This window comes from Vibrio sp. HENC-03 (assembly GCF_000305755.2).
Classification (GTDB): Bacteria; Pseudomonadota; Gammaproteobacteria; order Enterobacterales; family Vibrionaceae; genus Vibrio; species Vibrio owensii.
In genome coordinates, this window is sequence record NZ_JH976124.1 from 857,644 (window position 1) to 904,762 (window position 47,119).

The 47,119-nt window shown below is 46.9% G+C and carries 51 protein-coding genes and 1 riboswitch (1 of these 52 cut by a window edge); of the genes, 19 read left to right on the forward strand and 32 right to left on the reverse strand.

Translation table 11 applies throughout. The annotated features are described in order from the left end of the window. A protein-coding gene (locus VCHENC03_RS08700) for a DUF1254 domain-containing protein (protein ID WP_009706803.1) crosses the window boundary here: on the reverse strand, positions 1-1,212 show its 5' portion. It extends 96 nt beyond the left edge of the window; the window shows 1,212 of its 1,308 coding nt (coding positions 1-1,212); it begins with the start codon at positions 1,210-1,212; its stop codon lies beyond the left edge, outside the window. A 139-nt stretch (positions 1,213-1,351) separates the two neighbouring features. Here VCHENC03_RS08700 and VCHENC03_RS08695 point away from each other — a divergent pair, with 139 nt between their 5' ends. The 3 genes from VCHENC03_RS08695 (at position 1,352) to VCHENC03_RS08685 (ending at position 3,148) form a co-directional block, all read left to right on the forward strand. Continuing rightward, on the forward strand, positions 1,352-2,269 hold the full coding sequence (locus VCHENC03_RS08695) for a LysR family transcriptional regulator (protein WP_009706804.1): 918 nt from the start codon (positions 1,352-1,354) through the stop codon (positions 2,267-2,269). A gap of 112 nt (positions 2,270-2,381) precedes the next feature. Continuing rightward, a complete protein-coding gene (locus VCHENC03_RS08690; protein ID WP_009706805.1) occupies positions 2,382-2,843 on the forward strand; it encodes an ecotin family protein in 462 nt (153 codons plus the stop codon). Further along, positions 2,840-3,148 (forward strand): MliC family protein, encoded by a 309-nt coding sequence (locus VCHENC03_RS08685; protein WP_009706806.1) that lies wholly within the window; start codon positions 2,840-2,842, stop codon positions 3,146-3,148. The genes VCHENC03_RS08690 and VCHENC03_RS08685 overlap by 4 nt, the downstream gene beginning before the upstream one ends. 1,366 nt (positions 3,149-4,514) lie before the next feature. Here the strand turns inward: VCHENC03_RS08685 and VCHENC03_RS08680 are convergent. From VCHENC03_RS08680 to VCHENC03_RS08635, 10 genes are all read right to left on the reverse strand, one after another. Continuing rightward, complete coding sequence (locus tag VCHENC03_RS08680; protein ID WP_005428296.1) at positions 4,515-5,006, reverse strand: VOC family protein; 492 nt, start codon at positions 5,004-5,006, stop codon at positions 4,515-4,517. 156 nt (positions 5,007-5,162) lie between these two features. Continuing rightward, complete coding sequence (locus VCHENC03_RS08675) at positions 5,163-6,101, reverse strand: LysR family transcriptional regulator (protein WP_009706808.1); 939 nt, start codon at positions 6,099-6,101, stop codon at positions 5,163-5,165. A gap of 94 nt (positions 6,102-6,195) precedes the next feature. After that, on the reverse strand, positions 6,196-7,446 hold the full coding sequence (locus VCHENC03_RS08670) for a hypothetical protein (RefSeq protein ID WP_157621167.1): 1,251 nt from the start codon (positions 7,444-7,446) through the stop codon (positions 6,196-6,198). 62 nt (positions 7,447-7,508) lie between these two features. Beyond that, positions 7,509-8,237, reverse strand: coding sequence for a class I SAM-dependent methyltransferase (locus VCHENC03_RS08665; RefSeq protein WP_009706810.1), 729 nt, complete (start codon positions 8,235-8,237; stop codon positions 7,509-7,511). A gap of 165 nt (positions 8,238-8,402) precedes the next feature. Continuing rightward, the gene (locus VCHENC03_RS08660; protein ID WP_009706811.1) at positions 8,403-9,611 is read right to left on the reverse strand and encodes a NupC/NupG family nucleoside CNT transporter; all 1,209 of its coding nucleotides are present in this window, start codon (positions 9,609-9,611) and stop codon (positions 8,403-8,405) included. Between the two features lie 314 nt (positions 9,612-9,925). Next, positions 9,926-10,243, reverse strand: coding sequence for a DUF4144 family protein (locus VCHENC03_RS08655; protein ID WP_009706812.1), 318 nt, complete (start codon positions 10,241-10,243; stop codon positions 9,926-9,928). Between the two features lie 155 nt (positions 10,244-10,398). Further along, the gene (locus VCHENC03_RS08650) at positions 10,399-11,109 is read right to left on the reverse strand and encodes an HAD family hydrolase (protein WP_009706813.1); all 711 of its coding nucleotides are present in this window, start codon (positions 11,107-11,109) and stop codon (positions 10,399-10,401) included. Between the two features lie 197 nt (positions 11,110-11,306). Then, a complete protein-coding gene (locus VCHENC03_RS08645; protein ID WP_005435368.1) occupies positions 11,307-11,597 on the reverse strand; it encodes a putative quinol monooxygenase in 291 nt (96 codons plus the stop codon). A 143-nt stretch (positions 11,598-11,740) separates the two neighbouring features. Beyond that, positions 11,741-12,277: a DUF924 family protein gene (locus tag VCHENC03_RS08640; protein WP_009706814.1), complete on the reverse strand. Its 537-nt coding sequence runs from the start codon at positions 12,275-12,277 to the stop codon at positions 11,741-11,743. Between the two features lie 61 nt (positions 12,278-12,338). Next, positions 12,339-14,186, reverse strand: a complete 1,848-nt coding sequence (locus VCHENC03_RS08635) for a M3 family metallopeptidase (RefSeq protein ID WP_009706815.1) — start codon at positions 14,184-14,186, stop codon at positions 12,339-12,341. Positions 14,187-14,428: 242 nt separating this feature from the next. Between VCHENC03_RS08635 and VCHENC03_RS08630 the strand changes: the two genes are divergently transcribed. Then, positions 14,429-14,800: a hypothetical protein gene (locus VCHENC03_RS08630; protein WP_009706816.1), complete on the forward strand. Its 372-nt coding sequence runs from the start codon at positions 14,429-14,431 to the stop codon at positions 14,798-14,800. A gap of 10 nt (positions 14,801-14,810) precedes the next feature. Here the strand turns inward: VCHENC03_RS08630 and VCHENC03_RS28135 are convergent, their stop codons facing one another. After that, positions 14,811-14,945, reverse strand: a complete 135-nt coding sequence (locus VCHENC03_RS28135) for a hypothetical protein (protein WP_009706817.1) — start codon at positions 14,943-14,945, stop codon at positions 14,811-14,813. Positions 14,946-15,075: 130 nt separating this feature from the next. Between VCHENC03_RS28135 and VCHENC03_RS08625 the strand changes: the two genes are divergently transcribed. After that, positions 15,076-16,764: an amidohydrolase gene (locus VCHENC03_RS08625; RefSeq protein ID WP_009706818.1), complete on the forward strand. Its 1,689-nt coding sequence runs from the start codon at positions 15,076-15,078 to the stop codon at positions 16,762-16,764. Positions 16,765-16,822: 58 nt separating this feature from the next. Here the strand turns inward: VCHENC03_RS08625 and VCHENC03_RS27450 are convergent, their stop codons facing one another. Continuing rightward, positions 16,823-16,996, reverse strand: coding sequence for a hypothetical protein (locus VCHENC03_RS27450; RefSeq protein ID WP_009706819.1), 174 nt, complete (start codon positions 16,994-16,996; stop codon positions 16,823-16,825). A 237-nt stretch (positions 16,997-17,233) separates the two neighbouring features. Here VCHENC03_RS27450 and VCHENC03_RS08620 point away from each other — a divergent pair, with 237 nt between their 5' ends. Then, on the forward strand, positions 17,234-18,364 hold the full coding sequence (locus VCHENC03_RS08620) for a sugar diacid recognition domain-containing protein (protein WP_009706820.1): 1,131 nt from the start codon (positions 17,234-17,236) through the stop codon (positions 18,362-18,364). A gap of 148 nt (positions 18,365-18,512) precedes the next feature. Continuing rightward, positions 18,513-19,646 carry a glycerate kinase gene (locus VCHENC03_RS08615; RefSeq protein WP_009706821.1) on the forward strand — a complete coding sequence of 378 codons (1,134 nt, stop codon included), beginning with the start codon at positions 18,513-18,515 and terminating at the stop codon, positions 19,644-19,646. 126 nt (positions 19,647-19,772) lie between these two features. Here VCHENC03_RS08615 and VCHENC03_RS08610 read toward each other — a convergent pair whose 3' ends face one another. Then, positions 19,773-21,209, reverse strand: coding sequence for an aminotransferase-like domain-containing protein (locus VCHENC03_RS08610; protein WP_009706822.1), 1,437 nt, complete (start codon positions 21,207-21,209; stop codon positions 19,773-19,775). Positions 21,210-21,318: 109 nt separating this feature from the next. Here VCHENC03_RS08610 and VCHENC03_RS08605 point away from each other — a divergent pair, with 109 nt between their 5' ends. From VCHENC03_RS08605 to VCHENC03_RS08590, 4 genes are all read left to right on the forward strand, one after another. Beyond that, positions 21,319-22,236: a DMT family transporter gene (locus VCHENC03_RS08605; RefSeq protein WP_009706823.1), complete on the forward strand. Its 918-nt coding sequence runs from the start codon at positions 21,319-21,321 to the stop codon at positions 22,234-22,236. Positions 22,237-22,298: 62 nt separating this feature from the next. Next, entirely contained in the window at positions 22,299-22,586 is a 288-nt protein-coding gene (locus VCHENC03_RS08600; RefSeq protein WP_009706824.1) for a hypothetical protein, read from the forward strand. Between the two features lie 67 nt (positions 22,587-22,653). Beyond that, complete coding sequence (locus tag VCHENC03_RS08595) at positions 22,654-23,025, forward strand: c-type cytochrome (RefSeq protein WP_009706825.1); 372 nt, start codon at positions 22,654-22,656, stop codon at positions 23,023-23,025. Positions 23,026-23,303: 278 nt separating this feature from the next. Next, positions 23,304-23,831 carry a hypothetical protein gene (locus tag VCHENC03_RS08590; protein WP_009706826.1) on the forward strand — a complete coding sequence of 176 codons (528 nt, stop codon included), beginning with the start codon at positions 23,304-23,306 and terminating at the stop codon, positions 23,829-23,831. 96 nt (positions 23,832-23,927) lie between these two features. Here VCHENC03_RS08590 and VCHENC03_RS08585 read toward each other — a convergent pair whose 3' ends face one another. Together VCHENC03_RS08585 and VCHENC03_RS0126070 are read right to left on the reverse strand one after the other, a co-directional pair. Beyond that, a complete protein-coding gene (locus VCHENC03_RS08585) occupies positions 23,928-24,356 on the reverse strand; it encodes a MarR family winged helix-turn-helix transcriptional regulator (protein WP_005435347.1) in 429 nt (142 codons plus the stop codon). 10 nt (positions 24,357-24,366) lie between these two features. Continuing rightward, positions 24,367-25,008, reverse strand: a complete 642-nt coding sequence (locus VCHENC03_RS0126070; RefSeq protein ID WP_020195146.1) for a cytochrome b/b6 domain-containing protein — start codon at positions 25,006-25,008, stop codon at positions 24,367-24,369. A 132-nt stretch (positions 25,009-25,140) separates the two neighbouring features. Between VCHENC03_RS0126070 and VCHENC03_RS08580 the strand changes: the two genes are divergently transcribed. Both VCHENC03_RS08580 and VCHENC03_RS08575 read left to right on the forward strand, forming a co-directional pair. Then, positions 25,141-25,584, forward strand: a complete 444-nt coding sequence (locus tag VCHENC03_RS08580; protein ID WP_009706828.1) for a c-type cytochrome — start codon at positions 25,141-25,143, stop codon at positions 25,582-25,584. A gap of 68 nt (positions 25,585-25,652) precedes the next feature. Further along, positions 25,653-26,312 (forward strand): hypothetical protein, encoded by a 660-nt coding sequence (locus tag VCHENC03_RS08575; protein WP_009706829.1) that lies wholly within the window; start codon positions 25,653-25,655, stop codon positions 26,310-26,312. Between the two features lie 14 nt (positions 26,313-26,326). Here VCHENC03_RS08575 and VCHENC03_RS08570 read toward each other — a convergent pair whose 3' ends face one another. From VCHENC03_RS08570 to VCHENC03_RS08545, 6 genes are all read right to left on the reverse strand, one after another. After that, complete coding sequence (locus VCHENC03_RS08570) at positions 26,327-26,776, reverse strand: GNAT family N-acetyltransferase (protein ID WP_032802845.1); 450 nt, start codon at positions 26,774-26,776, stop codon at positions 26,327-26,329. A 74-nt stretch (positions 26,777-26,850) separates the two neighbouring features. Continuing rightward, entirely contained in the window at positions 26,851-27,351 is a 501-nt protein-coding gene (locus tag VCHENC03_RS08565) for a GNAT family N-acetyltransferase (RefSeq protein ID WP_009706830.1), read from the reverse strand. Between the two features lie 60 nt (positions 27,352-27,411). Continuing rightward, entirely contained in the window at positions 27,412-27,882 is a 471-nt protein-coding gene (locus tag VCHENC03_RS08560) for an HAD family hydrolase (protein WP_009706831.1), read from the reverse strand. A gap of 118 nt (positions 27,883-28,000) precedes the next feature. Next, positions 28,001-28,465: a GNAT family N-acetyltransferase gene (locus VCHENC03_RS08555; protein WP_009706832.1), complete on the reverse strand. Its 465-nt coding sequence runs from the start codon at positions 28,463-28,465 to the stop codon at positions 28,001-28,003. 9 nt (positions 28,466-28,474) lie between these two features. Next, complete coding sequence (locus VCHENC03_RS08550) at positions 28,475-29,206, reverse strand: SDR family oxidoreductase (RefSeq protein ID WP_009706833.1); 732 nt, start codon at positions 29,204-29,206, stop codon at positions 28,475-28,477. A 45-nt stretch (positions 29,207-29,251) separates the two neighbouring features. Then, positions 29,252-29,803: a GNAT family N-acetyltransferase gene (locus VCHENC03_RS08545; RefSeq protein ID WP_032802846.1), complete on the reverse strand. Its 552-nt coding sequence runs from the start codon at positions 29,801-29,803 to the stop codon at positions 29,252-29,254. Between the two features lie 231 nt (positions 29,804-30,034). Here VCHENC03_RS08545 and VCHENC03_RS08540 point away from each other — a divergent pair, with 231 nt between their 5' ends. Both VCHENC03_RS08540 and VCHENC03_RS08535 read left to right on the forward strand, forming a co-directional pair. Then, on the forward strand, positions 30,035-31,129 hold the full coding sequence (locus tag VCHENC03_RS08540) for a NapC/NirT family cytochrome c (protein WP_009706835.1): 1,095 nt from the start codon (positions 30,035-30,037) through the stop codon (positions 31,127-31,129). 23 nt (positions 31,130-31,152) lie between these two features. Further along, the gene (locus tag VCHENC03_RS08535; RefSeq protein WP_005435330.1) at positions 31,153-33,600 is read left to right on the forward strand and encodes a molybdopterin guanine dinucleotide-containing S/N-oxide reductase; all 2,448 of its coding nucleotides are present in this window, start codon (positions 31,153-31,155) and stop codon (positions 33,598-33,600) included. A 181-nt stretch (positions 33,601-33,781) separates the two neighbouring features. Here VCHENC03_RS08535 and VCHENC03_RS08530 read toward each other — a convergent pair whose 3' ends face one another. After that, the gene (locus tag VCHENC03_RS08530; RefSeq protein WP_009706836.1) at positions 33,782-34,945 is read right to left on the reverse strand and encodes a sensor histidine kinase; all 1,164 of its coding nucleotides are present in this window, start codon (positions 34,943-34,945) and stop codon (positions 33,782-33,784) included. Between the two features lie 321 nt (positions 34,946-35,266). Here VCHENC03_RS08530 and VCHENC03_RS0126075 point away from each other — a divergent pair, with 321 nt between their 5' ends. Next, positions 35,267-35,500, forward strand: a complete 234-nt coding sequence (locus tag VCHENC03_RS0126075; protein WP_009706837.1) for a hypothetical protein — start codon at positions 35,267-35,269, stop codon at positions 35,498-35,500. Between the two features lie 87 nt (positions 35,501-35,587). Here VCHENC03_RS0126075 and VCHENC03_RS08525 read toward each other — a convergent pair whose 3' ends face one another. From VCHENC03_RS08525 to thiD, 8 genes are all read right to left on the reverse strand, one after another. Beyond that, positions 35,588-36,313 (reverse strand): phosphatase PAP2 family protein, encoded by a 726-nt coding sequence (locus VCHENC03_RS08525; RefSeq protein ID WP_009706838.1) that lies wholly within the window; start codon positions 36,311-36,313, stop codon positions 35,588-35,590. A gap of 188 nt (positions 36,314-36,501) precedes the next feature. Next, complete coding sequence (thiE, locus tag VCHENC03_RS08520) at positions 36,502-37,116, reverse strand: thiamine phosphate synthase (protein WP_009706839.1); 615 nt, start codon at positions 37,114-37,116, stop codon at positions 36,502-36,504. Between the two features lie 62 nt (positions 37,117-37,178). After that, positions 37,179-37,970 carry a hydroxyethylthiazole kinase gene (thiM, locus tag VCHENC03_RS08515; protein ID WP_009706840.1) on the reverse strand — a complete coding sequence of 264 codons (792 nt, stop codon included), beginning with the start codon at positions 37,968-37,970 and terminating at the stop codon, positions 37,179-37,181. 12 nt (positions 37,971-37,982) lie between these two features. Next, complete coding sequence (gene tenA / locus VCHENC03_RS08510) at positions 37,983-38,651, reverse strand: thiaminase II (protein ID WP_009706841.1); 669 nt, start codon at positions 38,649-38,651, stop codon at positions 37,983-37,985. 54 nt (positions 38,652-38,705) lie between these two features. Next, positions 38,706-39,656 carry an ABC transporter substrate-binding protein gene (locus VCHENC03_RS08505; protein ID WP_009706842.1) on the reverse strand — a complete coding sequence of 317 codons (951 nt, stop codon included), beginning with the start codon at positions 39,654-39,656 and terminating at the stop codon, positions 38,706-38,708. Between the two features lie 47 nt (positions 39,657-39,703). Beyond that, the gene (locus tag VCHENC03_RS08500; RefSeq protein ID WP_009706843.1) at positions 39,704-40,504 is read right to left on the reverse strand and encodes an ABC transporter permease; all 801 of its coding nucleotides are present in this window, start codon (positions 40,502-40,504) and stop codon (positions 39,704-39,706) included. Continuing rightward, positions 40,497-41,252, reverse strand: coding sequence for an ABC transporter ATP-binding protein (locus VCHENC03_RS08495; protein WP_009706844.1), 756 nt, complete (start codon positions 41,250-41,252; stop codon positions 40,497-40,499). The genes VCHENC03_RS08500 and VCHENC03_RS08495 overlap by 8 nt, the downstream gene beginning before the upstream one ends. Next, positions 41,242-42,114, reverse strand: a complete 873-nt coding sequence (gene thiD / locus VCHENC03_RS08490) for a bifunctional hydroxymethylpyrimidine kinase/phosphomethylpyrimidine kinase (protein ID WP_009706845.1) — start codon at positions 42,112-42,114, stop codon at positions 41,242-41,244. The genes VCHENC03_RS08495 and thiD overlap by 11 nt, the downstream gene beginning before the upstream one ends. Positions 42,115-42,218: 104 nt before the next feature. Continuing rightward, positions 42,219-42,329: riboswitch (TPP riboswitch) on the reverse strand. Positions 42,330-42,685: 356 nt separating this feature from the next. On the opposite strand from thiD, the gene VCHENC03_RS08485 reads away from it, so the two are divergent. After that, entirely contained in the window at positions 42,686-44,071 is a 1,386-nt protein-coding gene (locus VCHENC03_RS08485; protein ID WP_009706846.1) for a TldD/PmbA family protein, read from the forward strand. After that, positions 44,071-45,414 (forward strand): TldD/PmbA family protein, encoded by a 1,344-nt coding sequence (locus tag VCHENC03_RS08480; RefSeq protein ID WP_009706847.1) that lies wholly within the window; start codon positions 44,071-44,073, stop codon positions 45,412-45,414. The genes VCHENC03_RS08485 and VCHENC03_RS08480 overlap by 1 nt, the downstream gene beginning before the upstream one ends. Before the next feature lie 77 nt (positions 45,415-45,491). Here VCHENC03_RS08480 and trmY read toward each other — a convergent pair whose 3' ends face one another. Then, complete coding sequence (trmY, locus tag VCHENC03_RS08475; RefSeq protein WP_005374282.1) at positions 45,492-46,091, reverse strand: tRNA (pseudouridine(54)-N(1))-methyltransferase TrmY; 600 nt, start codon at positions 46,089-46,091, stop codon at positions 45,492-45,494. 158 nt (positions 46,092-46,249) lie between these two features. Between trmY and VCHENC03_RS08470 the strand changes: the two genes are divergently transcribed. Next, positions 46,250-46,774, forward strand: a complete 525-nt coding sequence (locus VCHENC03_RS08470; protein ID WP_009706848.1) for a DUF3087 domain-containing protein — start codon at positions 46,250-46,252, stop codon at positions 46,772-46,774. Positions 46,775-47,119: the final 345 nt, after the last annotated feature.

Consider the following 47,119-nt stretch of genomic DNA (forward strand, 5'->3'; position numbering starts at 1 on the left):
TGGTACTGGTAAGTAATTCGGGTTATCCGCATTGGTTTTCGTGTCAGAGCTCATGTGAATGGTGTAGTAACCATCCGCATCTGGCTTCATGCTGCGGTCCCCACGACTGTGTCGGTTTAAGGCGTTTTTCGCCATCAAACGGTTATCACTGCCGTAAATGGTTACCGACCAAAACTCACTGACATTTGGGGCTTTAAAGCGCATCACGTAGTCATGCTTCGAGCCATCCAGCTTTTCCCCTTTGGTATCAAAATCTGTCTTGCGGTAAGACGCTTCAATAGGTGGTAAGCCCCATTGGCCAAGGTAAGTGCCCTCAGCAAAGACTTCGCGCGGAGTATCGCCAAGGGTATCGCGTGTACCTAGTATCTGACGGGCATCCGTGACTTTCGGTGCCAGCTCGATAATACGCTGCATGCCTTGTTGTTCTGCTGCTTTGGCAAGCTTCAATTGCTCAGGCGTGAAATCGGTTTTACAAGCTTCGACACCGATAGGTTGGTATTTTTCTAACCATTGTTTATCAGCATCACCCATCGTGCCATCGCAAAGGACGAAGTTAACACGCTCCAGCCAAGTCGAATGCTTCGGATCTGGGTAGGTGCGCTGCACGGGTTTCGGTCCGTTTTGACCTAGGTATTCCGACAAGGTGCGGATAGTCCATTGGTCCATGTAATCGAGCGCGATTTTCGTGTCTTCGCCACCCAGCGCCATGATGCGTCCCATCAGCTTCACTAGGTTACTGTCGACACGAATCACCTCATCTACGGAATCCGGAACCTCACCTTGCCAATCGTTGGCCGCAAACATAAATTGGCCACCTTCTGTGCCACGCGTTCGTGAGCTGAATGCCGCGTTGGTGTAGTGTCCCATGTCCATGGTGTGCAGTATCCAATAGCGTCCTCCATCCATATCTGGAACGCTGACGATAACGGGTTCAGCAGCAACGTCTAACCAACCCATCAAGTGGAGTGTGTCGTTGTTGATGGTCGGGTGCGCGGTATAGGTGTCATCGGCCAAGCCGCGAATGTTTTGAAAGCGATTGAGTGGGTAATCATTTTCTACCGCAGTGTGGTAGAAGAATTTGTACGCCTCATCAATCGAGTATCCATAAATGTAGGCATCTTTCGCGAGTTCGCTATTGGCCGTATCGGCAAGGGCAGGTTGAGCGCCAAGTGCAGACAAACCCAACAAGGTGACAAGAAGTTTCTTTTTCATAGCTGACATCATCCAAATAGTGTGTGGTGAATGCACTCACTATAAATTTTGTCCGCGTTATGACAGAAATGAATTGGTGGTATTTAGCTTATACCATTATTGTTATAGAGTCAGTTAAAACGCAGAAAAGGTGCTGAGCGTGATTGGATTTGATTACAACTTGTTGAAGGTATTGTCGGTCATTCTCGAAACGCAAAATACCACCGTCGCAGCAGAGCGGCTCTGTACTAGCCAACCCGCCGTGAGCCGAAACTTAAGAAAGATTCGTGAGCTATTCAACGATGATATTTTGGTGAGAAAGGGGGCGGTGATGGAGCTAACCCCAAAAGCGGAAGAGCTCAAAACTCAGCTTTCTGGCCTCATCCATGACATTGAAGCGTTGGTCAATACAGAAGAGCGCTTCGACCCAAGCACCGAAAAAGCCAACCTGCGCATTGCAATAAACGCCTCCATTGCCCAGTGGTTTTCTGCCCCTTTGACTCAGTTTCTTGCCAAGGAAGCTCCACTAATGAACTTGGTGATTGAGGATTGGACAGAAGCGACGCCCGAGAAAATTGATGCTGGAGAGATTGCCTTTGGCATTAACTATTTCCCGATGGATTTACCTAAATTCTTAGTGCAGAAGAAGGGCGGTAAAGACCATTTCGCTCTGGCTGGCCGCATCGGGCATCCATTGGAGGGAAAGCGGGTTCAATTGGATGATCTTAAGGCGGCATCGTTTGCTGTGCACATCATTCCCCATTGGAACGAAAAAGAAGTGCACATCTCCCGTTTACTTCACCCCTTGTCTGTAGTGCCTAGGATTCAACTTAGAACGAGCCATATCAATACGATTCTTAACCTCGTATCTGAAAGCGATATTCTTTTCCCATGTTCCAAATACCTTATTGAGCAATTGGACGCGCGGTTTGTTGGTCTCGATTTTGCGCAGGAGTTACCAACATTAGAAGGCAATTTTGGCTATGTTTACAGCACCAAGAGAAGAAATGAACCAATGACACAGTGGCTGAATCAATCCATTGAATCTTTGATGGCTGAGTTGGGCATTCGAGCCTGATTCCGCATTGATGTCGTAATTGTGAGAGTAGACCTCAATTTAAACCGTACTTTCACAATAAGTTGGCGTTCCCCATTACAATATGCCCATCCATATGAAAAAGGAAAAAACGATGAAAGCAGTTTGGTTGGCCGCAGGTGCATTGGCACTGAGCGGATGTTCGACAATGAACTCAGCAAATGATGTATCTCGCCCATCGGCAGAGATGTTCCCAGAGATGGAGAACATGACGAAGCACGTTTTCTATGTAGATCCAGCAAGCGACGAAGCAGATAAGCGCGTTGAGCTTGTGGTTGGCAAAATGATGGAAACAGACTGTAACCGCGTTTCTCTGGGTGGCAGTGTGAGCGAGCATTCGCTAGAAGGTTGGGGTTACACTTACTACCAAGTTGACGCTTCTCCAGCAGGCGGAATCTCTACACTAATGGCTTGCCCTGAAGGCATGGAAAAGGTAGAGACTTTCGTTCAAATGCCAACACGCGACCTTTACCGTTACAACAGCAAGCTTCCTGTTGTGGTTTACGCGCCGGCGGATTTGGACGTGAACATTCGCGTTTGGGCACCTGAAGAATGATCGCTAAGCAGGCAAAAATCGCACTGACATTAGGTGGTTTGCTTGCGCTTGGTGGCTGTGCCTCTACCGCGCCAGAGTATCAATACCAGTGTGATGATGGCCATCAGTTTGCAGCTAGCTTTGATCAGGAAAAAGCGCTGATCACCGTTGATGACGAGAGAGAGATTGAACTCAAACAAGTTCGCTCTGCATCTGGCGCAAAATATATGTCTGATGACCAAATGCTCGTCTTGCACACCAAAGGTGACGAAGCGATTTTGATCGTCAACGAGATATCCCAAAGTGCATGTCGCGTGACGAAGTAATCGTTAAATTCAAAAGGCTTGGTTGATACCAAGCCTTTTTTGTTTGCACGGTTTGAAGATTGTTTTGGTTTTGTTTAGCTAGTTTGCCGTTCTGTGTCCACAACCCCCTCCAACTCCCCCTTGTATGGACATGGTTTGCTCGGCATTGAAGTTCCGCTTCTAAGGGGGAGGGTTGGCGGGTTCAATCACTCCAATTTGTCTCGTCATTCCGAGGAGCCTAGGCGACATCAGGAATCTCGTTTTAACACGCTCCGGCAGTTCCTCTCCTTTGCTCTCGATGTATTTTGATCGCCGAAGCTGAGACCAAGGGGAGGCTAGGTGGGGTTGCTGCTTTGGACTAACAAGAGTCGAGTACATATTTTTTCTCACAGTGACCAGAGATTCCCGACTCGCTCCTTCGTCGCTCTCGAGAATGACAAGTCTTCAGTACAGTACTTTGAAGTCGTCATTCCGAGGAGCCTAGGCGACATCAGGAATCTTGCTTTAACACGCTCCGACAGTTCCTCCCCTTTGCTCTCGATGTATTTTGATCGCCGAAGCTGAGACCAAGGGGAGGCTAGGAGGGGTTGCTGCTTTGGGCTAACAAGAGTCGAGTACATTTTTTCCTCACAGTGACCAGAGATTCCCGACTCGCTCCTTCGTCGCTCTCGAGAATGACAAGTTTTTAGTGCAGCACCTTAAAGTCGTCACTCCGAGGAGGCTAGGCGGCATCAGGAATCTTGCTTTAACACGCTCCGACAGTTCCTCCCCTTTGCTCTCGATGTATTTTGATCGCCGAAGCTGAGACCAAGGGGAGGTTAGGAGGGGTTGCTGCTTTGGGCTAACAAGAGTCGAGTACATATTTTTACTCACAGTAACCAGAGATTCCCGACTCGCTCCTTCGTCGCTCTCGAGAATGACAAGTCTTTAGTGCAGCACCTTAAAGTCTTCACTCCGAGGAGGCTAGGCGGCATCAGGAATCTTGCTTTAACACGCTCCGACAGTTCCTCCCCTTTGCTCTCGATGTATTGTGATCGCCGGAGCTTAGACCAAGGGGAGGTTAGGAGGGGGTGCTGCTTTGGGCTAACAAGAGTCGAGTACATATTTTTACTCACAGTAACCAGAGATTCCCTACTCGCTCCTTCGTCGCTCTCGAGAATGACAAGTCTTTAGTGCTGCACCTTAAAGTCGTCATTCCGAGGAGCCTAGGCGACATCAGGAATCTTGCTTTAACACGCTCCGACAGTTCCTCCCCTTTACCAGAATGACTTTTGTAGTCTCCGAAGTTACAGCCAAGGGGAGGTTAGGAGGGGTTGTTTCATCAAAACTAACCAAAACAAAAAAGGGTTGGCACTAGGCCAACCCTTTCTGGTTCTTAAGCATTCAATTATTCGTAATCAGACGCGTAAGTTTCTTCGTAAGTGTGTGAGTAAAGCTCGAATAGGTTACCAAACGGGTCTTCCATGTAGATCATTTGAGCTTGTTTGCTGTCGTCTTCTGGGTGGTAGCGCATGATGTCCATGCGAGCTTTACCGCCAAACTCTTCAATACGTTTGATAGTTTGTGGGAACTGCTCTTTCGCTACTTGTAGACAGAAGTGGAAGATGCCTAGGCGAGAGAAGTCTACCTCGTGACGTTCTTGACGTTCTTTCATTTCAAACAGCTCAACGCCGATGCCGTCAGATGTCACTAGGTGAGCGATGTTGAAGCCTTTGAAGCCTTCACCGAATACGGCGATACACATACGACCGATTGCTGATTCGCGCTCTTCGATAACTTTTGTGTTGTTCATTACGATGCGAAGGCCAAGCGCTTTAGTGTAGAACTCTACTGCTTTGTCCATATCGCCAACCATGATGCCTACGTGATTCATTTTCATAATTCTGCTCCAAAAAACTGTGATGTTTAATTCGTGTTTCGTTTCGATGGAGGTGAGTATATGGAGAAATTTTGATTACATGAAATTATCAATAATTTTTAAGATTATAATTTTTTGTTATCACCATTTCTTAGGCATCACTCGTTTTATTTTCAGTTAAGCATAAGACTGACTGACGATGAGCTCTCTTAGCCATTTATGGCTTGGGTCATTGTCGAGTTGCTTGTTCCAAAGTAGAAAGAACCCACCTGGTTCCATTTTTATTGGGAGTGGTTTGATCACAATGTCCGATTTACCTTCGAACTCGCGGATGCTTTTGTAAGGGTAAGTCAGTATCAAGTCGCTCTTCTCACACAGTTTTACCGCGCTGGAAATGTCGGACATATTGACGGCGTTGTCGATGCGCAAGCGTTGAATATCGAGCACCTCATGTAATAGCCAGCTGGACACTCCGCCAGTGATGACTTGGATATGGCGGTACTTCAAGAATGCGTCGAGATTCCATTCTTCCTCTAATGCTGGGTGTCCTTTTCGCAAGATGCACGCCGAGGTGTCACGCATCAGTTCCGCGTAATTTAGAGTGTTAGGGATGGTATCGACATGGGTTTTTGAACGATCATCAAACTCAAAGATACCGACACCAAAATCGATCTCTCGTCTCTGTAATCGAGTAATGCTGCTGTTGCTCCAATCTGCACTTTTGATGGTTATCTTTGGCGCACTAGACAACGCTTGAGGCAGAAAACGTGGGTAAATCGTGGAGTAGGCGGTCTCGATTAGGTCGATACTGAAAACGCGAGTCGAGCGTTCTGGGTCAAACTCTTCTGGTTCACGAAGCTGATCAATTTGCATCAGGATTTGTTGCAGCTTGCTTTCTAATGCCAGCGCTTTCGGAGTCGGCAATAAACCTTTGGATTCTCGCTCGAATAAAGGGTCATCAAACTCTTGGCGTAATTTAGTAAGCTGTTTACTGACGGCCGATTGAGATAAGAACAGTTTCTCTGCGGTTCTGCTCACGCTGCGTTCTTGCAGTAAAACGTACAGACAAATCAGCAGGTTCATATCATTTTTGATTAAGTGGGATAGATTTATCATGATATTCCTATCATTCAACTTACAAATTGAAGGGTATGAATAGAAACTATATCACTTAATTGACTTGAGCCAGAAATACTGACTCGTTGCCCACTTAATGAACCAAATTGTTGAGGTATCGGCTAAGCTCTGCCCGAACCTCTAGCTCTGCTTCTGATAGGTATTTGGGTGTGTGTGCCTCAACCTCGGCAATGTTTTGTTCGCGAACTTGATGGGTATCGCCAATGGCGTTAAATACGCTGCGCAGCAAGTTCATAGAGTGAGACATCAAAGCTTCGCTCTCTTGTTGTGAGAGTAAAGGCGCGGCGTCAAAAGCAAGCGCGCAGAGAATGTCGTTAAAGTGCATAACATAACCTGAGCCAGAAACATCAAATGTGGTGCTCCTGATGCCATTGGGGCTTTTCTCCCACAGATACGGAGGATACTTGAGTGTGCCAAAACCAATTGCGATGACGCGGTCTGGATAGTGCAGTTCCAACCTTCTGTCCCAGATATCACCAGCTTTTCCTGCCTCAATCACTACTTCAATATTGCCCTTTGGCGACGTGAGTTCGCCTTCGACATAGAGATGAGTTTCAGCGCCTTGTGTGTACTCCAATGTCGATTCGTTGATACGTTCGGCACGGACGTGTTTCAGTTCAACTTGTGAGTCTTCTAAGCCGAATTTATGCAGGTAGCGAACCAGCCCTGCAATTGCGTGGATGCCCATATCAAAGCCATAACCTCCGCCTCCGCTGGTGGCTAAGTTAAGTAGCTTTCTCGCGTTGAGTAACGCAATTCGGTTTTCAAAACGGAAGTCTTGGATCGCTTCATGACTGTCGATGGGGTTGTCGGCAGCAATCGCGATAATCTTGCGCGGAGCAGAATCAGGGAGTGCGATAGATGAATCAGCAAAGAGCGCTTCCAACGAAGGAGAAACCAAAGCGGTGTCAATAAAGTAAAACAGTGCTCCGCGACATTTAAGCTCAGGGATCACTTGGTTAAAGCCTTTGTCGATTTCAGCCAAGGAGAAGGACGGTTTCTCAACCACAAACAACAGGTTTTGAATGTTGAGTGCATTACTCACTTGTTCAATGATGGAGAGATGTGTGCCAACTGGTGTTAGAACAAATGCGGCAGCAACATCAGTATGTGAGTGAGCCTGTAAAAACGCATCAAGATCGGCGTAGCGAGCGGAGTAAGGGAATTGGAACTGCGATGCACAGGACTTGGGATCTTGAACTGCAGGGTCAATGGCGATGATATCAAAGCGAGAGCTTAAGGTGTGTAGAAGGTTCTCATACAAACCTACCACAGACGATTTAGCGTTCCCCAATCCACCAAATACTAATACGACCTTGTTCATAAGCGCCTTCATCAATCACACATTTCATCGTGACAGACTAGCAAACTTTATCGGCATACTAGCTACTTTTTACCAATCAATAGCCCCACATTTTGTTTTCGTAAATGCAACGCTTTGGCCTTGAGGTTGCTTAAGTTGCCAAAGGCATAAAAGGGAACGTGCAATACGGTTCTAAAGCCCGCTTCAATGATCATATCGTGCCAAGTCGTGCGACTATGAAAGCAGACCCCAACGCCCGCAGTGTTCGCTCCGAGTCGTTGAGTTATCGGAGCAAGTAGCTTGGATGAGGTCGATTGATAAATCAGTGAACTAGGTAAATTGTTCACTAAAAGCCCTTCGTAGAAGTTTTCAAATACGACAACTAAGCCGCCTGGGGTTAAATGTCGGTAGGCACAATGCAGAGCCTCTTGTTGTACTTGCTTGGTGGACTGATAGGTGTCGGTAACAAAGTGATGCAAAACCCAGTTGAACTGGACAATATCAAAACTGCTTTCAAGCGCAGTATCTTGGAAAAGGTGACAGACAAGATGCTTGTTTGGGTTGGGACGATTTTTGGCGATGAGTGATGCTTCTGGTTCGATAAGCGTAACTTGAGCATTGGGATAATGATTCAAAATCTTGTCGGCATACATTCCATTCCCGCCACCTACATCGAGTAGGTGAAAAGGCTGCTGTGTAGGGTAGAGCATGTTGAGTTGCTTGGTTAGCACTTCAAACATGTCTTTGTCGATGTATTCCGTGTCAAATGAGGTGGTTTGCTGTGTATCCAGTTGGCGAACTTTGTCTTGCATGTCACTTTCCTCAAAGCCAAAAAATTGAGTTAGCAAGAATCACTCCGCTGTTTTTAGTGATTATGAGTCTCAAAATGAGAAAGTTTGGAAGTTCAGGTGCTTATGTTTTTGGCTCAACAAAAAAAGCCCACGCGATGGTGGGCTTCAATTGGAATGAGAGGGTGATTACAGGGCGATAAACAACCCTGCCAGCGCTGCACTCATCATATTGGCAAGGGTCGCAGCAATCACGGCACGGAAGCCAAGTTTTGCCACTTCTTGGCGTCGCTCAGGTGCCATTGCGTTAATCGAACCCAGCTGAATCGCGATAGAGCCGATGTTAGCAAAACCACACAATGCGAAAGTGATGATGATTTGGCTATGTGCTGAAAGGTTTTCTTTCACGTTGACGAAATCAAGGAAGGCCACGAACTCATTCAGAATCGTCTTCTGACCGATCAGCGAGCCAGCGGTTAGGATTTCATTCATCGGGATACCAGCAAAAAACGCCAGTGGTGCGAACAGGTAGCCAAAGATCAATTGCAGCGTCACGTCTTCGTAGCCAAACCAGTTGCCCGCGGTTTCAAAGCCTGCGTTGACCATCGCGATGACGCTGACAAAAGCAATCAGCATGGTGCCTACTGCAACTGCCACTTTCACGCCGTTCATCGCACCAGATGCTAAGGCATCAACGATGTTGGAATCTTCGCTTTTCTCTAGCTGAATTGCGCCTTGATGCGCCGATACTTCACGTTCTGGCACTAAGATCTTCGCCATCAACAAGCCACCCGGAGCCGCCATAAAGCTCGCTGCGATGAGGTATTTCAGCTCAATACCCAGTGCCGCGTATCCGCCTAGTACGGAACCTGCGACAGATGCCATACCGCCAACCATTACTGCGAACAGTTCAGAGCGAGTCATATTGGCTAAGAACGGACGGACCACCAAAGAGGCTTCACACATGGATAGGAAGATGTTGCTGGTTGCAGCAAGAGATTCGACTTGAGAAGTACCCAGTAGGCGATGGATAGCACCACCGATGACTTTGATAAGAGCTTGCATCACGCCCAAGTAGTAGAGCATTGAGATGATAGCGGAGAGGAAAATGATAAGAGGGAGTACGCGAATTGCGAAGATGAAATTGCCCGTTGCGAGTTCGCCAAAAACAAACCCGATGCCTTCGTCTGCGAATGAGAGGAGCCCGGATACGCCGTTGCTGATGGAGCCTAACATGGATTGCCCGAGAGGGAAGTAGAGCACCAGTGCCGCAAAACCTGCTTGAAGAGAGAATGCGCCGATTACGGTGCGCCAGTTAATGTCGCGACGACTATCAGAAAGTGCGTAAGCACACGCCAACAAGGCCAATACGCCGGCCAAGCTGAAGATGATTTGCATTATGTTACCTTGCTATGTATCTGTATTTGAGCGAGCCGTGAAAAAGACGCACGCGTGCAGAGGCAACATTGCGGAGAGTGCAAAATGTTGTCTTTACCCGAAGTCGAATTCAAAGCCCGTAAACGCTAACAGTTACGCTGGGCCCTGTTCCTTGGGGCAAGTTTCCATTTTGCAGCCGATTGAAAGCTGGTTCGGTTCCATTTCATCGTGAAAGGAGAACCTATCTAACCGGGCGCGGAGTATACGCACGGTTTTCGGTGCTGACAATGGTTATTGAGGGGATTTTTCGTTGTACGAAAGCAAGGGCGCAATTGTTAATCAGCTAAGGCCTCAATCGCCTGTTGTACGGAAGTAAAATGGATTTTGATGATGCAGCGCTGTGCTTGAGCAAACTCGTGTTTTTGGATCAGCTCTGTCACTTGCTGCACGTTCAATGTTTGTGGCAATAGACCCAATTCCACTGTGTTATTACTACCCGTTTTCAATGCAAAGCAGTGGCCTTGTGTATCAATCACAATGTCATCCTGACCCCAAATCAAGGCTTGGCACTCGGCGTTTAACTGCTCTGGCGAAGCCAAATACACCAGTTCGTCGTCGCCATCGAGTTTGAGTAAACAAGGCCATGTGATCATTGCGTTACCTTAATGTTGGAGTGGGTCATTTTAAATCGTCTACGCGCTAAATAAGCGATGTAAGGCAAGTACGATACACAAAGCCTTAAGAGAGCAAAAGGCTTTGTGTCTTACTGTGTATGTAAGAGCTTTAGTTTCGCGTTTATTGAGAGAGGCTAAGCGTACTTACCAATGATGCCGAGCAAGTCTGCCACTTGATGTGCCACATAATCGGGCTGGGCGCTCCAGTGCTCTGGTTGAGCGCCGCTGTACGCTGCTGCTACGGCAATCACTTTGCAGCTGCCACCTAACTGATGCTCGATATTGCGTGCAAACTGCGTGTCTGCCTCGTGGTCACCAATGTACATCAGCAGTTGTTTATCGGAGTGCCCAAAGATGGACTCGATGCATTTAATGCCGCCAAAAGGGTCCGGTTTTTGATGCCCGTTAGACACATCATCGTAGCCCACGACGGCTTTAAACGGTGCATTGATTTGGTTGGCGCTGAGTACGTTACGAATGTTGGATTGCGAGTTCTGAGAGCAGACTCCGTGTGGCAGGTGTTCGAACGCGTTCACTACATCGACAATGCCACTGAACAGATTCACTGGTGTTTGGTTTTGCTCTTGGTGCTCTGCCCACATGGTGCCCGCGATGAGCATCTCATCATGGGACAGACCATAGTAGTTTACGTACAGATCTTGCCAGTTTTTCGCCGCGTGATTGGCATGATGGTAATCTGCTTCACTGCGTAGGTATTTCGGTAAGTTATCCCCAGTCAGGTGCGGTGCTACAACGGACAATATCGCTTTGGTGATGTCGATATTTTTCGGAACAGAATTTACTAGGGTGCCATCGTAATCCCACAATACGGCGTCTAACTTCATGCAAAACCTTTTGAAACAGCGAAGGGAGAGTAGCTTTAAATCTTGCCAGTCTTAGTGGGGAGATAATCAGATCTTGCTCATGTTTTCATAAGCTTGCTTTGAATCGCTTGGAAGGGAGGGAACAAGCGAGAGAATAACAAAAAGCCAGCAAGGTGATGGTTGCTGGCTTTCTAGTGCATGCTTCGTTATACAAGGCGTTAAGCGATATGCGACATCTCATTTAGAGTGAAGGTATCTACCGCGCCTTCAGTTGCTTTCATGTATTGCGCTAGGTGCTCGTTGTCCATATGCGTGCGCCATAGTTCGCGTGATTCCCAGTTTTCGTAGAAAGTGAAATGCGCTGGGTTTTCGTTATCTTGGTGAAGGTCGTAGTTGATGCAACCTTCTTCGGCACGAGTGACATCAATCAGTTTAAGTAGCTCGGCTTTTACCAATTCTACTTGGTCTGCTTTGGCGATGATGTTAGCGACGATAGTCAATTTAGCCATGATGGTAATCCTCTGTTGATCGTGATGTATCGTGTTGACGAGGTAAAGATTAGTCGCGAATCACCAAATGATAAACAGCACAATGATTGATTTATTATCAAATATAAATTGATAATCGAACTTCAATCTTGTGCTAGCTGTGTTTAAAAACTGGAACCTGGCTGTTGTAAGAATTCCACTTCTTCTGCGGTGCTATCACGGCCTAAAATCGCATTACGGTGTGGGTAGCGACCGAAACGATCGATGATCACTTTATGCTTTAGTTCAAACTCATAATTCGATTCTCTACCTAGCGCTTTGAACAGCTTCTCTGCTTCTTCATGAATCCGCTTAGATTCACTGTGCATAAATGGCATGTACAAAAAGCTGCGTTCAACGTCGGTCAATTCTTGGTCTAAGCCTAGACGAATTGCCTCTTGTGCCAAGGCAAGCGCGAGAGCATCTTGAGCAAAAGCTTTTGGCGTATTGCGGTAAACGTTGCGAGAGAATTGGTCGAGCACTACGATCTCTGCCAGACGGCCTTGCGCTGTGTCTCGCCAGCCAAACAACTCAGATTGAGCGGCTTGTTCTAAGGTAGTGAGAAAGCGTGTTTCGATTTGTTTATCGACGTCGGCATTACTCACAAACCAGTCTTTTGGTTCCAGTTCTTCAAACCAGAAAGTCAGGATATCTTGGTACATGGTTGCTTCCCTGATAGAAAAAGAGCTAGGAGTATATAATACCCCCAGCTCTCGGTTTGGTTTATCGACCGTAAGTCTCTTGGATGTAGCGCTCAAACTGCTCACACATCTGCTCGTCTGAGACCGTATTGCTTGCAAGCTCTTTGCTGCCATCTACCACCTTGATGCTGGCATTTAACGATGCCACAGGGGCGCGTTCACGAGTTTGCAACGAGGCAATTTTCTTCTGCTGAACTTCCCATGCTTGTTCTGGTGATAGGTTACACACGTCTGCCAGATACTTAGCGTTAAAGCCTTCACCCGTTAGGCTAACGATAGTCTCGTTGTGCGATAGGTGGTTACCCGCATGCCAGTAATGTTTTGCCAGTAGCGGACCAATCTCTGGGTTGTCAGTCAGGTAGCCAAACTTGTCGAGGAAGTAAGCGCGAGTCTGGTAAACCGCCATGTGTGCTAGCAAGTAACCGTGGTAGGCACACGCTGCTTCATCAGACAGAAGGTGTGGAATTGCCATCAATGGGCGTGGGCTGCATTCCAAACCAAGAATTTGCTTTTCACAATCGCGTGCCAGTTTAGTGATGCGCTCTGGCGTCAGTTCTTCATCGCTTAATTGGTAAAGTGCACGTTCAAAATACGGCACAACCAAAATGCTGCGCTCTTCGTATGCTTTGAATGGCTGACGGCTGTTGATCATCGCTTGAATGATCTCATCTGGTACTGGATTACCTTCTGCGTCCAACGCGTATTGTTTTAGCCAATCGGCATCGGTTAGCAGGCTGTCACAGAACATGGATTGTGTTTCTGCGTATGCCATGGAAGTTGGGGCGAATTCTTGAGAGAAACACGGCGCGTTCATCTTAACGTTAGCGAAGTGCGCAGCGTGACCGCCTTCGTGGAACAGAGTATTGATACCATCGTAGCCGCTGCCAACTTGGTCTGGTTTCGCGTTACTGGTGAAGTTCACCTGCGCGGCAACCCATTCGCCTTGGTTGTAGAACGATGGGATAGGGCCATGGCAGAAACCGTTCGGGTATTTGCCTTTACGATCAAGCAGGTCTAGCGTCAGCTCTGCGCCTGAGTATTCGATGTTAAGACGACCGAACGACTCCACCCAGCGACGTAGCGACTTTGAGAACGGTACGTACGGGTCTAAGTCACGCATGACATCACCCGCGAACGAGTAAACAAAGTTGTAGCCAGTCAGTGCGCTTTGACCTTTCTGCTCAGCAAGGTTTGCCAAGCTGTTTAGGTGGGCATCACGCGTGCGTTGTTCAAAGTCATCTAAGATGCTGAACAGTTGCTCTGAGCTCATCTTTTCCGTCTTCTTCACTGAGTAATCAAAGAAGGTCTCGTAGCCCAAAGAACGTGCGAATTGATTACGCAGTTTGATCAGCTCAATAAAGCCGTTTTGTAGCAACCATTGCTCAAGGTCGAGCAGCGTTTGGTGCGCAGATTGACGCACTTCTTCGTGATTATTGGCGCGAATGGTCGACGACAATACTGGCAAAGAGCCCTCGGTTTGTTCACCGTTTTCATTGGTAAACGTCAGAACGTGGTTTTGCTTTTTCTCGAACAACTCGGCTTCAAATGCAATCAGAGCATTCTTTTGTGCTTGAGCTTGTTCGCCTTCAATTGCATGCGATTCAAACGTTGCCAACCAGCCTTGCAGACCAATTTGCGTTTGCTGCTTCTCTTGTGGATCTGCAATTGTTTCAGCCGCTTTAAGCTGTGCTTTGATAGCAGAGATTTGCTCGGCGTTGCTTAAGAAATTGGTCCAAGCGGTTTGTGCTTTTGTCGAACCATCGTGGTCGTCGCTGATGCCCATGTACGTCTCCCAAAAGAAATCTTCTTTGGTGCGATGGATAGCGAGGTAACGTTGGTTGAGATCGTTTAGGTATTCCGTTGCAGTCATTTTGATCCTTCAAATGTTTGCTTTATTGAGGTTTTTATCGTCATTGATTATGGCACGCATAAGCAGCAGAAAGGAATGCGAAATCCATTTGCCATGTTTATGGCTTGTAAACAGGAATTTACCGCACTTTTTACATGTGCAGACGTCAGTCACAAAATTTTTCCGTTTTTGATTAGTAATGGCCGTTCTCTATTTATAAAATTCGGTCTTTCGCAGTGGTGCTGAAAGTAAGGAAAACAATAATGAAAACAAGAATCGCAGCTCTAACAATAGGGCTAACTTTGGTGGGATGTTCAGCAACAACACCAACCAATGACCAAGTTTTTAATATCGAGGAAAACTGCGCCGTCATTATGAGTGAAGGAGTGACACCAGAAGAACGTTGGAGCGCCTACAACAAGCTTATTGAAAGCTATGGCGACCATTATGTATCTGATAAGAACCGCTTGGAATTGGCTCGATGGAACTCATTTCGCCAAAAACTGATTCGCGATGAGAGTCATCAATTACTCAAAGAATTTATTGAAGTGAGTGACTGGGGCTGCGCAAATGGCAATTACCTTGAAGAGATGTACTTATTTGTGAAGGAAACACAAGCGAGCAAATCAGAGTAAGACCTGCGCCTTACTCGTCTTCATCCGATTCTTGATGCTGATTGATCTCTTTACCACACCCTAAACATTGGTTTGAGAGGTCGGTTGGCATCATGATGATCAAACCACAATGAGGACATAAATCGCCTTGGTTGTATCTGCGCATTGTTCATCTTTTCATTATATAGTCTATTGTTCTGTAATTTAAAACCAACCCCACAGAAAATACGACATCAACAGCAAACTAAACCAATTTGCATATACTCAATGTGTTAGCGAATACAACGGAAGGTGTCATGTTAACTCCTCATAAACTGATTCTTGGTGCTGCGTTGCTGCCTGTATTTAGCGCGTGGGCGAATGCTGCTGAGCAAACCGCAGACGTGGTGTACATCAACGCTGGTATTTATGGTCACCCAAAAGCAGACGTTGTCGCCGTGCATGATGGACGGATTGCTTTTGTTGGTGATAAAGCCAAGGCACAAATGTGGGTTGGTGAGAGCACTGAAGTGGTGGATTTGACTGATACCTACTTGTTGCCAGGTTTTGTCGATAACCACAATCATGTGTTTGAGGCGGCTTCCGAAGCAGGCGGTACGTGCTTATTGCAAGCTGGCACCTTGTTGGATGAGCAAATCCCACAACTGCAAGACTGTAAAGAGTTTGTCCAAGATGACGAATGGTTGATGGGGTACGGTTTTACGCTTGATGCGACCTTGTCAGAAGAAAACCAGCGCACGCCTTTGGAAGTGATCGATGAGGTCTTTCCTGAGACGCCGGTGGTGTTAATGGAGCAAACCTCTCACTCGATGTGGGTGAACTCGGCAGCACTGAAAGCGGCGAACATTGATAAAAACACGCCCGATCCGCAAGGCGGTCGCATTCTCAAAGATCCGGATAACGGCGAGTTGAATGGCATCTTGCTCGATAACGCCGGTGATTTAGTGATGGAACTGGCTTGGAACAGCATGAGTGCGCAATTTGCGGTGAGCTACCAAGGTTTGTTGACTGGATTAGAAGAAGCTGCGCTTTACGGCATTACCACGATTGGTGATGGGCGAATGTACTGGAAGCGAGGTTGGTATGAAGTATGGAAGGAGAGTGAAAAACGAGGTGATCTGACCGCTCGCGTTTCTTTGCGACCATGGATCTATCCGACTGACAGTATGGACTCTCAACTGTCGTATTTGAGAGGCATTCAGTCCGACGATACTTCTCGTTTGCTGCTGGTGAACCAAGTCAAAATGTACAGTGACGGCATCTTCATCAATGGTACTGCCAAAACGCTTGCGCCTTATCTTGATACTTACCTGCCGGATTCCCCTTATGGGCTGAATTACATCTCGCCACAAGCGATGCCCGAATGGCTAAGCAAGCTCGATAAACTGGGTTATAGTGCGCACATTCATGCTATCGGTGACGGTGGTATTCGTGAATCACTCGATGCGATTGAGAAGGTGCGCAGTCAGGGCAATCAGCGACGTTACACTTTGACGCATGTGGAATTGGTCAACAGCAAAGACCTGCCAAGGTTCGCCAAGTTAGGTGTCACGGCAGACTTTCAAGTCGGTTCCGATTATGTGGCTTATCACGATCACCAATGGGCAGAAGCCTTCTTAGGCGCTAAGCGAGCCAGAGCCTTGATGAACCTGCGTGCGCTTTATAATGCCGAAGCTAACGTGACGTTAAGCAGCGATTGGAATGTGCATGATTTGAACCCATTGGTTGGTATCTCCAATAGCTTGGTGATGGGCGAAACCGGATTGCCAAACGTCTCAGCTGCGATTGATGCCTACACAATTCACCCGGCTTACAGCTTGGGTTTAGAAAAGGAAATTGGCTCAATCGATATCGGGAAATCGGCAGACTTTGCTGTATTGGATCAAGACATCACCCAACTGAAAGCGGAAGACATTGCCCAAGCTCGCGTCCTCATGACGGTGTTGAGAGGGGAAGTGGTCTACGAGCAATTGGATGACGAATAAGCCGAGCGATGACTCACTCGGCTGAAAGGTTGTTGTCTTGTTGAAGCGTATTTAGAGGCTATTGCTCAGGGTATTCGCCCATACCTTGCGTTTGCCCTTCTGCTTTCCAATGCTCGCCTGGGTCAAAGGCTTCATCGCATAGATCGACGGTGTAGCCCATTTCGGTAATTTCTTTCAGGGTGAGGTTATCAGCAATTTTGGCAATGTCGCCCGCCTTGTTCCGCAGTTCCATGGTTTCCCTCCGGTCACTGTTTGGTTGTCGGTTCAAGTCGCGCCAAGCATAAAAGCTTGGGTGGCTCGGTTATAAGTATAAGCAGTGATGAAGGACTTTATCGGTTAATAGCCATAATTTATTTAAGGTTAATTGGTCGGTATAACACTTTGGCGTCGATACCGGTTCAATATCATGGCGATAGAAGACAAAGTGTGATTTATTGGCGCCTCAATCGTGGAGATTTTAGGAACGGAAATGGTGATTCTCGACCACACACTCGCGCAGCAAATCGTCGATCGCACCATGTCGATCATTGGTCATAACATTAATGTAATGAACGCGGCAGGCACCATTATTGGTAGCGGCGATGCTGAGCGTATTGGTCAAAAGCATGATGGTGCAGTGCTGGCGCTGAATCATGGTGACTCGTTAGAGTTGGATGAGCAAAGTTGCCAATCATTGCAGGGCGTGAAACCGGGCATCAATATGCTGCTGCACTTTAAAGGTGAAGTTGTGGGCGTGGTGGGTGTCACTGGTAACCCTGAGCAAATCCGAGCGTTCGCTCAGTTAGTTAAGATGACAGCGGAACTGACGATTGAACAAGCTTCGCTGGTGGAGCGGCTGCAATGGGATCGTCGCCATCAAGAAGAGTTTGTTTCAGCATGGTTGAACCAACAACTTAGTGACTCCGAGTTGCACGATTGGGCGCAGCGTCTTTCAATCGATTTAACAACACCACGAGTCTCTATCGTGATCGAGCTTAAAGCAGAGAATGCGCCTGTTAGTTTGAACAGTGTGCGCGGCGTGGTTGATGTGTTGTATCGCTCTGAAGATAAGCCGTTAGTGGCGATCATGTCGATGAATGAAATTGTCGTTCTCAAGTCTTTACGTTCTTCTTCGAATGGTGACCAAAGTGCGCTCGAGAGCATTCAGCGCCGCTTAACTGCTAATCAAATTGATGATGTCCGTCTCGCGATTGGGCAACGTTTTGATGGCGCACAGCAGCTTCCTCTCTCCTACCAAAGTGCCAAGCAGGTGCTTGCTGTCGGTCGTCGCTCTCATCCAGAAAAAACTATGCTGGGCTTTTCTGAATATCGCTTACCTGTGTTACTCGCCCCTTTAGCCGATTCTTGGCAAGGTGAACAACTCGCTCAAGCGATGGCGACTTTGGTTTCGGCAGACAAATCTGGACAGTTGATAAAAACTTTGGAGGCGTATTTTCAAGCCAATGGTAACGCCAATGATTGTGCTAAGGCTCTGTATATTCATAGAAATACCTTGAGATATCGTCTGGATAGAATCAGTGAAGTGACGGGCATTTCGACGCAAGATTTTACGGGATTGACCGAGCTGTATATCGCAAGCCAGTTAAGAAAGCTAAATTAGCTAATTGTGCAAATGCACAAGATAATTCAAGCATAGTCAGTATTATTTGGGTATTTGACTAAAGAATATGCCAAGTTTTTAAGTGAGAATAGCCGCATTGATGACCTGCGAACTGTCGCTCGCAGCGTGCTGTTTTCAGGAGAATGAAATGAAAGTTGTGATTGCCCCAGATTCGTTTAAAGAGAGCTTGACCGCTAAACAAGTGAGTGACGCGATTAAGAGCGGTTTGTCTCGTGTTTGGCACGATGCAGAATTCGTCACGGTACCTGTTGCTGATGGCGGTGAAGGGACAGTTCAATCTTTGATTGATGCGACTGAGGGCGAGCAGGTTTTCGTGACCGTAAAAGGCCCACTTGGCAATGATGTGGAGGCGTTTTACGGAATTCTAGGTGACGGTGAAACCGCAGTGATCGAGATGGCAGAGGCAAGTGGTTTGCACCTTGTGCCAAGTGAGCAACGTGACCCGAAAAACACCAGCAGCTTTGGTACTGGCCAGTTGATTCTGAATGCGCTTGATCGCGGTATTCAACGCTTGATCATCGGCTTGGGTGGCAGCGCAACCAATGACGGCGGCACGGGTATGTTGGCGGCTTTAGGTGTTAAGTTTCTAGACAGTGCTGGTCAGCCTATCACTCCTAACGGTGGCGGTTTAGTTGAGCTAGCAAGCATTGATGTGTCTGGGCTCGACACTCGCTTAGCGGACTGCGAAGTGCTGGTGGCATGCGATGTGGACAACCCATTGTGTGGCGAGAAAGGTGCATCAGCGATTTTTGGTCCGCAGAAGGGGGCGACACCGGCGGATGTTGAGCTGCTAGATTCTGCTCTAAGCAAATACGGTGAACTGACAGAGCAAGTGACGGGCAAGCATGTGCTGACTCAAAAAGGCGCGGGCGCTGCCGGTGGTATGGGCGCGGCGTTGCTTGGCTACCTACCTGCACGCTTGAAGCCGGGTATTGAGATTGTACTAGATACCGTAAAGCTCGCAGAGCACGTAGCAGACGCTGATATTGTCTTTACTGGCGAAGGCCGTATTGATCACCAAACTGTGCATGGCAAGACACCAATGGGTGTGGCGAAAGTGGCGAAAGAGTATGGTTTGCCTGTCATTGCCCTAGCAGGCTGCACAGGTGATAACTTCCAAGTAGTCTACGAGTGTGGCATTGACGCGGTATTTGTATGTGTACCACGCGCAATGAGCTTGCCAGAAGCTTTGGAAGAGGCGGATGTGAACCTTGCGAACTTGGCTGAAAACGTAGCCAGATTGTGGCAATTACCTCGCTAACACTCCGTGTTTTGTTGAGCAGATAGCTCAGAGAACTCATATCAAAGCCTCCCAATTGCGGAGGCTTTGTTGGTTCTGGTGCTGAATGTTTGGAACGGAATGCTTGGAACGGAACGTCTGGAGCGACTATTTGGCGTGTTGAGCAATCAGTGTTGCCAGCGTTTCCATCGCGGGGAGCCAGTTTTTCTCCGCTCCAAAGTTCGCCACGCTAAGACGAATGCAGTTTTGATACTGTCCCTGAGTGCCAAATACCGAGCCGGGCAGGATACTGATTTTGTGTTCGTTACAGGCTTGATAAAGCGCATAGCTGTCAGTCTTGGGTGGCAAGCGTAACCAAAGCAAGAATGAGCCTTGTACTGCATTGATTTGGTAGCGGTTTTTTAGTTCAAAGTGTGCATCCAAGCATTGATTGAGCATCTGTAAATATCGTCTCACGTTGGCTTGGTAAACACGGCACATACGCGCAGTGTGAGTGCGGTATTTGCCTGAGGTTAGGAAAGTGCCTACCGCCGATTGCATCAAGTTCAAACTGCCCATGTTTTCACATAACAGGTATTGCTCGACTTGAGCGCGATAACGTCCCGCTAGCATCCAACCAATACGAAGGCGTGAATCGAGCGTTTTCGACAAGGAGTTGACGTAAATCACCCGTTGTTTCTCGTCCAATTTGCGCAAGCTTGGCAAGGGTTCGTCGTAGCTCAACGCGCCAAAGACGTCATCTTCAATGATTGGAATATCTCCAGAAACCTTAAGCAGTCGCTCACGTCTTTCAAGAGGCATCATTGAGCCTGTTGGGTTGGTGAAGTTTGGCGTGACAACAATGACTTTGATCTCCCACGTCGCCATGGCCTTTTCTAGCGCGTCTGGATCCATACCATCACGAGGACAACTAGGGATCTCGACCACTTGTAAACCGAGGGATTCAAGCATCAATAAGTTGCCGAAATAGCAGGGTGATTCCACCGCAACAATGTCTCCAGTCTGTGTTGTTGCTCTGAGGGCAAGACTGATCGCTTGCTGCGCACCATGGGTGACCAAAAGATCATCCACGTTTGCCGGCGTTCCCAGATCTTGGGTGATCTTTGCTAGCTGTTTGACCAACAAGTCATCACCCGGTGGCAGTTGGTAATGGCTGGAAATATGGCTTTGTTGGCGACTCTGGCGGCCAATTTCGGCATACAGGCTTTTGATGGCTGGCGCGTCAATGTTCGGGTGTGCTGAGCCCGTCGGAAGCAGCTCTTGATACTCGGGATAGGTAAGGATTTGTTTGCACACCGAGAGCAAATCCACGCGTGTAGGCTTAGCGATCTTGGCTTCATGTCGCTCGGTTGGCTTTACTCGATAACCGGATTTTGGCACCGAATAAACCATGCTTTGTGCTTCTAGTTCCTGATAAGCACGGATCACCGTGTTCTTGCTTACCTTGAGTTCAGTGCTCAATTGACGGATGGAAGGCAACTTGTCGTCTGGCTGATAAACCCCATTGCTGATCGCTTGTTTGAGATGCTTCTCGACGATCAAATACTTATTGGCATCAAGTGTACTTGCTAAATCTGTACCCATAAAAACACTTCCATCTGTCACTTTTTGAAAACACTGTACCTAACTACATTAGCAACATTCGAGATTAAAAACATTCAAGATTTAAAAGTAAGTAGAGTGAGGGCGAATCATGTTAATCAGAGCAATTCCTTTTGTGTTCGTGATCCTTTGGGCTTCTGGATTTGTTGGTGCGCGATTTGGGTTGCAATACGCCGAGCCTGCGACCTTGTTGTCGATTCGCATGGCGTTCAATGTCCTGTTGTTTTTGGTGATTGTGGCTTTTCTGCGTCGTCGCATTCCAACGGGAAAAGACTTTTGGCACAGCTGTGTTGTCGGAATATTGATTCACGGCTTTTACCTAGGTGGAACGTACTTCGCCATCAGTTTGGGAATGCCGGCGGGCTTAAGTTCGCTATTAGTCGGGATACAACCTATTTTAACGGCCGTATTGCTGGTGGCGTTCGCTACTGAGCAGTTCAAACCATCACAGTGGATTGGTTTATCCTTGGGTTTTGTCGGTATTGCTATGGTGCTTATGGGTAAGATGGAGTGGCAATCCGATTTGCACAAAACCTTAGCGATTGGTGTGTGTTTGTCGTCGTTGTTTGGTATTACGCTTGGCACCTTGTATCAAAAGAAGTATTGCCAACAAGTGGATATGGTAGGCGGCGCGACCGTGCAGTATTTAGCGGCATTGGCCATGTTCCTGCCAATCGCGATGCAGTTTGAAACTATGCAGGTGCAATGGACGACGGAATTCATTCTTACCTTAATCTGGCTCGTGGTTGTGCTGTCTTGTGTGGCGATTCTATTGTTGCTGTACATGGTGAAAAATGGTGCGGCATCGAGTGTTGCTTCTGTATTCTACCTTGTGCCTCCGACCACGGCGCTTCAAGCTTGGTTTGCCTTCGGTGAGTCGTTTGATTGGATGGGCATTGTTGGCTTTGTATTGGCTGCGACGGTGGTCTACTTAGTGGTGAAAAAGCCTGAGCTACCAATGTTTAAATCAAAGGTTGCAAAGCAGAAACGTAAAATATACCTAAATTAGGTAGGGACATTTGCGTGCCAGAGAGTACAATCCGGCTCCTTACATGTTTGTGGAGTCGGATGATGACCGTCAAGCCAGATCGAATGAGCGCGATGCGCAATATCATTGAACAAGTGAAAGCAGAATTGCCGATTTATGAATCGGAGACCTTTGTTTGTGGCCCTGAGGGTAAATGCATCGGTTGCCCAAAAAAACTGTTGGAAATGGTCGATTCTGAACTGAGCTATTGGGAATCTGCAATGGATCGCGGTATCACGCCTCAGTTTGATGAAATCCGCCGATTTGGCAAAATGTGCACCAGCGTACGCCGAGGTTTAATCCGCAATAACGTGCCGTTGCTCAACGCCTAATCAACACTTTTTCGACATCTCCCTCGTTACCTTGTCTTCATTGATTAAACGAAGACAAGGGGCTTTCATGCGCAAACTCTTTTTCTCTGCTGTTTTGTTATTACTGGCTTCCAGTGCTGGTTTTGCGGGTTACAAATGGTTCACTGACAACCAATATGGCGAAGCGGATCTTGCTGCGGGTAAGCAGCATTTTGAATCTTACTGTGTCTCTTGTCATGGTGATAAAGGGCATGGTGATGGATTGGTGGCCAAGGCGACGAACATCAACCCCGATAATATTTTTGATGAACTGACCAATCCATTCGGAACAAAAGTGGAGTTAATAGGGACGGTATTGGAAGGGGAGAATGGTCAAAGCGGTGCAATACCACCATTCAAATCTGTGCTGAGTGAAAAGCAAGTAAATGACATTTTTGAATACATAAAAAGTATTAATTGAGCTGAATTCTTATTTTAGAAACAGACACTTATTGGCTTTTGGTGTGCTTCAAGGTTTTGAATTCAGTCGAATTTCTACGTTACTTTAGCCGCTTGTTTCAATGTAATTTGGCGGTCACTCTCAAGTTCTCGATTCCCTCGTTTTTTCTTATCATTTGCGCGTTTCTCTGCGTAATTTCAGCGATATATTGGCTCGGTTCTCACATGGATGTGGGAGCGACCCCCTATCATCTGTCTGTATGCTGAGAGTCAAAAGTGAAAACAAAAGGATTTACGTTGATGGAAATCACCATCGTCTTAGCAACCTTGGGTTCCATCGCTCTCGCTGCCTTGCCAATTCTGCTCGATATTAACCGTCAAGCTTACGTTTCTATGCTGCACAGTTCGCAGTCTTCTCTGGGGACGTCTCTTAAGTTCTTCCATGCCAAAGTGATGATTGATGATGCGCAGGAGCGCAGACAAATGACGTACATTGATCATCAGGTGAACATGCTCAGTGGGATGCCAGAAGCCAGTGCAAATAGCATACGAGCATTGTTAGAGATTGGTTTGCCTGCCAAAGGCAACTCACCCATTGATAAGCCGTGTGAAGGCAGCGATTTTTGCATTATGGGGAATCAATTCCCAAGCAGTGCCTATTTTGTCGCGATTCCTGAGTATCAGTTCGCTGATCATTCTGGCTTAGATCGTGTGGTGTACATTTGGCCGCAAGGGTACACCTTGGAACGTGAAGCGTGCTATTTCTATTACGTTAATCAAGCGTCGACGCGCTCGGTGGTTAGAGGGCATGTTACAGAAGGTTGCTAGACATCAAGCAACCTGGCGCGAGCAGAAAAGTACAAAGCCCAAAGTGCAGAACTTGGGGCTTTGTTTATTCTTAAGTTGGAAAAACTTAGCGAAGCGCTAAATCTCTGCGACCAACTTTTTTAGCAAGCGAAGCATCTCTTTTTGTTCTGCTGGCTCTAGCGGGCTCATCAGCTCTTTATTAACAGCCAGTGGAATTGGCACCAAGGTTTCTTTGAGGCTTCGTCCCTCTTCCGTTAGATAAATACGGAACGAGCGGCGGCTGTTTGGATCGGGATGGCGCTCTACCAAACCTAACTTCTCCAACTTGTCTAAGGTACGAGTCGTGGTTGAGTTTTCTACCTTAGATTTCGCTGCGATATCGCGCTGCGTCACGCCTTCTTCTTCCCACAAACACATCATGGTCGGCCAAAGTGCAACGGTAAGTCCGTGCTTTTTGAGCTCGGCTTCAAATCGCTTCGCTGCATCGTGTGCAACGACATTGATCATCCAGCCAAAGCTGTCTTGTCTGTCAAACTGTTCGCTCATTTTCTTACTCTTATGATAAAGCAACGATTGCCATGGTAACCAATGTTGCAGCAACTAGCACCCCTAAAGCACGGCTTTGCGGCGCGAGATAGACAATTTTCTGTTCCGTGATGAGCGCTTGCTTGTTCATTTGGGTTTGTTTACCTGTGATCATCGCTTTCAACAAGGGTTTACCTCTTAGTTTATAGAAAAGGATCGCACCAACATGTAAGACGATCAGTAAAGGCAAAAGATCGGCCAAAGTCAGGTGTAACCACTCAATCCCTACAAATACGTTGTCGTTAAGCCAAACATCGGAATACGGCCACGTATCGAATAAGCCGCCAAGCGCCATTCCCGAGATACATTGAAGCAGCAATGTCGTCAGCAGCGCCGCCACCATCCAGCCGCCTGCAGGATTATGACCCACTGTCGCCGCCGATTTACCTTTTAAGTAAGTAATGACACCTTTAGGCGAGCGGAGAAACTGTCGAAACAAACTGGTTTCGCTGCCGATAACTCCCCAAGTCAATCGCCATAACAACAAAGTGAATAACGCTAACCCTAATTGAACATGGGGCCCATTGCCAGACAATCCAGATGCCATCAAGGCTATAAACAGTAAGGCTTGAGCCCAGTGATAAAGTCGCGTTGCTAAATCCCAAATTTTCATAATTACCTCGATCTTTTCTCGGTGTGATGATCTTCTTTACGGTAATTTACACAACAATAGTTGCGTACGCAATGATTGTTGTGTAAATTTATTTGCAGCCACACAGCAAGAACGAAAAACCAGGAGTATGAAATGAAAAAGACATTGGCACTGATTGCACTTTTACCGACCATCTTTGTATCAACAACAGTGTTTGCCCAAGACTTCAGCGCTCAAATTGAATCGCGTCAGAATGCATTTGAGCAAATAGAGTCCCTGTCGAAACAAGTCAGTAAGACATTGAAAGGCAGCAATACCGATTGGTTCGCGCTAGAACAGATTGGTGTTGAGCTCACTCGTCACAGCGCGCAACTGAAACAAGCGTTTCCTGAGGGAAGCCAAGCTGAGAGCAAAGCGAAGAAAGAAGTGTGGAGCAAACCAGATAACTTCAATCGCTTGATGCTGCAAATGGATGAAGGGTTTGCACAGTTGTATCAAGCTGCGCAGAACCAACAAGTTTCATCGGCTGAGGCAGGTCTTAAGCAAGCTCAGAGTACTTGCCGAAGCTGTCATCGTGCATACCGCAGTCGTTGGTAATCAAGCGATCCACAACATTGAATTTATATTGAAGCAAAAAAGAAAATCGTTAAGTGAAAGGTAACCTTATGAAAAAACTCATTCTATTAAGCACACTTACTGTGGCTTCTTTCTCTAGCTTGGCTGCTGATTACGGCGTGGAACTAGCTTGGAACACCAATGATTCGGGAAAGGTTCTCAAAACATTGCCAGAACAGAAAGCGGCTTTTAGCCAACTGATCGAACAAGGTGATGTGAAAGACATGTTTGTTTTACCAAGCAGTATCGATGGTAAACCAGTACAGATTCTGCGTTTCGTGTTGTCGGCTGATAACAAGATGGAAGTTGCGACTAAATTGCAGGACTTACCCATGTACCAGCAAGATTTGGTGAAGATCGCGAGCATTCAACCACTAGGCGCCAAATGGTTAGACAACACGCCAGAAAGTGATAACTACAGTGTGACGTTGCGTTGGAAAGAGGGCATTGAGGCGTTAGAAATGGACCGTGTACTAGGAGTCGATCTGCAGCGAGTGATCAGCTTGAACAACTCCGGCTTAGTCACGTCGTCTTACATCAATACCCAAGTGTTGGACAATGGTGTTGAGCGTCCGATTTACTCCGTCGCCGTATTGGCGAAAGATGCCCAGCAGGCGCAAAACCTGATGTACTCTTTTGAAGCGGTACAGCTTGGGTATGCGACTTTTGAAATTGAATACTTGGGTAAAAAGTTGGATATGAAAAGCTAACTAAGCCTTTATGTTTAAAGGTCTAGATACAGACGCAGCATGTCTTTGTGCTGGATTCCGTTCTCCCAAATTGGTTCTGGGTAGTGGAGTAAGAAGTGATCTTTATCCACGCTCTCTACCCTGAAACCCAAGCGTTGATAGTAAGTCAGTTGGTAACCAAACGTCCCCGTTCCTAATATCAACTTTTGAAAAGATTCGCCTTTTAACTCTTCAATGGCAAATCGCAATAAATCTGAGCCAATACCACGTTGTTGATGCGTAGGTGCGACTGAGACGTTCATGATTTCAGCCTGCGTTTCTGAAAGCGGAAGCACCACGCATGCTCCGACGATCTGGTTCTCTTCCACCGCAACAAAACTCAATGAGTTTGCAAGATAGCGATTAACGTTGTCTTGGTCTGGATCTGCTTCTAATAGCAAAGCCATCGGGATTTGATTTGGCGATAAGGGTTTATATTCAATCATCACAAGTACGCGGTAAATATTGAGTTCCGATCAGTATATCGCAAAGGCAATGTGGTCTTGCTACTAGAATCAACTTACGGGTGCTTTAAGACCATTTTCTGACTCATCAGATATTTGCCGTTAGGCAATAGCACTTCACCTAACTCGCCACAATGCTCGAAGCCAAACTTCTCATATAAAGCAATCGCAGGGTGGTTGGTTTTGTAAACATTCAACGCAATAGTGTCATAGCCATATTGCCAACCGCTTTGAATGGCGGTGGTGAGTAGCTTTTTTCCTAACCCTTGGTTTCGGTAGTAGCGGTCAATATGAATGCCGAGAATGCCCGTTTTAGCGAACTCTCCTCCTTCGTAGCCACACATTTCGGCTGGGAAGATTTCGATGCTGCCGACTAGGCGTTTTCCATCGAAGGCCACAAATTGGGGAATGGATTCTTTTTCTACACGAGTGATTACCTCACTCAGCATCGCTTTGTCTGGCGCTGGCGAGCGTAAGTATTCTCCTTCCTCATAAACGCGATTCCAGAGCGAAATAAAGTGGTCAATGTCGTTGACGGTAATCGGTCTAATCTGCATTCATCTTCCTTGATTGGTGCATAAAGTTTAGTGGCTCAAGTGCATTTGTGCGTACGTTGGTCAGGTGCTTAGCAACTCAGACAAACAACGTATTTGATTTGGGACGGGGTTGCTTGGCGCAGGGAGGTTATGAGGATTGAACCAAACGATGTTTAACCCTGCGTCCATTGCTGGGTAAATGTCTTTTTCTGGTAAGTCGCCAACCATGGTAAGTTGGCTCGCCTCAACGCCCAATTGTTTTGCGACCGCAAGATAAAAATCAGGCTGATTCTTGGCAATCCCAAGGTTTGCAAAGCAAAAGTAGCCAGAAAGGTATTGGTCGAGCCCGACTCGTTGAAAGGCTTTTTGAACATCTTCCATCGCGGAATCTGATGCGCTGGTCGCGATATAAACTTGGTGATGTTGTGTGAGTTGAGCCAGAGTCTCTTTGGCTTGAGGAACGGTTTCAACGTGTTCCCAATCGCACATTTTTCCTTGTGCGTGAGGAAAATCGACCATCAAGGTGTTTCCCCAATCGAAAAGATAAATCATGTTCGAATCTCCTTTATTCGTACATCATATCGTCTTTTCGAAAAGGGAAGGAAAGCGCGGAAGATAAATGCGATTCACGTTAGCTTTAACGCTGAAATTCGCTTAAATGTCGTGATCATTACAAACATTTCATCATAAGACGGGAGTTGGGAGCAAAGCCCAGTTTGTCGTAAAACTGCTGCGCATTGTGGTTAAACTCCATGACTTCTAAGCGGACTTGAGTTGCACCTGACTCGCGCGCCCATTGCTCAACGGCCGTCATTAAGGCTCGGCCAACGCCTTTTGACTTCTGATTTTCATCGACGACGATGGTGCCAATACGGCAAATCGGATCTTTGATTAAAAAGCTGATGGTTTCATTTTGGGTAATGATCGCAGTGATAAAGCCAAGTGCTTGTTGACCTTCTTCTGCAATGAGCACCAATCGAGCATCATCGGCCAGCGCATCTGCGAGAAAGCTCCTGTCTTCTTCAGAAGGTGGTACAAAAGTGTGTGGCGCATGACGAAAGTGAAGTTCGCTAATTTGCGTGTTTAATACAAAGAGCGCATTGAGATCGTCGGGTGTCGCTGATCTGATTTTCATTACTGTTCCTTAATTTCCGCCAGCTAGATCGATAAACGAGCCTGTGACATAAGACGCTTCATCACTGAGTAGCCACGCGATGGCATTGGCCACTTCATCTACCGTGCCTCCTCGCTTAAGAGGGATTTTTTCACTGAGCCTGTCGACTCGATTCGGCTCGCCGCCATCGGCATGGATATCGGTATAAATGCAGCCGGGGCGAACCCCGTTTACGCGGATGTTTTGCTCCGCCAACTCTAACGATAATCCCTTGGTGAGCGAGTCCATTGCGCCTTTCGAGGCTGCGTAATCAACGTACTCAAACGGCGCACCAGAGCGGGATGCGGCAGAAGAAACATTAACAATTGCATTGCCAGATTCAAATCGTTTTGCTGCTTCTCTACAACAGAGAAAACAGCTCGTCACATTAGCGTTCATCACGGTTTGGAATCGCTCAAGGCTCATGTCCGCAAGACGAGACTGGGTGAACAAGATGCCCACGTTGTTGACGAGATGAGTGACCTTTCCGAGTGCTTGTTCGGTTTGTTCAAACAATGAGAGCACCTGCTGCTCATCGGAAACATCCGCTTTGATGGCGATGGCTTTACCGCCAACCTCCTCAATCTCACGAACAACTTGCGCGGCAGCCTCGGCTTGCGCGCGATAGTTAACGCATACGGCATAGCCTTGTTTGGCGAGTAATTTGGCGGTTGCAGCTCCGATGCCTCGGCTTGCGCCTGTGATGATGACTACTTTCTGCAAAATACGTCCTTATTTTTGTCGTGAATATTATTTTTGTCGTGAATATTATTTTTGTAACGAATAGAGCTTATCTGCGTACTTTCTCCCACCTATTTCATAGGCTTCGGGGATGGTCTCGGTGAGTGTGAAGCCACATTTTTCCAGCACTCGTTCAGAGCCAATATTGCCCTCTGTGACCGTGGCGGAAAACTGAGAAATCTTGTGCTGCTTAAACGCCCACTCAATCACACCGGTAAGAGATTCCGTACCCAACTGTTGGCCATAAAACTCTGGCAGCAATAAATACCCGACTTCAGCAATGCCATCTTGCAATACAAAGCCTGTGATGCCGATTGGTCTTGCGCTTTGTTTTTCATAAATCACCAAACACAACCAATGCTCGCTTTGCGGTGTCCATGTAGGTAGCCGTGATTCGAACTTTTGGCGCATTTCGTCTTCGGTCGGCGGGTCAAAACAAAGTGCAATGATTTGTGGTTCGCTACTTAAGCGGCGATACAGATCCCAATCACTTTTCGTTAGCGGTTTAAGCTCAGTTCTTGGGGTAGAAATGGGTAGAGATAACACGTTTGAATCGCCTCCATGTGATCGAGTTTTCATATCTCACACAAACATATCAAAAGTGCTTTGATAAACAACATCTATCGTTATGACGAATAGGTTCGGTCAAGAAAGATTTTTCAGAAAAATGGAATATGCCAAGGAGTCTCTCAATAACGAAAAATAAGTCACCACCTAGGGTGTACGTATGACTCAGATCAATTACCAGATACTACTAAAGAGGTAAATATGCGACAAAGCATGTGAATTTGTGAGTATTTATTTCTAATTATGTCAATTAAAAAACGTTATATCGCCGCAATGGTGGCAGTGGGTATTGGTGTGGGCTGGCTAACTTTAGGTGGCACCGCAGCAGTGATGCATTACACATCCGACACTGAGTTCTGTCTCTCTTGTCACTCTATGGAAATCCCTTACAAAGAGTATCAAGGCTCAGTGCACTTCAGTAACGCCAAAGGTATTCGCGCAGAATGTTCAGACTGTCACATTCCGAAAGAGCCAATGGATTACTTGGTCACTAAAATCCGCGCTTCAAAAGACATCTACCATGAGTTTGTAACAGGTAAGATCGACACGCCAGAGAAGTACGAAGCACACCGTACTGAACTTGCAGAGATGGTTTGGGAGCAGTTCCGTGAAAACGATTCGGCAACCTGTCGCTCTTGTCACGACTTCGATGCAATGGAAGAGTTCGAGCAATCACGTGATGCGGCGAAGATGCACGCATACGGCAAAGCGAATGACCAAACGTGTATCGATTGTCACAAAGGTGTAGCGCACTTCGCTCCAGAAGCGGAACTTGATAGCAAGGCGTTTGAAACACTGATGAGCTTCACAACCAAAACAGCAGCCGATGCGAAAGTGGTTTACCCAGTGACATCTATCAGCATGGGTGATTTTGGTACAGTGAACCCAACAACCAAACTGAACGTTGTGAAAGCGGAAGGTGACAACCGCACCGTTAAGATCAATGCATTCCAAATGAAAGGCGCTGAGCAAGTGCTTTACATGGGTGAAGGTCAACGCGCGATTGTTGCAACACTATCTGAACAAGGCCAACAAGCAGTTGAAGCTGGCGAGTTCAAAGCAGACGTATACGGCAACGAGTGGCGTCCTGTTTCTCTAACGGCAACGATCGATTCTCCAGTGGTTGATACGCTAGAGCCGGTTTGGTCATACGCAGAAGAGTTGGACAACGTTTACTGTGCAACTTGTCACGCGAAAATTCCTTCAAATCACTTTACTGTGAACGCATGGGGTCCTGTAGCGAAGAGTATGGGTGATCGCACTGATATTTCAGCAGAAAACCTAGAAATTTTGACTAAGTTCTTCCAGCACCACGCGAAAGATGTGGTTGGTCACTAATAGAGAAATAGAAGGATAAGATTATGACTAATTTAACTCGTCGCGGATTTCTAAAAGGCACTGGTCTTACTGCTGGTGCTCTGGCTTTCACTTCATTGACGCCAATGAGCGCGCTAGCGTCTGATAAGCGTGGTTCAGGTGTACTTACAGCGGGTCGCATGGGCCCAATGCTGTGTGAAGTAAAAGACGGTAAGCTGGTTTCAACCACAAACGCATTGCCACAAACGGTACCAAACAGTCTTCAAACTACGGGCCCTGACCAAGTTCATACTAAAGCTCGTGTTAAGTACCCAATGGTACGTAAAGGCTACTTGGCAAACCCATCAGCGCCAGAAGGCGTGCGTGGTAGCGATGAATTCGTTCGCGTGTCTTGGGATGAAGTTTACAAACTGATTCACGAACAACACATGCGCATTCGTAAAGAGCACGGTGCTGAATCTGTGTTTGCTGGTTCTTACGGCTGGCGTTCAAGTGGTGTGTTGCACAAAGCACAAACGCTTCTACAACGATACATGAGCATGGCGGGCGGTTACTCAGGTCACCTTGGTGACTACTCTACAGGTGCAGCACAGGTGATCATGCCGCACGTGGTAGGCTCTATTGAAGTTTACGAACAGCAAACGACTTACCCTGTGGTTCTTGAGCACAGTGACGTTGTGGTGCTTTGGGGTCTTAACCCAATCAACACACTGAAAATCGCTTGGAGCTCAACAGACTGTGCGGGCCTTGAGTTCTTCCATCAGCTTAAGAAGTCAGGTAAGACGGTTATTGCTATCGACCCAATGCGTTCAGAGACCATCGAGTTTTTCGGTGACAACGCACAGTGGATCGCTCCACACCCAATGACGGACGTGGCGATGATGATGGGTATCGCGCATACGCTTGTGAAACAAGGTAAGCACGACAAAGAATTCCTAGCAAAATACACCACAGGTTACGACGTATTCGAAGCTTACCTAATGGGTAAAGAAGACGGCGTTGAGAAATCTGCAGAATGGGCATCTAAGATTTGTGGCGTGCCGGTTAAGCAACTTGAGCTGCTTGCAGACATCTTCAGCAAAAACCGCACAATGCTTATGGCGGGCTGGGGTATGCAGCGTCAGCAATACGGTGAGCAACGTCACTGGATGCTGGTAACGCTAGCAACTATGCTGGGCCAAGTTGGTCTACCGGGTGGTGGTTTTGGTTTCTCTTACCACTACTCAAACGGCGGTAACCCTTCACGTGATGCGGGTGTACTTCCTGCTATTTCTGCTTCTCTAGGCGGCGGTTCTTCTGCAGGTAACGACTGGGCGGTTTCTGGTTCTGTTAACGCGTTCCCAGTGGCACGTATTGTTGAAGCACTAGAAAACCCAGGTATGAGCTACCACCACAATGGTCATGAGTTAACGTTCCCTGAGATCAAGATGATTTGGTGGGCAGGCGGTGCGAACTTTACTCACCACCAAGACACTAACCGTCTGATCAAAGCGTGGCAAAAACCAGAGCTTATCGTTATCTCTGAACCATACTGGACAGCGGCAGCGAAGCACGCGGATATTGTTCTACCTATCACCACATCGTTCGAGCGTAACGATATGACCATGACAGGTGACTACAGTAACCAACACCTAGTGCCGATGAAGCAAGTGGTTGAACCTCAAGGTGAAGCTCGTAATGACTTCGATGTATTCGCGGACATGGCAGAACTACTTGCTCCGGGTGGTCGTGATGTTTACACCGAAGGCAAGACTGAAATGGAGTGGTTGTACGGCTTCTACAAAGCGGCGCAGCAAGGCGGTCGTGGCCAACGCATCGCAATGCCAAACTTCAGCAAATTCTGGGAAGATAACCAGTTGATCGAAATGAAGTGGAACGAGAAGAACGCGCAGTTCGTTCGTTACGCTGAATTCCGTGAAAACCCAATCATGAGCCCATTAGGTACGCCAAGTGGTAAATTCGAGATCTTCTCTAAGACGATTGAAGGCTACCAGCTAGAAGACTGTCCTCCACACCCAACATGGATGGAGCCAACAGAGTACACAGGTAATGCCACTGATGGTGAACTTCAGTTAATGACAGCGCACGCAGCGCATCGTCTGCACAGCCAGTTCAATTACGCGAAGATTCGTGAAGAGTACGCGATTGCTGACCGTGAGCCGATTTCAATCCACCCAGAAGACGCAAAAGCGCGTGGCATTAAGACCGGCGATCTTGTTCGTGCCTTCAACGGCCGTGGTCAAGTTCTGGTTGGTGCATTGGTGACTGATGGCATCAAGCAAGGCTCTGTTTGTATTCACGAAGGTGGTTGGCCAGATCTAGACCCGAAAACAGGCATCTGTAAAAACGGTGGTTGTAACGTTCTGACGCTCGATATTCCAACCTCTCGCCTTGCGAACGGTTGTGCGGCGAACTCTGCATTGGTTCGTATCGAGAAGTACGAAGGTCCAGTGCTAGAGCTAACAGCATTCACACCGCCTAAGAACGGTTAATGTGAACGCTAATTAGCAAATTCATCACTCGATGTTTAAAACAAGAAGCCAGCGATACGCTGGCTTCTTTGTATTTACTTCTTAACTCTCAACAGAGTCTTATCAAGACAGAATCAAACAATAAGCCATCCAATTCCAGATAGTAAATTGAGTTACAGCTTGGGTAATTAAAATAAAACCATTAAGTGAAGATGACTTGGGCAATAAATTGTTTGGCTTCAGTACGGTGAGTAAATTGCCAATTCATCCGCTCACAAATTCGCTCAATAATGATTAATCCATATCCGTACCCCGAACTATTTTCATTATCGGCTTCAAATTGATTTCTGACTTGTAAGCGGTGGTCATTCAGATCAATGAAGACATCACCAGAGCTATAGCTGAATGCATTTTTAACTAGGTTGTTGATGACGATTGATATGAAGCTCTTTGGCGCAAACAAGTGAATATTGCCTTGCTGCTGAAAGTGGTGCTGAGCGCCTTCTTTAATAAACAGTGTTCCAACTTCTTCGAGTTGTTTTTCTATACACTTTGCCAAGTCGACTTGCTCAAAATGACGTGAGTTTATCTCTTCCTTTCCCAGCAACAGGAACACCTCGGTCAATACTCTCATGTCTTCACAAGCTCGCTGCGTACGCTGAATTGACTTGAGGGCAACGCGCGGCAAATCCGATACGCGATTCAAGATATCGGCTGATCCTTTTATGACCATGATTGGCGTTCGGAGCTCATGAGAAGCGAAGCGGTTGAACTCTTGTTCGCGTTGAAAGTTATGCGCAATGTGCTTCTTGCCGTCTACAAGAGCTTGCTCAATATAACGCGTTTCACTAAATCGGGTTTCCACTTCAAAATCTTCGTACTGGGGCGGCATGCGGTCTATTTTATTGACGATCACGTTGAGTGGGCGGGAGAGAATACGAACAATGTGAATGCCATACAGAAACATCACTAAACAAAGGATGGCAACGGAATAAAGCGTAAAGTGATGCAAAGCGCTCTCGTACTCATCCCTGAATTCATCAGAATCGCCTTTGAATACAATGTACATCAGCCCTTTTCCTGAAGGGTGATGGAACACACCGAAGCTCTTTTCATCGGAGCGCACTTCTTGGCCATAAAACCCCAATTGAGTGTGAATCGCGAGCCATTCAGGTACATGTGTTAACGACCAGTAGAAATCAAATACCAAAGAGTTTGGTGGAGGTGCGAGGTGCTGAAACTGTTGGTAGTTGTGCAAATACAGCTCTGCTTCTTTTTCCAACCAATGATTTAAGCTCAGAGATTCAAACTTACTTTCGGCGATGTAAATAATCGTCCAGAAAAACAGGGCAATAATGAATGCCATCCTAGTAAAACTCCAACGTATTTTAGCGTAAATACTGGGGGCTTCTTTATGAACCGGTTTGATTATTGCCCTAATATCCATAAATTTATCCTTGTCGAAAAATAGAAAGAGTATGCGGAAATAATTCGTTCATCCTCACAGGGATATCACACCCATTGAATGTGCGTTATTTATTTTCTTCACGAATGCTTCACGCGTTCTCAAATAACATGGCTCTATGAACAAAATATGAAAATGACTTTCCAGATCCAAAGCGGAGGGAAGGGAAGTGTTTTCAGTGATTGGATTTTTAATGGATTACTTTTATCGAAGGGAATGCGTATGAAAGTAGCGATAACTTATGTGAGCTGCCAAGTGTGTCGAACACAGTTTATGGCGTATAAACAAGGCGCTTTTGAAATGAACTTGTTGTATCAGGTTCATTGCAGTAACTCAGAATGCCAACACCAGTGGCAGTTTACGGTTTTGTCTGCGTTGATCGCGAATCAAGTTCCAAGCGGTGCTGTGCGAGCACAAGAGTGCTACTCACTAGCCTCTGATTTGGATGTCGCGTAGATAACAAAACGCCCGACGCATAGTGTCCTATGGTCGGGCGTTTTTGCATTTCTGGAGCTGAATAATGCTTGAGTGGAGGATGTCTCGTTATGACTTAGCGAGAGTCACAAAAGGCATTTTCTTGGTGACTTGGAATGCTGGCAGCAAAGTAAACACGATGGCGACAAATACCACTGAACCAACCAAATCCTCAATTCTGTGCATACCGAGCCACAAGCGACTGTACGCTACGCCCATTGCCCATACCCATAAGGTAGCAGCAGAGATATAGCACTTGTTCTGCAAAAATAACCCACCAAAGAAGGCTAAACAGATAGAAACGAAAATAGTATGACCAGATGGGAAGGAATAGTCTTTTTCACCTTGCCAGTGACGAGTACGCCATTCACTGACTTTTTCGGAGATCTCACCAATCACACTCGCTTGTTGTTCAGTCTCCAACTGATAAAACGCTTCTGGGTGTTCAATCAATTGCTCTGCGGCAAGCAGTTCAGTGTAGGGACGCGGGCTTTCTGTCATCAGCTTTAAGCCTGTTTTGCTGGCAAAACCAATCACCAGTAACAATCCCAGCATGGACAGTTTTTGCATCCAATCAGACTGACTCGGTTTGAAGCGGTAAAGCGACAATACCAACAGCGTAAGCGTGATCAAAAAGCCTTTACTGCCCGCAGAATCGGTTAGCAGAGTAAAGAGAATGCCAGTGCCGTCAGAAACGTGAGAAGTAAGATCGTGATACGAGGCAAACAGCGAAAGTGGGATGATGCCAAGAATGAACAAGGCGAGCATCATCAAACCGTATTTTTTAGTTTTCATGAAAAGTCATACAGCAGTCGAAAATAGGCGGCTATCTTACGACAATCGATGTGAAAAACTTATCAACGCTCTGTCAATTCGAGCGTGAAAGTGACATCGCAAGTCTTCGTTGTGAAAGGAGGGACTGTTGAAAGTTTTGAGAAGTGAACGCGCTCATCCATAAGCGCTTTGTTCTGGAGTGAGCAAGGTTAGCTCATCAACCCCAATAGATACTCCGATGCTGCTTTGGGATCTTCTGCGTGGCAAATTGCTGAAACCAAAGCCAAGCCATGAACACCAGTGGCGCTAAGCTGCGGAATGTTACTTTCGTTAATGCCGCCAATGGCAACAATCGGCAGTGAAGTCGTCTCTAACGCCATCTTCAAGCCATCAATACCCCAGAACTTCTTGGTGTTGGTTTTGGTTGGCGTCGCGAAGATAGCGCTCAAACCGATGTAATCAATCGGCAGAGAGTCGGCTTCTGCAAGCTGCTCTTCATTTTCGATGGATAAGCCGAGGATTTTGTTTGGTCCAATCAACTCACGAGCGATAGTTGCGGGCATGTCTGATTGCCCGAGGTGAACCCCATCCGCATCAACTGCCAGTGCGACATCAACGCGGTCATTGATGATCAAGGGCACATCGGTATCTTTAAGGATGTCTTTGACGGCTTGAGCACGTTCGATAAACGCGCGCACATCGCCGTGTTTTTCGCGGACTTGAACCATGGTCACGCCACCTTCCACGGCTTTTCTCACAACACGCTTTAGTGTGGCTAAATCTTGTTGGTCATCGGTGACCAAATATAAACGATAGGCATTCATTTTGTTTCCTTTGGGCCTCTCATCTAGATGAAATGAGAGGCTGGTATTTGACAGAGAAAAGCTTAGTTCACTTGCAGTTTTAGGCGTTTGGCCAGAGTTTCTTCATCTAGCTGGTAAAGCTCATCCAACAGGTTCATTTGCAGGCTACCTGGGCCGCGAGCTTGTTCCGCTGCAATCTCGCCAACAACGCCCAGTACCGCCGCTGCAGCAAGTCCGGTGTTATCACCAACAGCAGCAAAAGCGCCTGTAAGAGCCGTTAGCGTACAACCCATTCCGGTTACGTATGGCATCATCTCGTGACCATTGTTCAGTTGCACGGTTTGCCCTTTCGTGACGATGTAATCAGTTTCGCCAGAAATCACCACACTTGCACCATACTCTGCGACTAGGAAGTTGGCTGCGCCAAGTGCTGCGTCGCTGCTGTCTAACGCATCGACGCCTTTGCTTTGTGCTTGTTCGCCAGCGAGAGCGATGATTTCTGAGGCGTTACCACGAATGATCAGCTTGTCTGCAAGGCGTGCGATCTCACGTGATGTCTCGGTACGTAGTGAGCTTGCTCCGCAACCGACAGGGTCGAGTACAACGATTTTACCATTGGTATTGGCTTGCTCTACGGCATAGCTCATACGCGGTGTCCAAACGCTGTCTAAGGTACCGATGTTGATAACCAGCGCGCCAGCGAACGACATCATCTCTGCCATCTCTTGTTTGGAGTGCGCCATGATTGGAGAAGCGCCGATAGCCAATAGCGCGTTTGCCGTGTTGTTCATCACCACGTAGTTAGTGATGTTGACGACTAATGGCTTTTGCTGGCGTACTGCGGTTAATGCTTGGGTGATTTGTTCAATTAACATGAGACTCTCCGATTAATCTTGCTGAGCGTTCAGGCCTTGTTGCCAGAATGCCACTTCCATACGCGTTGCAGTTTTGAATACCTGAATCAGGTTTTGACCACGCTGGCTCTTGATATCGATTTCCGCCAATAACTGATTAAAGTGTTCTGCACCTTTTGCGACACCAGATTGGAACTCTTCACCACCGTAGAGTTTGATCCAACTTGCGTATGGGTTGCCTTCGATTACTGTCTTTTCATCTTCAATCAGCATCTTACCGATAACGGCATAACCGATAGAGCAAGGAGCAAGTGCTGCGTAAAGATCAACAAGATCGCCGGTCATGCCAGCATCTAATACGTAACGGGTATAAGCTACCGTGCCGAAGTCTTCTGGCTCATTTTCTAAGTCGGATTCTGTCAGTCCCCATTGCTCACAGTAAGTCACGTGGTGGGCGATTTCAGAATCGAGCAATGCATGTACGCTTGGGAGAGCGCGGCGCATGTCATCCAAAGTACGTGCTTTGTAGATCGCTAATGCGTAAGCTCGTGCATACTGTTTTAGGAAAAGAAAATCCTGCTTTAGGTAATGCAGAAAACAAGGCTGAGCCAGAGTGCCTTGCGCCAATTGCTGCACGAAAGCATGCTCAGTGTATTCTTGCCAATCTTGGCGGCAAGCGTCGATCAAATCTTGGTATTTCATTATGGGTATCTCGTTATCAAAAGACCCTAGGCTTAGATCCTAAGGTCAGTAGCATTAGTCAAAGCTCGGCACGTAATCTTTTGCTTTTGGCAGTGTTTCGATGATGTTTTGTGAATACATGAATTCGGCATAATCATCGTAGCGTTTCAGATCTACTGCAGATGGACGAAGAGCAAAACGAGTTAGCGTGTCGTTCCAAGCGCGTTGGTTAAGATCGTTGTTGAGGGTGTCTGGTGAATAAGCCACGAACTCTTTCCACGACTCTTTTGGATGGTTAACGATGTAAGTGGTCGCTTGCTCTAGCGCTTTGTTGAATGCCTTGATGGCTTCTTTGTCGTAGGTTTTTGCATTGGCTACGAAGACTAACTCGTCATACGCTGGCACGCCGTGTTCTTCAGGGAAGAAGGCCTTAGCTTTATAACCTTCTAGTGCCAGTTGGTTGGTTTCGAAGTTACGTAGACCGCCCCAAATCGCATCCACCTTGCCAGACGCAAGAGACGAAGACAGCGCCCAACCTACGTTGATGATTTGTACGTCAGAAAACTTCACGTTCTCTTGAGCTAGCATGGTGCCGATTGTTGCTTCTTCGTTGCCTGCGATCGCAATACCGATCTTCTTGCCTTTTAAGTCGCCAAGGTTTTCATTCTTACCGTTGTCCAACACCATCAGCGTGTTGAGTGGCGTAGCAATCAAAGTCGCAGAGCGGATTAGTGGCAAACCAGTCGCGACATCGATGGTCAGGCTTGGTTGGTAAGAAATCGCCATGTCGACCTTGCCAGCAGCGACCAACTTAGGAGGTGTACTTGGATCTGCCGGCTCCTGAATGTTGACCTTCAAACCTTGCTCTTTGAAGTAACCACGTTCTTTGGCAATCACGATAGGACCATGGTTTGGATTGACGAACCAATCCAACATCAGTGTCATCTCTTTTTCAGCTGCAAGCACGTTGGTTGATACCACTGAAGCGAGTAGAGCAGCAGCGCTCATAAGTTTGTTTTTGTTCACGGGGTTCTTCCTTTTCTTTCCCAATTTTCTTTGGTTATTTTCTGTAATTACTTGCTTTCCCAAGGGATGGCTTTTTTCAATAATTTATCGGTGATGAAGTAGAGTGAGATAGACAGCACGGCGAGGATAAACAGCGCTGCAAACATCTCATCAATGATCATTCGAGCGTTAGCTTGGAGCATCAGATAACCCAAGCCTTCACTTGAACCTACCCACTCACCGACCACTGCTCCAATTGGCGCAATAACGACGGCAACACGAATACCCGAAGCTAAAGTTGGTAGGGCGGCTGGCAATTGAATATGACGAAGTAACTGCCATTTAGACGCGCCCATGGTCTTGGCAAGGTCGAGGTAACCTGTTGGTGTATTGCGTAAGCCGTCGTAGCAACATGTCGTGACGGGGAAAAAGATGATGATCGCCGCCATGACTACTTTTGATGCAATGCCGTAACCCAGCCAAAGCATGAGCACTGGCGCTATGGCGAACACAGGGATCGCTTGGCTAGCAATCAGAATTGGCAGTAACCAACGCTTCAGCGGCTCGAACATCAGCATTTGCAATGCGAACAGCAAACCCATTGATAATCCAAGCGCCAAGCCAAGTAAAATCTCTTGCGCGGTAACCCAAGTATGTTTGAGCAGGACATCGTAACGAGTGACCAATCTATCCAGCACTTCAATTGGTGAAGGTAAGATGAAGCTTGGCATGTCGAATACCACAACAACCAACTGCCACAATCCCAAGATCACCGCTGTGCTGATGACCAATCGTAGAGCCGGATGGGTCACGCGTTCTTTTTTACTAATGCGCGCCGAAACGGAGTTGTACTGAGTCATATCACTCATAGTCTTTCTCCAGTTGATCCAAAATCGCTTGTTGTAGCGCCGCGCACTCTCCATCGAGAACTCGTGGCGGCTTGGAGTCTGGAACGACTAAGTGCTGAGCTTGCGCAGGCGTGCCTTGCAGTACATAGAGTTGGTCAGCTAATCGCACCGCTTCTTGTGGGTCGTGGGTAATCAGAACAACCGTCTTATCTTTCAATAATTCGGCAGATAAGGTTTGCAACTTATGGCGAGTAACCGCATCCAGCGCAGAGAAGGGCTCATCCATCAGAACCAAAGGCTTGTCTTGCATCAGAGTGCGAGCAAGGGCAACACGTTGTCTCATGCCGCCAGAGAGCTGAGCTGGCTTAGCATCCGCGTAATCTGCGAGTCCTACTTGGCTGAGTAAAGTCAGTGCACGTTGTTTGTTTTGCTCTGGTGCTTGGTCTTGAGAAAATCGAGAACTTAGGCAGACGTTGTCTAACACATTTAACCACGGCAACAACAAGTCTTGTTGTGCCATGTAGGCAATACGCTCGTGCAGGGCGATGCCATCCGTTGTGGTTAATTCACCATGCCATTCGACTTTGTCGTCTAATAACCCTGCGAGATAACGAAGGATCGTCGTTTTTCCGCAACCACTGCGACCAAGTAACACAGTCCATTGATTAGCAGGGATAGTCATACTCAACCCTGCTAATGTTGGTGTTTGGCTGTCTTTGTATTGCAGACTTGCTTCGTTAAGCTGAATGCCGAGTGCATTAGCGCACATGCGTGTGACCTGCAAAAAAGTGGTTCACAGGGCCGTGACCTTTACCGACATCCAATTCATCAGCGTGTGCGATAGCTTGGCTGATGTACTGCTTACCTAGGTGCACCGCTTTGTGCAGGTTGTTGCCTTGGCCAAGGTAAGACGCGATAGCTGAAGACAGCGTGCAGCCTGTGCCATGGGTGTTTTTGGTTGGAAAGCGTTTAGCGCTGATTAACTCGGCGCTGTCTTGCATGATCAGCAGATCGTTGCTGTTTTCGTCTTTTTCTAAGTGGCCGCCTTTTAACAGTACCGCCTTTGCACCGAGCGCGCGTAAATCAGCGATCATATCGTTCATTTCAGATTCTGACTGAGGAACTGGCTTACCCGTCAATGCTGCGCCTTCGGGTAGGTTAGGGGTAATGATGTCTGCGAGCGGAATCAATTCTTCTTTTAAAGTGCTGATTGCCGACTGTTCCAGTAATAGATCGCCGCTGGTGGCCACCATTACAGGGTCAATCACGAGGTGTTTTGGCTGGTATTGTTTAATTTTGTTGGCAACAACTTTGATGATGTTGGAGTCGGCCAGCATGCCTACTTTGACTGCAACGATGTTGAGGTCGGTAAATACCGCATCAAGTTGGCTCTCTACATGGTCGAGAGGAATGGGGAAAATCGCAGAAACGCCTTGGGTATTTTGCGAAGTAATCGCCGTGATTACCGAGCAAGCAAAACTGCCGGTTGCTGACATCGCTTTGATGTCGGCTTGAATGCCTGCGCCGCCGCCACTATCAGAACCTGCAATCGTCAACACAATCGGTGTGTCTGTTGAAGTTGCTGCTCGTGGCTGTGTTGATGGTTTTTCTTGGCTTGACTGCTGCGCCATGGTCGCTCCTATTACAGACGTAAAGGAACTGACTTGGCCATTGAAGATCGGTGTATGGATCCGTTGAGGCTAGCTGCGTCGATACAGACTTGAAGCAGGCTAGTGGCAAAGTGATGATAGTTCCCTACGTCAGTGCTAACTGAATCAGGTTCAACGGGTCTCGAATTTCGATCTCAGCCGACGCATTCACTGCATGGGCCCCCCGACTATTTCGTCAAGATAATAGCAGTTCACTCAGTTACGGTGCACGTGTTTTTTCCGGCCAAGAGGGGGCAATCGATTAAATATGAGACTTGAGAGCAGTAACGAGAGAACCGAATTTAGCGTAAATAACGTGCTGCATTGAAACTGGCAGCTCAAGACACTATCTAATAGTGAGATGTCGACATAATACGTAACGATTCGTTCTTTGACTTAGCAAGGATTAGCATAAAACAAGGTTAAAAAAGTGTTAATATTTAATGCGTTGCCAATATGCTTTTGAGTCATCCAATTTAGGTTGTGACTGTTATAAACAGAGTCTAACTCAAAGGTGGGGAAGGCTAGGACGATCAACGAGCAAGGAGATTTCATGCTTAATTCTGTAACAGCGAAAGCGGTGATCGATCATGCCCTCTTTTTAGGGGCTGATTTCGCTGAGCTATTCGTTGAACACCATCAAACCAACACTGTCCAGATCGCATCTGGAGAGGTGGACAAGGTGAACTCGGGTATCGATTTTGGTATCGGTATTCGTCTCTTCTTCGGTCATAAAGTGCTTTACGGTTACACCAACAGCACCGATGAGGCCGAACTTAAACGCGTAACCTCACTGCTTGCTGCAAAAGATAAGCGTGAACAAATCGCGTCAGCAGGTTCTCTCAATCTAAACCGCTACCCAATTCAACATGGTTGTCGTATGCCACTTGGCAAAGACGCTAATCTAGATTCTAAAATCGCTTTCCTATTGCAAGTTGACCAAGCAGCACGCGCAGAGAGTGAACATATCAGCCAGTTCATTGGTAGTGTGCTTCAGCGTGAACAACAAGTGTCTATCTTCAACTCAGAAGGTCTACACGTTGACGATACTCGCCACTACATCCGAGTTGCTGGTAATACTGTCGCTCAAAAAGGTAATGAGCAGTCTTCTGGTATGGAAGGTCCTGGCGCTCTTGCTGGTTGGGAGTTCAGTGAACAGCTTGATGCGAAAGAGCTAGGTCAAACTATCGCGCAGCAAGCGTTGGTAAAACTTGGCGCAGATGCTTGTCCATCGGGTGAAATGCCAGTGGTGATTGGTAACGGCTTTGGTGGCGTAATCTTCCACGAAGCGTGTGGCCACTTGCTAGAAACCACTTCGGTTGCGAAGAAAGCTTCAGTATTCCACGACAAGATGGGCGAAATGGTTGCTCATACCGCAGTGAATGCAGTCGATGATGGCACCATGACCAACGAATGGGGCTCGATTCATGTTGATGACGAAGGCATGAAGACTCAGCGCACTCAATTGATCAAAGACGGTAAGCTAACCAGCTTTATGGTCGATAAAATGGGTGGCATGAAGACGGGTTACGGACCTACGGGGTCTGGTCGTCGTCAAAACTACAAGTTCGCACCAACCTCGCGTATGCGTAACACCTTTATCGAAGAGGGCGAGCATTCACTTGATGACATGCTGGCTGGCATCGAGCGTGGTATCTATGCGAAGAAGATGGGCGGTGGCTCGGTTCAACCGGGTACGGGTGAGTTTAACTTTGCTGTTCGTGAAGCTTATCTCATTGAAAATGGCAAAATCACCAAGCCTCTGAAAACAGCAACGCTGATCAGCACGGGTCCAAAAGTGTTGAAAGAAATCAGCATGGTCGGCAAAGACATGGCGCTTGCGCCGGGCATGTGTGGTTCAGTAAGTGGTTCAGTACCAACAACAGTCGGTCAGCCAACGCTGAAAGTCGATAACATTCTGGTAGGAGGCGGTAACTAATGAGCCAAGAACAACAACTTCTTAATGCGGTTGATTACGTCCTATCAGAAGCAAAACGCCAAGGCGCAGAAGCGGACGTCATTGTAAACCGCAACAGCAGCTTTTCTCTGAAAGCGAACCAAGGAAAGCTGGATGAGTACAAAGTAAGCTCAAGCCAAGTTCTGGGTGTTCGTGTTGTGAAAGATGCGCGCGTTGCAACAAGCTATTCTGAGTCGTTAGAGCAACCAAGCTTAGATTTGATGCTGACTAACGCGCTGCAAAGCGCTCGCTTTTCCAAGCAAGATGAACATCAGACCATTAGTTGCGTGAACAGCCACATCGCGACTGATGTTGCTGAGATTGCGCAAGAAGATACCACTTCTGTTGACGAAAAAATCGAACTGTCTCTCGCTCTTGAGCAAGGCGTAGTGGCTCTACCTCACGCTTCTAGCGCACCTTACAATGGTTACAGCGATGGCGAAACACAACTAATCATTGCCAATACTCAAGGCACATTGTGTCAACACTTCGAGCGCTCGTTCACTTGTTACGCGTATACCTTGTTTGAAAAAGACGGCAAACAGTCAATGGCGGGCAGAATGTCACTTGGTCGCCGTTTTGATGAGTTGAATCCAGCTTACTGTATCGAAGGTGGCTACAACCTTGCTCGTGATCTTCTGGAAGGCGCTCCGGTTGCGACAGGTAACTACCCTGCTATTTTCCACATCAATGCGCTAGCAAGTTTATTCGGTGCTTTCGGCAGTGCTTTCTCTGGCGTAAGCGCGATGAAAGGCATTACGCCACTGGGTGACAAGCTTGGTCAACGTGTTGCGAGTGATTTGATTACCTTTACTGATACGGCTTACATGCCAAATGGTATGGCAATCGCAAGTTTTGATAGTGAAGGCTTTGCTACTCAAGACAATGTGATGATTGCTAATGGTGAGTTGAAAACCTTGTTACACAACAGCCAGACTGCAAGTTACTTGGGCGCAGTCTCGACAGCAAGTGCCGCTCGCGGTGCAAAATCGAGCTTAGATGTATCAGCAAATCACAAAGTGATTGCGACAGGTAACAGCAGTGCATCAGAAGTAAAAGCGGGTGAGTACCTAGAGTTAGTCGAACTTCAAGGTGCCCATTCTGGTGCGGATGCAGTGAGTGGTGATTTCTCATTTGGTGCAAGTGGCTTCTTGTGCCGTGATGGTGAGCGCATTCAACCAGTGCGTGGTATCACTGTAGCGGGTAACTTCTACAAGATGCTGCAAGAAGTTGAGGCTGTGGGTGATACTCAGTTAATTAACGATAGCCGCACTTTCTTCTCGCCAGACGTTCGGTTTGCCCGTTTGAGCATTGGTGGTAAGTAAACTTAGCATTCCTATAGAAACAAAAAGAGGACTCAAGGGAGTCCTCTTTCTTTTATAGAGTGATTAACTCCCGAGAATTAAAATTCGCGAATGTCCAACTCATTGTGGATCAATACCACACACTGAGAAGCGAAAAGCATCTTAGGACCTAAGCTGATCTTCTCTGTGCCAAGGCGCTTCAAGCTGTTAAAAGACTTCTTCGGCATCGGAATATGGTCAGTTAGCAAGAAACATGGGTTTCCACCGATTTCTGCATCACGAACAAATTCGCCTTTTTTATCCAACATATATAGTTGGTGATCTTCTGCCAGTTCTTGCACTAGTCGTTCAAAACTGACGGTACGAACGGTGATACCAGGTTCGACTTCACGAAGTTGCTCTTTGCCCATACCAACCGAAGCATCCAAAGCGCGAGCCACTGCTGCAATCAAGGTTGACTCATGGAAGCCACCAATGTTGGTGATGTCGTTAGAGCGAATAGTAATGGTGCGTGAGAAATCTTTTGTGCTTTCTAAAACCAAGTGAACAACCACATCTTCACGGTGTGATTGAGCAACGAACATAGTGTTCATCATGGTATGAGCAAGAATCTCTGTATGCGCTTCATTACCAACACCTTCTAACAGTGCTTTGCTGGTGGTTGGCGCCGCGCGAGCTCGTAAAACAAAAGAGCGCATGAATTTAGCCTCTATATAGGAAGAGTGAATGCGCGGAAGTATATACCCAAGCAGGGAAGGGATGCGAGTTTAATAGCAAATGTGAACTTACTTACAAAGCTTCGATTGTCGTGCGGAGTGTGCTGGTTAGAATAGAGGCAACCTGTTAGGAGCGGTATATGGAAATCAAAAAAATAAACAAACAAGTCTATAGAAAGAAGGTCAACCTAGTGATTGGTGGCTTTGTTGCCTTGCTTGCTATCTCTTCTCTTGCTTTTAGTACGCTATTGATCGTTTTGTTCGGTAATACAGATGTAGTACCTGAACAGTCGACGGGGAACTTTCACTGGAACCTGATTGGTGTTGTGCTTGCCTTAGCTACTTCACTGTCTTTGTTAAACCAATTCAAAACACGCCCTTATATGGAAGAAGTGTTGTATGTCTGGAAACTCAAGCAGCTGCACAACAAGATCTTTCGCAAACTGAAAAGCATTAAAGCCGCTTCTGCTGAGCACGATGTAAAAGCGCTGACGATACTTAAGTTCTACTATACGACTCAAAGTCAGGTGTTTGAGTTAGACAACAACACATTGACGATGAGCAGTGTAAATAAAGAATTAGAGACAATTGAGCAAATAGAAGCAGCGAAGTCACTGGATCTTGATATTACAAACTTTGAAGAGTCTTGGATTGACACATATTGATTGCCTATTTGCTACGTTAAGTTAACAACTAAGTGTTAAAAATAAGCGTTTGAGTGAGATTTCATCACTCGACGCTTTTTTTTAAAGTTTTTTCTAAAAAAGGGTTGCCAAGAAAAATCATCTCCCTATAATGCGCCTCCGTTGTCAGGGTAAAGCGGAAACGCAAAAGCAGTTGGCAATGAGGCGAAAGAAAAGCTTCTAAAAATTAATTTGAAAAAGTGTTTGACACTAAGAATTAATTCCTTAGAATACGCCTCCGCTTCGATAGCAAAGCTTACGAAGCAAGCTCTTTAACAATATAGACCTATCAATCTGTGTGGGCACTCGTTGATGATAATCCAATTA

Coding starts and splice junctions, on each gene's coding strand:
- VCHENC03_RS08605 (WP_009706823.1), top strand. CDS start 21,319: ATGTTAATCAGAGCAATTCCTTTTGTGTTCGTGATCCTTTGGGCTTCT.
- VCHENC03_RS08650 (WP_009706813.1), bottom strand. CDS start 11,109: ATGAAGTTAGACGCCGTATTGTGGGATTACGATGGCACCCTAGTAAAT.
- VCHENC03_RS08555 (WP_009706832.1), bottom strand. CDS start 28,465: ATGAAAATCAGATCAGCGACACCCGACGATCTCAATGCGCTCTTTGTA.
- VCHENC03_RS08625 (WP_009706818.1), top strand. CDS start 15,076: ATGTTAACTCCTCATAAACTGATTCTTGGTGCTGCGTTGCTGCCTGTA.
- VCHENC03_RS08570 (WP_032802845.1), bottom strand. CDS start 26,776: ATGATTGAATATAAACCCTTATCGCCAAATCAAATCCCGATGGCTTTG.
- VCHENC03_RS08545 (WP_032802846.1), bottom strand. CDS start 29,803: ATGAAAACTCGATCACATGGAGGCGATTCAAACGTGTTATCTCTACCC.
- VCHENC03_RS08610 (WP_009706822.1), bottom strand. CDS start 21,209: ATGGGTACAGATTTAGCAAGTACACTTGATGCCAATAAGTATTTGATC.
- VCHENC03_RS08565 (WP_009706830.1), bottom strand. CDS start 27,351: ATGCAGATTAGACCGATTACCGTCAACGACATTGACCACTTTATTTCG.
- VCHENC03_RS08585 (WP_005435347.1), bottom strand. CDS start 24,356: ATGAGCGAACAGTTTGACAGACAAGACAGCTTTGGCTGGATGATCAAT.
- VCHENC03_RS28135 (WP_009706817.1), bottom strand. CDS start 14,945: ATGCGCAGATACAACCAAGGCGATTTATGTCCTCATTGTGGTTTGATC.
- VCHENC03_RS08620 (WP_009706820.1), top strand. CDS start 17,234: ATGGTGATTCTCGACCACACACTCGCGCAGCAAATCGTCGATCGCACC.
- VCHENC03_RS08560 (WP_009706831.1), bottom strand. CDS start 27,882: ATGATTTATCTTTTCGATTGGGGAAACACCTTGATGGTCGATTTTCCT.
- VCHENC03_RS08580 (WP_009706828.1), top strand. CDS start 25,141: ATGAAAAAGACATTGGCACTGATTGCACTTTTACCGACCATCTTTGTA.
- tenA (WP_009706841.1), bottom strand. CDS start 38,651: ATGAAATACCAAGATTTGATCGACGCTTGCCGCCAAGATTGGCAAGAA.
- VCHENC03_RS08665 (WP_009706810.1), bottom strand. CDS start 8,237: ATGCAAGACAAAGTTCGCCAACTGGATACACAGCAAACCACCTCATTT.
- VCHENC03_RS08590 (WP_009706826.1), top strand. CDS start 23,304: ATGGAAATCACCATCGTCTTAGCAACCTTGGGTTCCATCGCTCTCGCT.
- VCHENC03_RS0126075 (WP_009706837.1), top strand. CDS start 35,267: ATGAAAGTAGCGATAACTTATGTGAGCTGCCAAGTGTGTCGAACACAG.
- VCHENC03_RS08635 (WP_009706815.1), bottom strand. CDS start 14,186: ATGACTGCAACGGAATACCTAAACGATCTCAACCAACGTTACCTCGCT.
- VCHENC03_RS08470 (WP_009706848.1), top strand. CDS start 46,250: ATGGAAATCAAAAAAATAAACAAACAAGTCTATAGAAAGAAGGTCAAC.
- VCHENC03_RS08685 (WP_009706806.1), top strand. CDS start 2,840: ATGATCGCTAAGCAGGCAAAAATCGCACTGACATTAGGTGGTTTGCTT.
- VCHENC03_RS08530 (WP_009706836.1), bottom strand. CDS start 34,945: ATGGCATTCATTATTGCCCTGTTTTTCTGGACGATTATTTACATCGCC.
- VCHENC03_RS08670 (WP_157621167.1), bottom strand. CDS start 7,446: ATGAACAAGGTCGTATTAGTATTTGGTGGATTGGGGAACGCTAAATCG.
- VCHENC03_RS08680 (WP_005428296.1), bottom strand. CDS start 5,006: ATGAAAATGAATCACGTAGGCATCATGGTTGGCGATATGGACAAAGCA.
- trmY (WP_005374282.1), bottom strand. CDS start 46,091: ATGCGCTCTTTTGTTTTACGAGCTCGCGCGGCGCCAACCACCAGCAAA.
- VCHENC03_RS08600 (WP_009706824.1), top strand. CDS start 22,299: ATGACCGTCAAGCCAGATCGAATGAGCGCGATGCGCAATATCATTGAA.
- VCHENC03_RS08675 (WP_009706808.1), bottom strand. CDS start 6,101: ATGATAAATCTATCCCACTTAATCAAAAATGATATGAACCTGCTGATT.
- thiE (WP_009706839.1), bottom strand. CDS start 37,116: ATGAATGCCTATCGTTTATATTTGGTCACCGATGACCAACAAGATTTA.
- VCHENC03_RS08615 (WP_009706821.1), top strand. CDS start 18,513: ATGAAAGTTGTGATTGCCCCAGATTCGTTTAAAGAGAGCTTGACCGCT.
- VCHENC03_RS08540 (WP_009706835.1), top strand. CDS start 30,035: ATGTCAATTAAAAAACGTTATATCGCCGCAATGGTGGCAGTGGGTATT.
- VCHENC03_RS0126070 (WP_020195146.1), bottom strand. CDS start 25,008: ATGAAAATTTGGGATTTAGCAACGCGACTTTATCACTGGGCTCAAGCC.
- VCHENC03_RS08480 (WP_009706847.1), top strand. CDS start 44,071: ATGAGCCAAGAACAACAACTTCTTAATGCGGTTGATTACGTCCTATCA.
- VCHENC03_RS08660 (WP_009706811.1), bottom strand. CDS start 9,611: ATGCAAATCATCTTCAGCTTGGCCGGCGTATTGGCCTTGTTGGCGTGT.
- thiD (WP_009706845.1), bottom strand. CDS start 42,114: ATGGCGCAGCAGTCAAGCCAAGAAAAACCATCAACACAGCCACGAGCA.
- VCHENC03_RS08640 (WP_009706814.1), bottom strand. CDS start 12,277: ATGTACCAAGATATCCTGACTTTCTGGTTTGAAGAACTGGAACCAAAA.
- VCHENC03_RS08595 (WP_009706825.1), top strand. CDS start 22,654: ATGCGCAAACTCTTTTTCTCTGCTGTTTTGTTATTACTGGCTTCCAGT.
- thiM (WP_009706840.1), bottom strand. CDS start 37,970: ATGTTAATTGAACAAATCACCCAAGCATTAACCGCAGTACGCCAGCAA.
- VCHENC03_RS08525 (WP_009706838.1), bottom strand. CDS start 36,313: ATGAAAACTAAAAAATACGGTTTGATGATGCTCGCCTTGTTCATTCTT.
- VCHENC03_RS08535 (WP_005435330.1), top strand. CDS start 31,153: ATGACTAATTTAACTCGTCGCGGATTTCTAAAAGGCACTGGTCTTACT.
- VCHENC03_RS08575 (WP_009706829.1), top strand. CDS start 25,653: ATGAAAAAACTCATTCTATTAAGCACACTTACTGTGGCTTCTTTCTCT.
- VCHENC03_RS08645 (WP_005435368.1), bottom strand. CDS start 11,597: ATGGCTAAATTGACTATCGTCGCTAACATCATCGCCAAAGCAGACCAA.
- VCHENC03_RS08630 (WP_009706816.1), top strand. CDS start 14,429: ATGAAAACAAGAATCGCAGCTCTAACAATAGGGCTAACTTTGGTGGGA.
- VCHENC03_RS08690 (WP_009706805.1), top strand. CDS start 2,382: ATGAAAGCAGTTTGGTTGGCCGCAGGTGCATTGGCACTGAGCGGATGT.
- VCHENC03_RS08655 (WP_009706812.1), bottom strand. CDS start 10,243: ATGATCACATGGCCTTGTTTACTCAAACTCGATGGCGACGACGAACTG.
- VCHENC03_RS27450 (WP_009706819.1), bottom strand. CDS start 16,996: ATGGAACTGCGGAACAAGGCGGGCGACATTGCCAAAATTGCTGATAAC.
- VCHENC03_RS08495 (WP_009706844.1), bottom strand. CDS start 41,252: ATGTGCGCTAATGCACTCGGCATTCAGCTTAACGAAGCAAGTCTGCAA.
- VCHENC03_RS08485 (WP_009706846.1), top strand. CDS start 42,686: ATGCTTAATTCTGTAACAGCGAAAGCGGTGATCGATCATGCCCTCTTT.
- VCHENC03_RS08500 (WP_009706843.1), bottom strand. CDS start 40,504: ATGAGTGATATGACTCAGTACAACTCCGTTTCGGCGCGCATTAGTAAA.